55 protein-coding genes (1 of these 55 running past the window's edge) are annotated in these 57671 nt (G+C 32.3%); 45 read left to right on the top strand and 10 right to left on the bottom strand.

Annotation, left to right across the window (positions count from 1 at the left end):
- The 18 genes from AB1J10_RS07390 to hfq form a co-directional block, all read left to right on the top strand.
- Positions 1–23, top strand: partial view of a poly-gamma-glutamate hydrolase family protein gene (locus AB1J10_RS07390; protein WP_070037832.1) — the end only. Its footprint begins 598 nt before the window's first position; 23 of the gene's 621 nt are visible here — the last part of the coding sequence; its start codon lies off the left edge, out of view; its stop codon occupies positions 21–23.
- 117 nt (positions 24–140) lie between these two features.
- Positions 141–764: a poly-gamma-glutamate hydrolase family protein gene (locus AB1J10_RS07385; RefSeq protein WP_070037830.1), complete on the top strand. Its 624-nt coding sequence runs from the start codon at positions 141–143 to the stop codon at positions 762–764.
- A 68-nt stretch (positions 765–832) separates the two neighbouring features.
- Positions 833–1231 (top strand): RrF2 family transcriptional regulator, encoded by a 399-nt coding sequence (locus tag AB1J10_RS07380; protein WP_070037827.1) that lies wholly within the window; start codon positions 833–835, stop codon positions 1229–1231.
- Between the two features lie 108 nt (positions 1232–1339).
- Entirely contained in the window at positions 1340–2239 is a 900-nt protein-coding gene (locus AB1J10_RS07375) for an NAD(P)/FAD-dependent oxidoreductase (RefSeq protein ID WP_070037824.1), read from the top strand.
- 83 nt (positions 2240–2322) lie between these two features.
- Positions 2323–2619: a thiamine-binding protein gene (locus tag AB1J10_RS07370; protein WP_046208602.1), complete on the top strand. Its 297-nt coding sequence runs from the start codon at positions 2323–2325 to the stop codon at positions 2617–2619.
- A 380-nt stretch (positions 2620–2999) separates the two neighbouring features.
- Positions 3000–4541, top strand: a complete 1542-nt coding sequence (gene miaB / locus AB1J10_RS07365) for a tRNA (N6-isopentenyl adenosine(37)-C2)-methylthiotransferase MiaB (RefSeq protein ID WP_064209019.1) — start codon at positions 3000–3002, stop codon at positions 4539–4541.
- A complete protein-coding gene (locus AB1J10_RS07360; RefSeq protein ID WP_046208600.1) occupies positions 4541–4900 on the top strand; it encodes a RicAFT regulatory complex protein RicA family protein in 360 nt (119 codons plus the stop codon). Before miaB ends, AB1J10_RS07360 begins: the two co-directional genes overlap by 1 nt.
- A gap of 34 nt (positions 4901–4934) precedes the next feature.
- Positions 4935–5423: an energy coupling factor transporter S component ThiW gene (gene thiW, locus AB1J10_RS07355; RefSeq protein ID WP_046208599.1), complete on the top strand. Its 489-nt coding sequence runs from the start codon at positions 4935–4937 to the stop codon at positions 5421–5423.
- Between the two features lie 412 nt (positions 5424–5835).
- Positions 5836–8478, top strand: coding sequence for a DNA mismatch repair protein MutS (gene mutS, locus AB1J10_RS07350; RefSeq protein WP_070037820.1), 2643 nt, complete (start codon positions 5836–5838; stop codon positions 8476–8478).
- A gap of 15 nt (positions 8479–8493) precedes the next feature.
- The gene (gene mutL, locus AB1J10_RS07345; RefSeq protein WP_070037817.1) at positions 8494–10455 is read left to right on the top strand and encodes a DNA mismatch repair endonuclease MutL; all 1962 of its coding nucleotides are present in this window, start codon (positions 8494–8496) and stop codon (positions 10453–10455) included.
- Positions 10456–10468: 13 nt separating this feature from the next.
- Positions 10469–11002: a glycerol-3-phosphate responsive antiterminator gene (locus AB1J10_RS07340; RefSeq protein WP_070038272.1), complete on the top strand. Its 534-nt coding sequence runs from the start codon at positions 10469–10471 to the stop codon at positions 11000–11002.
- 107 nt (positions 11003–11109) lie between these two features.
- The gene (locus tag AB1J10_RS07335; protein WP_070037814.1) at positions 11110–12144 is read left to right on the top strand and encodes a S66 family peptidase; all 1035 of its coding nucleotides are present in this window, start codon (positions 11110–11112) and stop codon (positions 12142–12144) included.
- A gap of 171 nt (positions 12145–12315) precedes the next feature.
- Complete coding sequence (locus AB1J10_RS07330; RefSeq protein ID WP_064209016.1) at positions 12316–13134, top strand: MIP/aquaporin family protein; 819 nt, start codon at positions 12316–12318, stop codon at positions 13132–13134.
- Positions 13135–13309: 175 nt separating this feature from the next.
- The gene (glpK, locus tag AB1J10_RS07325) at positions 13310–14812 is read left to right on the top strand and encodes a glycerol kinase GlpK (RefSeq protein ID WP_046208594.1); all 1503 of its coding nucleotides are present in this window, start codon (positions 13310–13312) and stop codon (positions 14810–14812) included.
- A 147-nt stretch (positions 14813–14959) separates the two neighbouring features.
- The gene (locus tag AB1J10_RS07320) at positions 14960–16633 is read left to right on the top strand and encodes a glycerol-3-phosphate dehydrogenase/oxidase (RefSeq protein WP_064209015.1); all 1674 of its coding nucleotides are present in this window, start codon (positions 14960–14962) and stop codon (positions 16631–16633) included.
- Positions 16634–16911: 278 nt separating this feature from the next.
- Positions 16912–17853, top strand: coding sequence for an alpha/beta fold hydrolase (locus tag AB1J10_RS07315; protein WP_070037811.1), 942 nt, complete (start codon positions 16912–16914; stop codon positions 17851–17853).
- A 15-nt stretch (positions 17854–17868) separates the two neighbouring features.
- Positions 17869–18816, top strand: a complete 948-nt coding sequence (miaA, locus tag AB1J10_RS07310) for a tRNA (adenosine(37)-N6)-dimethylallyltransferase MiaA (RefSeq protein ID WP_070037808.1) — start codon at positions 17869–17871, stop codon at positions 18814–18816.
- A gap of 1 nt (position 18817) precedes the next feature.
- Positions 18818–19039 (top strand): RNA chaperone Hfq, encoded by a 222-nt coding sequence (hfq, locus tag AB1J10_RS07305; RefSeq protein WP_070037804.1) that lies wholly within the window; start codon positions 18818–18820, stop codon positions 19037–19039.
- 100 nt (positions 19040–19139) lie between these two features.
- Here hfq and AB1J10_RS07300 read toward each other — a convergent pair whose 3' ends face one another.
- Positions 19140–19613: a glutathione peroxidase gene (locus AB1J10_RS07300; RefSeq protein WP_070037801.1), complete on the bottom strand. Its 474-nt coding sequence runs from the start codon at positions 19611–19613 to the stop codon at positions 19140–19142.
- Positions 19614–19716: 103 nt separating this feature from the next.
- Between AB1J10_RS07300 and hflX the strand changes: the two genes are divergently transcribed.
- The 6 genes from hflX to AB1J10_RS07270 all read left to right on the top strand — a co-directional run bounded on the left by hflX (position 19717) and on the right by AB1J10_RS07270 (position 25350).
- Positions 19717–20949 (top strand): GTPase HflX, encoded by a 1233-nt coding sequence (gene hflX, locus AB1J10_RS07295; RefSeq protein ID WP_046208588.1) that lies wholly within the window; start codon positions 19717–19719, stop codon positions 20947–20949.
- A gap of 14 nt (positions 20950–20963) precedes the next feature.
- Positions 20964–22187 (top strand): methionine gamma-lyase family protein, encoded by a 1224-nt coding sequence (locus AB1J10_RS07290; RefSeq protein ID WP_070037799.1) that lies wholly within the window; start codon positions 20964–20966, stop codon positions 22185–22187.
- Positions 22188–22428: 241 nt separating this feature from the next.
- Positions 22429–22797, top strand: coding sequence for a MerR family transcriptional regulator (locus AB1J10_RS07285; RefSeq protein WP_073342234.1), 369 nt, complete (start codon positions 22429–22431; stop codon positions 22795–22797).
- Between the two features lie 21 nt (positions 22798–22818).
- Positions 22819–24159, top strand: coding sequence for a type I glutamate--ammonia ligase (gene glnA / locus AB1J10_RS07280; RefSeq protein WP_046208586.1), 1341 nt, complete (start codon positions 22819–22821; stop codon positions 24157–24159).
- A gap of 310 nt (positions 24160–24469) precedes the next feature.
- Positions 24470–24670 carry a hypothetical protein gene (locus tag AB1J10_RS07275; RefSeq protein WP_046208585.1) on the top strand — a complete coding sequence of 67 codons (201 nt, stop codon included), beginning with the start codon at positions 24470–24472 and terminating at the stop codon, positions 24668–24670.
- A gap of 131 nt (positions 24671–24801) precedes the next feature.
- Positions 24802–25350, top strand: coding sequence for a GNAT family N-acetyltransferase (locus AB1J10_RS07270; protein ID WP_046208584.1), 549 nt, complete (start codon positions 24802–24804; stop codon positions 25348–25350).
- 109 nt (positions 25351–25459) lie between these two features.
- Here the strand turns inward: AB1J10_RS07270 and AB1J10_RS07265 are convergent, their stop codons facing one another.
- Positions 25460–25651: a hypothetical protein gene (locus AB1J10_RS07265; protein WP_046208583.1), complete on the bottom strand. Its 192-nt coding sequence runs from the start codon at positions 25649–25651 to the stop codon at positions 25460–25462.
- 177 nt (positions 25652–25828) lie between these two features.
- Between AB1J10_RS07265 and nucI the strand changes: the two genes are divergently transcribed.
- Positions 25829–26362: a thermonuclease NucI gene (nucI, locus tag AB1J10_RS07260; protein ID WP_070037797.1), complete on the top strand. Its 534-nt coding sequence runs from the start codon at positions 25829–25831 to the stop codon at positions 26360–26362.
- A gap of 236 nt (positions 26363–26598) precedes the next feature.
- On the opposite strand, the gene AB1J10_RS07255 is transcribed toward nucI, so the two are convergent.
- The gene (locus AB1J10_RS07255) at positions 26599–27462 is read right to left on the bottom strand and encodes an NERD domain-containing protein (protein WP_046208581.1); all 864 of its coding nucleotides are present in this window, start codon (positions 27460–27462) and stop codon (positions 26599–26601) included.
- 283 nt (positions 27463–27745) lie between these two features.
- On the opposite strand from AB1J10_RS07255, the gene AB1J10_RS07250 reads away from it, so the two are divergent.
- Both AB1J10_RS07250 and AB1J10_RS07245 read left to right on the top strand, forming a co-directional pair.
- Positions 27746–28192, top strand: coding sequence for a hypothetical protein (locus tag AB1J10_RS07250; RefSeq protein ID WP_225309946.1), 447 nt, complete (start codon positions 27746–27748; stop codon positions 28190–28192).
- Positions 28193–28303: 111 nt separating this feature from the next.
- On the top strand, positions 28304–28897 hold the full coding sequence (locus AB1J10_RS07245; RefSeq protein ID WP_046208579.1) for a hypothetical protein: 594 nt from the start codon (positions 28304–28306) through the stop codon (positions 28895–28897).
- 96 nt (positions 28898–28993) lie between these two features.
- On the opposite strand, the gene AB1J10_RS07240 is transcribed toward AB1J10_RS07245, so the two are convergent.
- A complete protein-coding gene (locus AB1J10_RS07240) occupies positions 28994–30361 on the bottom strand; it encodes an aspartate kinase (RefSeq protein ID WP_064209011.1) in 1368 nt (455 codons plus the stop codon).
- Positions 30362–30553: 192 nt separating this feature from the next.
- Here AB1J10_RS07240 and AB1J10_RS07235 point away from each other — a divergent pair, with 192 nt between their 5' ends.
- Genes AB1J10_RS07235 through AB1J10_RS07220 form a run of 4 tightly spaced genes read left to right on the top strand, consistent with a single transcriptional unit; the run spans position 30554 to position 34674 of the window.
- Positions 30554–31837: a homoserine dehydrogenase gene (locus AB1J10_RS07235; protein ID WP_369003073.1), complete on the top strand. Its 1284-nt coding sequence runs from the start codon at positions 30554–30556 to the stop codon at positions 31835–31837.
- 5 nt (positions 31838–31842) lie between these two features.
- Positions 31843–32904, top strand: coding sequence for a threonine synthase (thrC, locus tag AB1J10_RS07230; RefSeq protein ID WP_070037793.1), 1062 nt, complete (start codon positions 31843–31845; stop codon positions 32902–32904).
- 1 nt (position 32905) lies between these two features.
- Positions 32906–33817 (top strand): homoserine kinase, encoded by a 912-nt coding sequence (gene thrB, locus AB1J10_RS07225; RefSeq protein WP_070037790.1) that lies wholly within the window; start codon positions 32906–32908, stop codon positions 33815–33817.
- 53 nt (positions 33818–33870) lie between these two features.
- Complete coding sequence (locus tag AB1J10_RS07220; RefSeq protein WP_369003071.1) at positions 33871–34674, top strand: Cof-type HAD-IIB family hydrolase; 804 nt, start codon at positions 33871–33873, stop codon at positions 34672–34674.
- Between the two features lie 272 nt (positions 34675–34946).
- Here the strand turns inward: AB1J10_RS07220 and AB1J10_RS07215 are convergent, their stop codons facing one another.
- Positions 34947–35261 carry a hypothetical protein gene (locus AB1J10_RS07215; protein ID WP_046208573.1) on the bottom strand — a complete coding sequence of 105 codons (315 nt, stop codon included), beginning with the start codon at positions 35259–35261 and terminating at the stop codon, positions 34947–34949.
- A 203-nt stretch (positions 35262–35464) separates the two neighbouring features.
- A complete protein-coding gene (locus tag AB1J10_RS07210; protein ID WP_046208572.1) occupies positions 35465–36910 on the bottom strand; it encodes an amino acid permease in 1446 nt (481 codons plus the stop codon).
- Positions 36911–37133: 223 nt separating this feature from the next.
- On the opposite strand from AB1J10_RS07210, the gene AB1J10_RS07205 reads away from it, so the two are divergent.
- Positions 37134–38621 (top strand): catalase, encoded by a 1488-nt coding sequence (locus tag AB1J10_RS07205; RefSeq protein ID WP_046208571.1) that lies wholly within the window; start codon positions 37134–37136, stop codon positions 38619–38621.
- A 329-nt stretch (positions 38622–38950) separates the two neighbouring features.
- On the opposite strand, the gene AB1J10_RS07200 is transcribed toward AB1J10_RS07205, so the two are convergent.
- Positions 38951–39199 carry a hypothetical protein gene (locus AB1J10_RS07200; RefSeq protein ID WP_064209005.1) on the bottom strand — a complete coding sequence of 83 codons (249 nt, stop codon included), beginning with the start codon at positions 39197–39199 and terminating at the stop codon, positions 38951–38953.
- 350 nt (positions 39200–39549) lie between these two features.
- Positions 39550–39699, bottom strand: coding sequence for a 50S ribosomal protein L33 (rpmG, locus tag AB1J10_RS07195; protein ID WP_017724369.1), 150 nt, complete (start codon positions 39697–39699; stop codon positions 39550–39552).
- Positions 39700–39922: 223 nt separating this feature from the next.
- Here rpmG and rpsN point away from each other — a divergent pair, with 223 nt between their 5' ends.
- From rpsN to AB1J10_RS07180, 3 genes are all read left to right on the top strand, one after another.
- Positions 39923–40192, top strand: a complete 270-nt coding sequence (gene rpsN / locus AB1J10_RS07190) for a 30S ribosomal protein S14 (RefSeq protein ID WP_046208569.1) — start codon at positions 39923–39925, stop codon at positions 40190–40192.
- Positions 40193–40383: 191 nt separating this feature from the next.
- The gene (gene guaC, locus AB1J10_RS07185) at positions 40384–41361 is read left to right on the top strand and encodes a GMP reductase (RefSeq protein WP_046208568.1); all 978 of its coding nucleotides are present in this window, start codon (positions 40384–40386) and stop codon (positions 41359–41361) included.
- A 20-nt stretch (positions 41362–41381) separates the two neighbouring features.
- Complete coding sequence (locus AB1J10_RS07180) at positions 41382–42398, top strand: CAP-associated domain-containing protein (RefSeq protein WP_046208567.1); 1017 nt, start codon at positions 41382–41384, stop codon at positions 42396–42398.
- 188 nt (positions 42399–42586) lie between these two features.
- Here the strand turns inward: AB1J10_RS07180 and lexA are convergent, their stop codons facing one another.
- Positions 42587–43210, bottom strand: a complete 624-nt coding sequence (gene lexA / locus AB1J10_RS07175; protein WP_064209003.1) for a transcriptional repressor LexA — start codon at positions 43208–43210, stop codon at positions 42587–42589.
- A 142-nt stretch (positions 43211–43352) separates the two neighbouring features.
- Between lexA and sosA the strand changes: the two genes are divergently transcribed.
- The 8 genes from sosA to sbcC all read left to right on the top strand — a co-directional run bounded on the left by sosA (position 43353) and on the right by sbcC (position 52017).
- A complete protein-coding gene (sosA, locus tag AB1J10_RS07170; RefSeq protein WP_064209002.1) occupies positions 43353–43586 on the top strand; it encodes a DNA damage-induced cell division inhibitor SosA in 234 nt (77 codons plus the stop codon).
- Positions 43587–43709: 123 nt separating this feature from the next.
- The gene (locus tag AB1J10_RS07165) at positions 43710–43958 is read left to right on the top strand and encodes a DUF896 domain-containing protein (protein WP_046208564.1); all 249 of its coding nucleotides are present in this window, start codon (positions 43710–43712) and stop codon (positions 43956–43958) included.
- A gap of 76 nt (positions 43959–44034) precedes the next feature.
- Complete coding sequence (gene tkt / locus AB1J10_RS07160; RefSeq protein ID WP_070037784.1) at positions 44035–46023, top strand: transketolase; 1989 nt, start codon at positions 44035–44037, stop codon at positions 46021–46023.
- A 210-nt stretch (positions 46024–46233) separates the two neighbouring features.
- Positions 46234–46473, top strand: coding sequence for a YneF family protein (locus AB1J10_RS07155; protein WP_019467986.1), 240 nt, complete (start codon positions 46234–46236; stop codon positions 46471–46473).
- 312 nt (positions 46474–46785) lie between these two features.
- Positions 46786–46971 (top strand): hypothetical protein, encoded by a 186-nt coding sequence (locus tag AB1J10_RS07150; protein WP_046208562.1) that lies wholly within the window; start codon positions 46786–46788, stop codon positions 46969–46971.
- Positions 46972–47217: 246 nt separating this feature from the next.
- Positions 47218–47685 (top strand): CcdC family protein, encoded by a 468-nt coding sequence (locus AB1J10_RS07145; protein ID WP_046208561.1) that lies wholly within the window; start codon positions 47218–47220, stop codon positions 47683–47685.
- Positions 47686–47860: 175 nt separating this feature from the next.
- Positions 47861–48994 carry an exonuclease subunit SbcD gene (gene sbcD / locus AB1J10_RS07140; protein WP_070037781.1) on the top strand — a complete coding sequence of 378 codons (1134 nt, stop codon included), beginning with the start codon at positions 47861–47863 and terminating at the stop codon, positions 48992–48994.
- Positions 48991–52017, top strand: coding sequence for an exonuclease subunit SbcC (gene sbcC, locus AB1J10_RS07135; RefSeq protein ID WP_070037778.1), 3027 nt, complete (start codon positions 48991–48993; stop codon positions 52015–52017). The genes sbcD and sbcC overlap by 4 nt, the downstream gene beginning before the upstream one ends.
- A 473-nt stretch (positions 52018–52490) precedes the next feature.
- Here the strand turns inward: sbcC and mscL are convergent, their stop codons facing one another.
- Entirely contained in the window at positions 52491–52841 is a 351-nt protein-coding gene (gene mscL / locus AB1J10_RS07130; RefSeq protein WP_046208558.1) for a large conductance mechanosensitive channel protein MscL, read from the bottom strand.
- Positions 52842–53003: 162 nt separating this feature from the next.
- On the opposite strand from mscL, the gene AB1J10_RS07125 reads away from it, so the two are divergent.
- Together AB1J10_RS07125 and acnA are read left to right on the top strand one after the other, a co-directional pair.
- Complete coding sequence (locus AB1J10_RS07125; protein WP_438873764.1) at positions 53004–54647, top strand: BCCT family transporter; 1644 nt, start codon at positions 53004–53006, stop codon at positions 54645–54647.
- A 260-nt stretch (positions 54648–54907) separates the two neighbouring features.
- Positions 54908–57610 (top strand): aconitate hydratase AcnA, encoded by a 2703-nt coding sequence (gene acnA / locus AB1J10_RS07120; protein ID WP_046208556.1) that lies wholly within the window; start codon positions 54908–54910, stop codon positions 57608–57610.
- The last annotated feature ends 61 nt before the right edge of the window (positions 57611–57671 follow it).

Below are 57671 nucleotides of genomic sequence, written 5' to 3'. Positions count from 1 at the left end.
TTAAAGCAATCAATAATCAGTAATAGTTAACTGTAAATATTGAGTTAATAAATTATCAAAAACTTAACAGTGATTTAAAATAATGGACGCTAAAATGTGGTATACAAAAAGTGTACATATAAAATAGAGGGGGATAATCAATGGCTGATCGATTTAAATCTATGACGGAATTAATGCAGCTAACGGAGGAAAATACGGATTGGATTATTAATTCAATTGACCGAAATAGCAATGTTATCATAACTGCAATTCATGGCGGAGCTATAGAACCTGCTACTACCGAATTGGCGGAAGTAACAGCTGAAAAAGGTGGTTTTGACTACTTTACGTTTAAAGCAATTAGAACAAAAGGTAATGCAGAATTACATGTGACGTCCAGACATTATGATGAACCTAAATTAATGAAAATGATTGCAAATAATCAATATGCCATCGCGATACATGGCTGTAAAGGTGAAGATGAAATTGTTTATATGGGTGGTAAGGATGAGCAATTAATGGATGAGATGACGGCAGAATTTGAAAAATTAGGGATAATTGTCAGACAAGCCCCGTCACATATGTCTGGTGCGCATGATGACAATATTGTAAATTGCTGTAAAACTGAGAAAGGTGTCCAACTCGAGTTAACCTCAGGAATAAGAAAGAAATTGTTTGAAAATGAACGTTATAATAAAAAAAGTAGAGAGAACAGTAGTAACTGGGCTCAGTTTATGTATGATTTTGCAGATGCAATTATTAATGCTACTAAAAATTTAGTGTAATATTGAAAAAGAAAAACAAATAAGCTATTATAGATTTATTATATCTATAATAGGAAGATGATAAATTTATGAAATTTTCAAAGGCGACTGATTATGCTTTACATGCACTGTTATTTATGATTAATAATCAAGGTGATCAAAAAAAGATTCCTGTACAAGACTTAGCATCAGTTTTAGGTGTTTCTACAACTTATTTATCAAAAGTAATGACACGTTTAGTTAAGCGTAATATCATTTCTGCTAGTAGTGGTGCTAAAGGCGGATATCAATTAAAGAATGGATGGGATTCAGTATCTATCTATGAAGTCGTTGTTACGATAGATGGGGAGCAAAGTTTATTAGAAGACACTTTTAATCATGATGAAGGCTGTCCTATCAAAGCTATAATGGAAGATGCTGAAACAACTTTGGTAACAACTTTGAAGCAAAAGAAACTATCGAGTCTGCTAAAACCTGTAGTTAAATAATTTTATAGTATAGAAATAGCAAAGCATAAACTATTTCTATACACTTTTTTAAAACTATTATAGATATTAAAAGTCTTTAATAGACGTGTAATTAAAAGGAGTGGAATGATGGAATATGAAGTAATTGTCATAGGCGGTGGCCCAGCAGGTATGAGCGCTGCATTGAATTTTGGTAGAGGAATGATGCATACATTAGTCATTGATGAAGATAAACCACGAAATAAAGTTACTCAATTATCAAATGGTTATTTAACGCAAGATGGTATTTCGCCACAAAAATTTAAACAACAAGCTATAGAAGATGTCTCCAAATACAAAGATGTATCCATAGTGAATGCAAGGGTCGTAGATATTATACAAATTGAATCCGGATTTAAAGTATCAACAGCATCAAAATCCTATACAGCCAAGCAAATACTTGTTGCTACAGGTGTTAGAGAACATTTACCTAAAATAAATAATATTGAATCCTTTTACGGTAAAACGGTATTTTATTGTCCTTGGTGTGATGGCTTTGAAATGAAACATACTCAATTAGGCGTATTTTACTCTGATAAAGATGTAATACACATTGTTAAATTATTGAGAAATTTTTCGAAAAAAATCACTGTATTTACTAATGGTATTGAAACGTTAGAGCCAGAGGCAATTAAATTTTTAGAACAACATCATATTGAGGTCTGTTCAACAACGATCAAAAAACTATTAGGAGAGCAGGGACAATTAAAAGGAGTCGAATTAGAAGATGGTAATGTCATAAAAATAGAAGGTGCATTTACACAAATGGGGTGGGATACCGAATTCAATTTTCTAAATAATATATTGTTAGAACGTGATGAACAGGGCAAAATCAAATCATCACCATATGGAGAAACAAATATTAATGGATTATATGTAACTGGAGAGACTAAGGACAATTTTCCTAGCCAATTAATCGATGCGGCTTCAAATGGTGGTAACGTTGCTAAAAATATGATGATGTCACTTATAAACGAAACCTATCAATAAATAAACAAAGCTTTCGATTTCTATACCTTAAGTTAATGTTTTGGTAAACTGAAGGTAAGTAAAATTTAAGGGGTTGAACAAGTATGAATGATACTTTAATGAGTGTACAAATTATTCCTAAAACTGCTAATGGTGAAGATGTTATACCTTACGTAGATGAAGCAATTCAAGTGATCGATGATTCTGGTTTGGAATATCGCGTTGGACCTTTAGAAACAACTGTACAAGGTGAGATGAATGAATGTTTAATATTAATCCAAAAGTTAAATGAGCGAATGGTAGAACTAGAAATACCAAGTACTATCAGTCAAGTGAAATTTTATCATGTTCCAGAAGGTATAACGATTGAAACATTAACTGGAAAATATGATGAAATCTAAGTAGTTTTCTTGTAAGGTATTGCATTATGATAGTGTAAAATTGAAATTAAAGTCATAACTATAAGGTACATCGTTTATTTAATAAATGTTATTAAATGATACGTAAGTGCCTTATTTTTGTATCATTATTTTATTAAAAATGTTTGTTATTGGACAAAGTATATTTAATCAAGATGGTTTTTATTGTAAAATGTACTTTTGAAATCAACATTCATTATTGTAGATGACTTTTGCACTTTATTGCTAAATTTAATATAATGAAATAATGATTATAGATAAAGTTATAGAACTTTGAACGACTCGATTGTAAAACAGCGAGATAAGATCTATTTTAATGCGTTTGTTCATAGTTTTTATGATATAGAAAGGGTTTTGTTAGCGTGAATGAAGAACAAAGAAAGCAAACTTCTATAGATGTTTTGGCCGAGCGCGATAAGAAGACAAAAGATTATAGTAAGTATTTTGAGCATGTATACCAACCACCAAGTTTAAAAGAAGCACGTAAACGTGGTAAAGAAGAAGTACATTATAACCGTGATTTTCAAATCGATGAAAAATATCGTGGTATGGGTAAAGGTAAAACATTTTTAATAAAAACATATGGTTGCCAAATGAATGCACATGATACAGAAGTAATGGCAGGTATTTTAAGTGCTTTAGGTTATCAGCCAACAGAAGAAATCGATGAAGCGGATGTTATTTTAATTAACACTTGTGCAATTCGTGAAAATGCAGAGAATAAAGTGTTTAGCGAGATTGGCAATTTAAAACACTTGAAAAAAGAAAAACCTGAAACAGTTATTGGTGTTTGCGGTTGTATGTCTCAAGAAGAATCAGTCGTGAATAAAATATTAAAATCATATCAAAATGTGGATATGATTTTTGGTACGCATAATATACACAGACTGCCTGAAATACTCGAAGAAGCTTATCTCTCAAAAGCAATGGTGGTAGAAGTTTGGTCTAAAGAAGGCGATGTAATTGAAAATTTACCTAAAGTCAGAAAAGGTAATATAAAAGCATGGGTTAATATCATGTATGGTTGTGACAAATTCTGTACATACTGTATTGTGCCATTTACACGAGGTAAAGAGCGAAGTAGAAGACCACAAGATATTATAGACGAAGTTAGAGATTTAGCTCGTCAAGGATATCAAGAAGTTACACTATTAGGTCAAAATGTTAATTCATATGGTAAAGATATTGATGGATTAGAATATGGACTTGGCGACTTGCTAGAAGATATTTCGAAAATAGATATTCCTAGAGTACGTTTCACTACGAGTCACCCATGGGATTTCACCGATCGTATGATAGAAGTGATTGCTAACGGTGGAAACATCGTTCCACATGTGCATTTGCCCGTACAATCAGGAAATAATGCTGTTCTTAAAATTATGGGACGTAAATATACGAGAGAAAGCTATCTAGATTTAGTCAATCGTATTAAGTCAAAAATACCTGATGTTGCTTTAACAACAGATATTATCGTAGGCTATCCAAATGAAACAGCAGAACAATTTGAAGAAACATTGACTTTATATGATGAAGTAGCATTTGAACATGCATATACGTATATTTATTCTCAAAGAGATGGCACGCCAGCAGCTAAAATGAAAGATAATGTACCATTAGAGGAAAAAAAGTCAAGATTACAACAGTTAAATAAAAAAGTAGCCTATTATTCTGAACAAGCTATGGCACAATATGAAGGCCAAACAGTACAAGTTCTTTGTGAAGGTGCTAGTAAGAAAGATGATACAGTACTTGCAGGTTATACGAATAAAAATAAACTAGTTAATTTTAAAGCACCTAAAGAAATGATTGGAAAGATTGTTGATGTAAAAGTTGATGAAGCTAAACAGTTTTCATTGAATGGTACGTTTTTAGGCGTTAGTGAAAAAGCAGTGGTGACACAATAATGTATGAAAAAGATGAAATATTGGCAGAGGCAGATAAACTCAGTCAACGTATTCAATCATTAGACACTGTTAAAGAATATCAAGCGATTGAACAGCAAATTCATCAAAATAAAAATATTGAAACGCGTATGAAAGACTTGAAAAAAACGCAGAAACAGTCTGTTAATTTACAAAATTATGGTAAACAGCAGGCACTGCGTCAGTCTGAAGATAAAATTCAAGATATCGAGCAAAACCTCAATATTATACCTATTGTTGAAGAATTTAGAGAATCACAAGCGGAGGCAAATGACTTATTGCAAATGATGATTAGTACGATGTCAAACCGTTTAAATGAAATTCAACAAGATAAAGATTAATGCATAATCCATATGTAGAAAGGAAATGAGCAATATGAAAACAAGAAAATTAACACTGACTGCGATATTGATTGCAATAAATGTAGTGTTAAGTAGCATTGTTGTTATACCACTTGGGCCTATCAAAGCGGCGCCTATACAACATTTAATCAATGTGATATGTGCGGTATTTGTGGGACCTTGGTTTGGTCTGGCACAAGCGTTTATTTCTTCGCTGTTAAGAATGGTGTTTGGTACCGGTAGTTTCTTTGCATTTCCTGGAAGTATGGTAGGTGTATTATTAGCAAGTGGTTTTTACTTTTATCGCAAGCATATTTTTATGGCAGCAATCGGTGAAGTTATAGGTACAGGCATCATTGGTAGTATTATGTGTATACCATTAGCCTGGGTATTAGGTTTTGCTAACTTTGCTGTCAAGCCTTTAATGATTGCTTTTATTGCTTCAAGTGTGATTGGTGCAATGATTAGTTATGTTATTTTAATGGTTATGAAAAGAAAAGGCATCTTAAAACGATTCTTATAAATATGAAAAGGTTAAGTTTCATTGCTTTTAACATATCAATGATTTAATTATAATGTGGATTTGTAATTAACTAATTGTATGTGCAAATGAAGCTTAATCTTTTTTATTTTATAAATATCATTCATCAAGTAGTTAAACGACAACATTTTACATCAATCCTAATTTGTAAGCATAAGCGTAAAAACTAAAGTTATGTTAAAATTTAAGAGTTAAATGGACAATAAAAATATCGAAATATGGTTTAAAAGTACGAAATAATATAAGAATAGAAACTAGTTATAAAGTAAAAATAGCAATCAGTTAAACAAGTGAGCAACCATCTGATTTAATGATATAACATACATAAATAATAGTTTATTTAATGTATTGTAAATAACAGTAAGAAACTAATAGAAGGATTGTGAAAGATTAAATGACTAACCAAACGCCAATGATGCAACAGTATTTAAAAATAAAATCACAATATCAAGATTGTTTATTATTTTTTAGATTAGGCGACTTTTATGAAATGTTTTTTGAAGATGCGAAAGAAGCTTCTAGAGTTCTAGAGATTACATTAACAAAGCGTGATGCTAAAAAAGAAAATCCTATTCCTATGTGTGGGGTACCTTACCACTCAGCAGATGGCTATATTGAAACATTAATTAATAATGGATATAAAGTAGCTATTTGTGAGCAAATGGAAGATCCTAGACACACAAAAGGAATGGTGAAACGTGAAGTTGTTAGAATCGTTACGCCAGGTACGGTTATGGATCAAGGTGGCGTAGATGAAAAACAAAATAATTATATTTTGAGCTTTGTACAAATAAATGACTGTTATGCATTAAGTTATTGTGATGTGTCTACGGGAGAACTAAAAGTAACTTCCTTTAACGATCAAGCTACATTAATAAATGAAATAACAACCATTAATCCAAATGAAATCGTGGTAAATGAGCATATTGATGAAGAACTAAAACGTCAAATAAGTTTAACAACTGAAACGATTACAGTATTGAATGAAATATCAGATGCACATTATGCAGTAAATACTAGTAATGAACAATCTTTATACAATGCGACTCAGTTATTACTTGATTATATTTTTCATACGCAAAAACGAGATCTATCTCATATAGAAACTGTTGTTAAATATGAAGCAGTAGATTTTATGAAAATGGACTTTTATGCAAAAAGAAATTTAGAATTGACAGAAAGTATTCGTCTGAAAAGTAAAAAAGGGACATTGCTATGGTTGATGGATGAAACTAAGACCCCTATGGGTGCAAGAAGATTAAAACAATGGATTGATAGACCGTTAATCCACAAAAATCAAATTGAATCACGTCTAGATACAGTTGAGCAATTTATAGACTTTTTTATAGAGAGAGATACATTGAGAGAACATCTTAATCAAGTATATGATATCGAGCGCTTAGTTGGTCGAGTGAGTTATGGTAATGTAAATGCTAGAGATCTAATTCAACTCAAACATTCAATTTCTGAAATACCCAATATTAAGCAATTATTAGATCGTTTAGATACAGAAACTACTGAGCAATTTAAAGCTCTTGAACCTTTAGATGAACTGTTAGCATTATTAGAAAATAGTTTGAAAGAAGAACCGCCAATATCTGTTAAAGAAGGTGGATTATTCAAAAAAGGGTTTAATCAGGAGCTAGATGAATATTTAGAAGCATCGAAGAATGGTAAATCTTGGTTGGCTGAACTTCAGACTAAGGAGCGTCAACGCACTGGTATTAAATCACTGAAGATTAGCTTTAACAAAGTGTTTGGATACTTTATTGAAATTACAAGAGCCAACTTGCAAGGTTTTGACCCTTCTGCATATGGTTATCATCGTAAACAAACCTTATCAAATGCAGAACGGTTTATTACGGATGAATTAAAAGAAAAAGAAGACATTATATTAGGCGCTGAAGATAAAGCGATTGAATTAGAATATCAATTATTCGTTGAATTACGTGAACAAATAAAGACATATACAGAACGCTTACAAAAACAAGCAAAAGTTATTTCTGAATTAGATTGTTTGCAAAGTTTTGCCGAGATAGCACAAAAATATAATTATGCAAGACCTGCATTTAGCGAAGACAAAACACTTAAATTAACAAATTCGAGACATCCTGTTGTAGAACGCGTTATGGATCACAACGACTATGTGCCAAATGATTGTAATTTAGATCAAGATACGTTTATCTATTTAATCACTGGACCTAATATGTCTGGGAAATCTACTTATATGAGACAAGTTGCAATCATAAGCATTATGGCACAAATGGGTGCTTATGTGCCGTGTGAAACAGCTGTATTACCAGTTTTTGATCAAATATTTACAAGAATTGGAGCTGCAGATGATTTAGTTTCTGGTAAAAGTACATTTATGGTTGAGATGTTGGAAGCACAAAAAGCACTCGCTAACGCTACAGAAAATAGTTTAATTATTTTTGATGAAATAGGTAGGGGAACCTCTACTTATGATGGATTAGCATTGGCACAAGCAATGATTGAATTCGTGGCACATACTTCTCATGCTAAGACATTATTCTCTACACATTATCACGAGTTAACAACATTAGATCAGTCGTTGCCTTCGTTGAAAAATGTTCATGTTGCAGCAAATGAATACAAAGGTGAGCTTATCTTCTTACACAAAGTTAAAGACGGGGCTGTCGATGATAGTTATGGTATCCAAGTTGCGAAGTTAGCACATTTACCAGAAGCAGTTATATCACGTGCACAAGTGATTCTAGATGCATTTGAACAAAATAATAATCATGGACAAGCGACAAATGAACAAATGAACGTTATTAAATCGGGCGTGGAAGCACCGCCGATAGAAAAATCATTTGTATCTGAAAACGAGCACAGCTATAACGATGACACGCAAGCACAAAGTAGCCACCAATTTGAACAAGCAGCTTTTGATTTGTTTGATTATCCTGCGGAACAAAGTGAAGTAGAGACTGAAATTAAGCAATTAAATTTATCGAATATGACACCGATAGAAGCTCTAGTAAAACTTAGTGAATTACAAAAACAGTTAAAATAGAGGTGAGGTCATTCAATGGGTAAAATAAAAGAATTACAGACATCTTTAGCAAATAAAATAGCAGCCGGTGAAGTAGTAGAAAGACCTGGATCGGTTGTGAAAGAATTATTGGAAAATGCAATTGATGCTCAAGCGACAGAAATAAACATAGAGGTTGAACAATCAGGAGTCGCTTCTATACGTGTGGTTGACAATGGTACTGGTATAGAAATCGATGATTTAGACTTAGTATTCCATCGCCATGCAACAAGTAAATTAGATGCAGATGATGATTTGTTCCATATTCGCACATTAGGATTTCGCGGTGAGGCTTTAGCTAGTATTTCTTCAGTTTCTAAGGTGACATTGAAAACATGTACAGATAATCAAGAAGGCCAAGAAATTTATGTGGAAAATGGGGAAGTTTTAAATCGAAAACCAGCTAAAGCAAAAAGAGGCACAGATATTTTGGTAGAGTCATTGTTTTATAATACGCCAGCACGTTTAAAATATATTAAAAGTCTCTATACAGAACTTGGAAAGATTACAGATATCGTGAACCGTATGGCTATGAGTCATCCTGATATTCGTATTTCACTAGTTTCTGATGGTAAAACAATATTAAAAACAAATGGATCAGGTAGAACAAATGAAGTCATGGCAGAAATTTATGGTATGAAAATTGCAAAAGATCTAGTTTATGTAACGGGTGATACAAGTGATTATCATTTAGATGCTTATTTTGCAAAGCCAGAACATTCTAGAAGTAATAAGCATTATATTTCTATCTTTATTAATGGCAGATATATTAAAAACTTCTTATTAAATAAAGCAATTTTAGAGGGCTATCATACTTTATTAATGGTCGGTCGTTATCCAATATGCTATATCAACATTGAAATGGATCCGATATTGGTAGATGTTAATGTGCACCCAACTAAACTAGAGGTAAGGTTATCAAAAGAAGACCAGCTTTTTGAATTAATTGTGACAAAAATTCGTGAAGCATTTAAAGATCGTATTTTAATTCCTCAAAATGATATGGATAAAATGACGAAGAAAAACAAGGTATTAGACCAATTTGAGCAACAGAAAATGGACTTCGAAAAACGGCAACAACAAAATAACCTTGAGCAAAATGTTGAGCAATCAAGTGAACCAAACGTGAATAATGCAAATAACGCAAGTGCAGACAATTCAACATCCTATATAAATCAACCGGATAATGAACGAAGCGGCATTCAAGAGTCACAAAATGATTATGATGATTATAAGAAAATACAAAATGATTTGCTTTATGATTTAGAAACGACAAGTAGTGATTCTACTGATAACGAAGTATCAACCGCGGATAACATTTTAAAAGACAATGGTGAAGAAGATATTAAAGGGCGCGTGAGTGCTTCGCCAACACGTAGAATACCTTATATGGAAATTGTTGGACAAGTGCATGGCACTTACATCATCGCTCAAAATGAAAATGGTATGTTTATGATTGATCAACACGCAGCTCAAGAAAGAATAAAGTATGAATATTTCAGAGAAAAAATTGGTGATGTTGTAAATGAAAGTCAAAATTTATTGATTCCATTAACTTTCCATTTTTCAAAAGATGAATTAATGATAATTAATCAATATAAAGATGAATTAGATAAAGTAGGCGTGCATTTAGAACCATTTGGTGGACATGATTACATTGTAGATAGCTATCCAGTATGGTTTCCTAAAGAAGAAGCTGAAGAAATCATCAAGGATATGATCGAATATGTATTAGAACATAAAAAAGTTGACGTGAGAAAAATTCGTGAAGAAGCTGCGATTATGATGAGCTGTAAAAAATCAATCAAGGCTAACCACTATCTAAAAAATAACGAGATGGCAGATTTAGTTAATCAATTGAGAGACACTGAAGACCCATTTACCTGTCCACACGGTAGACCCATTATTATTAATTTCTCAAATTATGAATTAGAACGCCTATTTAAACGTATTGTCTAAGGAGGAATTCATGTTGAAACCGCATATTTTGCCTGCAGTTCGCTCAATGAAAGATTTAGAAAAATTAACGATGACCGATTACAAGGCATGTGTCATGTTAGATGCGCATATCGGACATGTTAAAAGTATTATGGGTCTATTAAACAAGAATAAGATTGAAACATACATGCATATCGATTTAATCAAAGGTATGAGCCATGATGAATTTGCTTGTGAATATATCATTCAAAATTATCATCCTAAAGGCATCGTTTCAACTAAGACAAAAGTAATTAATAAAGCAAAATCATTAAATACTACAACCGTGTTCAGAGTGTTTGTATTAGATAGTCATGCACTATCTAGAAGTATCGAATTGATTAAGCGTGTAGAACCAGATTTTGTGGAAGTTTTACCTGGTATTGCTACTAAAGCAATACGTATCATTAACGAAGAAACAAATACTGCAGTAATTGCAGGTGGGCTCATAAATAGCAATGAAGAAGTAGATATTGCAGTTTCAAATGGCGCAAAATATATTACAACAAGTGACCGATCACTATGGTAATCGAATCATGTGGTGTCACTAAAATGATAAAAATTTAACTATTTCCATATTATTGATTCATTTATTTGTAATCAATCATTGTGAACGAGTATAAGGGGATGACGACAATGATAAAACCAAAGCAATTGAAAGTAGGAGACACAGTAGCAATTGTGTCTCTTTCTTCTGGTTTAGCAGGTGAAAGTAATATGTTATGGCGAACTCGACAAGGCATTCAACGTTTGGAAAATGAGTTTGGCTTAAAAGTCAAGGTAATGCCACATGCCTTAAAAGGTGTAGCGTTTATTCACAATCATCCAGAATGTAGAGCTAAAGATTTAAATGAAGCAGTAAAAGATCAAGAAGTTAAAGCTATTATTAGTTGTATTGGCGGAGAAGATGCTATACGTATTTTACCTTATGTAGATTTCCAAGCAATTGCAAACAACCCTAAAATATTCAGTGGTTATTCAGATACAACAACAGTACATTTGATGTTTTATAAAATGGGAATAGTTAGTTTTTATGGTCAGGCATTACTTACTGACTTTGCAGAAAATATAGCAATGGATACATATACAGTAGAGAATATTAACAAGTGTTGGTTTAATACAAATAAAATAGGAAAAATAGAACCAGCATTTTATATGAGACCATATGGATTAAAATGGAATAAACAAAACAAATATACATGTAGAGCTAAAATAGAACAAAAAGGATACGAAATATTAAATGGAAATAAAAAAGTGAGCGGACACCTTTTAGGTGGAAATCTAGAAACTTTTGTTGATTTAATGCATACATCAATATTTCCTGAAATTGAAGCATTTAATGGTGCAATATTATTTTTAGAAACCTCAGAAGACACACCTACACCTGATATGTTTGCTAAATATTTAGAGGAATTGCTGAAGCAAGGGATTTTAAATCACCTGAATGGTATGATTTTTGGTAAGCCATTTAATAATGTATATTATGAAAATTATAAAAAAGAGATATTAAAAATAATTAAAAAAAGCAATAATCCTAAAATGGTAGTTTTTTATAATTTATCATTTGGTCATAATGAGCCCAAACATGCGATTCCTTATGGGTTAACGGCACAAATTGACCCATTGACTAGTCAATTTAGTATTGATGAAAATAGTGTGATATCAACTTGAGTTGTGACAACTTTTTTACAAAGTATTTGACAACGCTTACAACAACGGTGTAAGATGTACACAAGTTAATATTTAGAACAGAGATGGGAGATTTCTACAGTAATTAAACCGGTGGTTCACAACTGGATATAATTGTAGGGGTCTCCCTGTCTTATTTTAGGAGGAGTCTTTATGAGTGAATATTTTGCTGAATTTTTGGGAACAGCAATACTTATACTATTTGGGGGAGGCGTTGTTGCAAACGTCAACTTAAAAAGAAGTAATGGGAATGGCGCAGATTGGATTGTTATTGCTACAGGTTGGGGATTAGCAGTTACTATGGGAGTGTACGCGGTAGGTAATATTTCAGGTGCACATTTAAATCCTGCAGTTACTTTAGCATTTGCCATGGATGGTGCCATTAGTTGGGCTATGGTGCCAGGCTATATTATCTGTCAAATTCTAGGTGGTATCGTTGGTGGTGCATTAGTTTGGTTAATGTATTTAGCACAATGGAAAGCCACAGAAGACCAAGGCACAAAATTAGCTGTATTTTCTACAGCACCTGCCATTAAAAACTATTTTGCAAACTTCATGAGTGAAATTATTGGTACAGGTATTTTAACAATGGGGCTTTTATTCATTGGTATGAACAAAATTGCTGATGGTTTAAATCCATTAATTGTCGGTAGTTTAATCGTTGCAATTGGATTAAGTCTAGGTGGGCCAACAGGTTATGCAATTAACCCAGCTCGTGATTTAGGTCCACGTATTGCACATGCGATTTTACCAATCGCAGGTAAAGGTGATTCTAATTGGTCATATGCGATTGTACCTGTGTTAGGGCCTGTAACTGGTGGTATGATTGGTGCAGTGATTTACAGATTATTTTACAAAGGTGCATTTGATACAATGTCGGTAGTTGCTATTGTATTATTAATTATCACACTTATTTTAGGCGTAACGTTAAATAAAGCGAAAAATGCTAAAGGTATAGAAACTATATATTAATTACGTTTAATTTAAGTATATTTACGTTAAAATATAACTAGATATTATTGTCATTGAATTAATATAAAAATATTAGTTGAGTGAACTAATAAAAATTGGGTACAGAGAAGTATATATCAATGTGAATTACATATGTAATTCGTATTACGAACATTTGAAGAGGGAGCTAATCATTATGGAAAAATATATTTTGTCAATCGACCAAGGCACTACGAGTTCGAGAGCAATTCTATTTGATCAAGATGGAAAAATTAAAGGAGTTGCACAGCGTGAATTCAAACAATATTTTCCAAAATCAGGCTGGGTAGAACATGATGCCAATGAAATTTGGACGTCCGTTTTAGCTGTTATGGCGGAAGTTTTAAATGAAGAAAACATCGGTGCAGATCAAATAGCTGGTATTGGTATTACAAACCAACGTGAAACTACGGTAGTATGGGATAAGAAAACATCAAGACCAGTGTATCATGCGATTGTTTGGCAATCTCGTCAAACTCAAGGCATCTGTCAAGAATTAAAGGAACAAGGTTTAGAAGATAAATTTAGAGAAAAAACAGGTCTTTTACTAGATCCATATTTTGCTGGAACAAAAGTTAAATGGATTCTAGATAATGTGGAAGGTGCTAGAGAGAAAGCTGATAATGGAGATTTATTATTCGGTACTATTGATTCTTGGCTAGTGTGGAAATTATCTGGTGGTAAAGCTCATATTACAGATTATACGAATGCAAGCCGTACGTTGATTTATAATATCCATGATTTAGAATGGGACCAAGAATTATTGGATATATTAGAAATTCCAAATACTATGTTACCTGAGGTTAAAGAATCTAGTGAAGTTTATGCAAATACCATTGATTATCATTTCTTCGGACAAGAAATTCCAATTGCTGGTATTGCAGGTGACCAACAGGCAGCATTATTTGGTCAAGCATGCTTTGAACGTGGAGATGTAAAAAACACTTACGGTACTGGTGGCTTTATGCTGATGAACACAGGTGAAGAAGCTGTAGCATCTGAAAGTGGATTATTAACAACAATTGCCTATGGACTAGACGGAAAAGTTAATTATGCACTTGAAGGTTCTATCTTTGTTTCAGGATCAGCTATTCAATGGTTGAGAGATGGATTGAGAATGATTAATTCTGCACCACAATCAGAAAATTACGCGGAACGTGTAGAATCTACGGAAGGTGTTTATGTTGTGCCAGCATTCGTAGGTTTAGGAACACCATATTGGGATGCTGATGCACGTGGAGCAATCTTTGGTTTAACGCGTGGTACTGAAAAAGAACACTTTATTCGTGCTACATTAGAATCATTGTGTTATCAAACACGTGATGTGCTTGAAGCAATGGAAAAAGATTCTGATATTACAGTAAATAACCTACGTGTCGATGGTGGTGCTGTTAAAAATAACTTTATTATGCAATTCCAATCAGACTTATTAAACGTGAGTGTGGAACGTCCAGAAATTAACGAAACAACAGCTTTAGGTGCAGCTTATTTAGCTGGTTTAGCTGTAGGTTTCTGGGATAGTAAAGATGAAATTGCTAACCGTTGGAAACTTGAAAAAGAATTTAATCCAGATATGGAAGAAAAAGAAAGAAATAAATTATACAAAGGCTGGAAAAAAGCTGTAGAGGCCACTCAAGTCTTTAAGCTAGACGAAGAATAAAAGAATTAGACTTATCTAAGTTTCTTATGCTATAATAAGGGTAAGTTAATATTATCGAGATGAGAATTGAGAGACACTGTTCGTACAATTATATATGTATGGGATAGGTCTCTCTTTTTTTATTACTACTAGGAGGCGCTAGATTTTATGAGTTTATCAACTTTGAAAAGAGAACAGATTAAGCAAGATTTAAAAAATGATACTTTTGATGTTGTCATTATCGGTGGAGGTATTACTGGTGCAGGTATTGCATTAGATGCAACACAAAGAGGTATGAAAGTCGCGTTAGTAGAAATGCAAGACTTTGCACAAGGTACAAGTTCACGTTCAACAAAATTAGTGCATGGTGGTTTGCGTTACTTGAAACAATTGCAAGTTGGCGTTGTAGCAGAAACTGGACGTGAACGTGCAATTGTATATGAAAATGGGCCTCATGTAACGACACCTGAACGTATGCTATTGCCAATGCATAAAGGTGGCTCTATGGGTAAATTTACTACATCTATTGGCCTAGCAATGTATGATAGACTAGCAGGCGTTAAAAAATCAGAACGTAAAACAATGTTAAATGCTAAAGAAACGTTAGCGAAAGAGCCACTTGTTAAAAAATCAGGATTAAAAGGTGGCGGATCTTATGTTGAATATCGTACAGATGATGCGCGTTTAACAATTGAAGTCATGAAACGTGCAGCTGAAAAAGGTGCCACAGTAATCAATCATACGAAATCAGTACATTTCACATATGATTCAAATGAAAAGGTCAACGGTATCCATGCAGAAGACCAAATTTCTGGTGAGACTTATCCAATTAAGGCTAAAAAAGTAATCAATGCAAGTGGCCCATGGGTAGATGAAGTACGTAGTGGTGATTATGCACGTAATAACAAACAATTACGTTTAACAAAAGGTGTTCATATTGTTATTGATCAATCAAAATTCCCATTAGGACAAGCAGTATACTTTGATACTGAAAAAGATGGACGTATGATTTTTGCGATTCCTCGTGAAGGTAAAGCATACGTAGGTACAACAGATACATTTTACGATAACGATAAAACATCACCATTAGCTACACAAGAAGACAGAGATTACTTAATTGATGCGATCAACTATATGTTCCCAGATGTAAATGTAGCTGATGAAGATATTGAGTCATCATGGGCTGGCGTAAGACCATTAATTTTAGAAGAAGGTAAAGACCCATCAGAAATATCTCGTAAAGATGAAGTTTGGGAAGGTAAATCAGGCCTACTTACAATTGCTGGTGGTAAATTAACTGGTTATCGTCATATGGCATTAGAAATTGTAGACCTTTTATCTAAACGCTTAAAATCAGAATACGGTTTGAAATTTGATAAATGTGCTACAAAACACTTACCAATTTCTGGTGGAGATGTTGGTGGTAGTGCAAACTTTGATCAATTTATTGATAAAAAAGTTGAAGATGCTAAAGCTTATCAAATAGATGATGCGACAGCACGTCATTTTGCAACGAAATATGGTTCAAATGTAGAAGAATTATTCAAAATTGCTCAAACAGCACAATATCAAGAATCTGGTTTACCATTAGATATTTATACAGAATTGATTTATTCTATTCAAAACGAAATGGTTCATCGTCCAACAGATTTCTTTATTCGTCGTACTGGTAAACTTTATTTCAAAATAGATGACGTTCTCAATTATAAAGATCAAGTTATTGATGTAATGGCTGAATTACTAGGTTACACAGATATTCAAAAAGACTTGTTTACAAAAGAACTTCAAACTGCAATTGATGAAGCACAAACAGGTAATAATCAACCTGCAGTTAAAGAATAAATTAAATATTGTCCGAATCTAACATTTGATCTTTATCCAATAATGAGTTAGTAGATTTAAATTTTGAACAATAGTTCTTTCCCTTCAAAGTAGACATTAAAAAATGTAGACTTTGGAGGGGTTTTTATATTTTTAATGAGGTTTTGCATTTAATTTTATCAATAATAGCGCTGTAACAAGTGATAAGCCGAATAGCATTGTATTTGAAAACAGTGTATTTTGAAGGTATATTGTATAATGTATGATGAATGAAATGAAACGTGATTTGGGGGTAAAACATGAGTGGAAATGAGTTTAAAATCACTGTTGCAGATGGAACGACTTTAGAAGTGAAATTGAATAAGGCGAAAAAAGACACGATTGGTGTGATACACTTACTTCATGGCATGGCAGAACATATGGATCGATATGATGCACTTATTGATTCATTAAACCAACAAGGATATGATGTACTACGACACAACCATAGAGGGCATGGTAAAGATATAGCATCATATGAACGTGGTCACATTGATAGTATGGAGCAAGTGGCAGATGATACTTTTGAAATTGCACAGACGTTGTATTCAGATACTGTGCATACGCCATATATTATATTGGGGCATTCTATGGGTTCTATTATTGCTAGAATTTTCACACAAAAATATCCAGATGTCGCACAAGGCATGATTCTATCAGGAACAATGCAATACCCTAAGTATTTAGGGAAATGCGTACAAATAATTTTAAAGCTTATCACTTTAATAACTGGTAAAAGACGTCGTTTGAAATGGTTAAACCAAATAATGTATAAAACTTTCAATAAAAATATAAAAAACAACAAATCGAAAAATGATTGGTTATCCAGCGATGACCAAGAAGTTGAAAAATTTGAAAAAGACCCTTTTACTGGATTTTTAGTCTCAAATCAACTGATTTTTGAAACAGTAAAGTATATGTTACAGACAAGCAAATTAAAAAACATAAAAAAAATGAAGTCAGATCTTCCTATTTTACTAATTTCTGGAAAAGATGATGCGATAGGCAATTATGGAAAAGGGATTAGACATTTAGGAAAACTATATAAAAAGGGTAATATTCATCATATTACAGTACATTTATACAAAAATAAAAGACATGAAGTGTTATTTGAAAAAGATGCTACGACTACGTGGCAACATATGTATGATTGGATAGAAAGACAAATTTTAAAAAAATATAACAGAGTAGATAAAGCATAAAGAGAGTTGATATAAGTGCAGAGCGATAAACCTTTTATAATTGCATTAGTTGGTCCAACAGCTGTTGGTAAAACAGAATTAAGCATCGAATTGGCTAAAAGATTTAATGGTGAAATTATTAGCGGAGATTCTATGCAAGTCTATAAACATATGGATATTGGAACAGCAAAAATAAATAGAGAAGAGATGGCGGATATTCCACATCATATGATAGATATTCTTGAACCTGATGAAACATTTTCTGCGTATGATTTTAAAAATAGAGCGCAAAATTTAATAGATGAAATTACGGCTAGAGGTCATATGCCTATCATCGTAGGCGGTACAGGTTTGTATATCCAATCATTAATTTATAATTATGCTTTCGAAGATGAAACGATATCTGAAGCACAACAAATTAAAGTAGACTATACGCTAAATGAATTAGATTCATTATCAAATGAAGCATTGCATGATTATTTAGCTTCGATAGATAAAGATTCAGCTGATACTATTCACCCAAATAATCGTAAAAGGGTACGTAGAGCGATTGAATATTATTTAAAAACAAAAAAACTTTTAAGTTCACGCAAGAAAAATCAACAATATACAGAAAATTATGATACATTATTAATAGGGATAGAAATGTCACGCGAAACTTTATATCAAAGAATTAATAAACGTGTAGATATAATGTTGGAACGCGGATTACTAAATGAAGTGAAACAACTCGTTGAAGATGGTTTTGAAACTTGTCAAAGTATGCAAGCTATCGGATATAAAGAGATGTTACCTGTAATTAAAAATGAGGCTAGTCTAGCCGAAGCAACAAATAAATTGAAAAAGCATTCTAGAAATTATGCTAAAAGACAAATGACTTGGTTCAAAAACAAGCTCGACGTAGTATGGTTAGATAGAGAGATAATGTCACTTTCATTGATGTTAGATGAAGTTTCAGTCCAAATAAAGAAAAGGAGAACATAACATGAATACAACAGAAAACATCCAAGATAAATTCCTAGGACAATTTAAGGCTGATCAAACGAAAGTTATCGTATTTTTAGTGAATGGTTTTCAAATGAAAGGTATTATCGAAGATTATGATGACAATTTGGTTTGTTTATTAACACAAGGAAAGCAACATCTTATTTATAAACATGCTATCAGTACATTCACACTTGATGATGATGCAGTAGAAGAAGTATAACATTAAAAAAACAATTTATTTTTGCATACTTTAAAAGAAGAAAGCTACACTTTGATAGAAATTATCAAGTGTAGTTTTCTTCTTTAAATCAGTAATTTATTTATAATAACGCTTCAATATCAGCTTCAATTTGACTTGGTTTTTTCTGTGGCGCATATCGATTAGTTACATTACCTTCTCTATCGATTAAAAATTTGGTGAAGTTCCATTTGATTTTTTCATTGAAAAAGCCATTTTGTTGTTCAGTCAGAAATTGATATAAAGGGTGTTGATTTTCGCCTTTGACATCAATTTTTTCGTGCATTGGGAAAGAAACGCCATAGTTAATTTTACAGTTTTGAGTAGCTTCTTCACCCGTACCTGGTTCTTGACCTCCGAATTGGTTACATGGAAAACCTAGCACAACAAATCCTCGATCTTTATAGTTGTCATATAAGTGTTGTAGTCCTTCAAATTGTGGTGTGAAACCACACTCACTTGCAGTATTAACAATTAGCAATACTTTGTTTTTATATTCTTCTAACTTGTAAGTTTCGCTATTTGGTTTTTGAACTTCTATATCGTATATTGTCATATCGTGTCACCTCTTATTATTAATTTAACATAATTTGAGAAGATAGTCTTTATATAAACACTATGATAAAATAGCAAAGAAAACTTTGAAAGAGGTGCATGTTATGAGCCAACAAACACATACGACTAAAAAAGAATTAGAGACAGCGATTTTAGTTGGCGTACAAGCTCAAACCGATGAAGTGTTTGATTTTGAATCAACAATGGAAGAATTAGCTTCATTGTCTGAAACATGCCAATTAAATGTACAAGCTGAATTTACCCAGAACAGACAACATTTTGATAATAAATATTACGTTGGAAAAGGTAAATTAGAGGACATAAAAGCTTATATAGAAATGAATGATATAGATGTACTTGTTGCTAATGATGAATTGACTACAGCCCAGTCAAAAACATTAAATGGTAATCTGAACGTTAAAATTATCGACAGAACACAACTGATTTTAGAGATATTTGCACTTCGAGCAAGAAGTAAAGAAGGTAAGCTTCAGGTAGAATTAGCGCAATTAGATTATTTATTACCTAGACTTCAAGGTCATGGGCGCAGTTTATCAAGATTAGGTGGTGGCATCGGAACGAGAGGTCCAGGTGAAACTAAGTTAGAAATGGATCGTCGTCATATTAGAACACGTATGAATGAAATCAAACATCAATTAGAAACGGTGGTTGAACATCGAGAGCGATATCGCAACAAACGTGAACAAAATAATGTGTTTCAAGTAGCACTTATTGGATATACAAACGCTGGTAAATCATCTTGGTTTAATGCATTGGCGAATGAAGCTACTTATGAGAAAAACTTGCTTTTTGCTACGCTAGATCCTAAAACAAGACAAATTCAAATCAATGATGGATTTAACCTAATCATATCTGATACGGTTGGTTTTATTCAAAAACTACCAACTACACTCATTGCTGCGTTTAAATCCACTTTAGAAGAGGCGAAAGGCGCAGATTTGCTATTACATGTTGTGGATGCTAGTCATCCTGAATATCGAGTTCAGTATGATACAGTAAACCAAATCATAGGTGACTTAGATATGGGGCATATTCCACAAGCTATTATTTTTAATAAAAAAGATTTACACGAAGGAACTATGCCAACAACTCATTTACCATCAGTTTTTGTTTCGAGTAAAAATGAAGAAGATGAAGACAAAGTGAAACAATTACTTATAGAGCAAGTTAAATCAGCTTTAACTTTTTATGAAGAAAATGTCTCAAGTGCTGATGCGGATAGATTATATTTCTTGAAACAACATACACTCGTCACAGAAATCATATTTAATGAGAAAGATGCAACATATACTGTAAAAGGGTTTAAAAAAGAATAGGAAGAAGAATTACGATGAAAAATATGAAACAATTAATAGCAGATACAGAAGCAAAACTAGAACCTTATTTTAAAAATATAGAAGAGATTGCTTATATCAATCAAGAAAAAGTGTTGGACGCGTTCCACGCTGTTAAAGTATCCGAAAGTGACTTACTTGGCACAACGGGTTATGGATATGATGATATAGGTCGAGATCATCTAGAAGCTGTATATGCACATGCATTTAAGGCGGAAGACGCATTAGTGCGCCCTCAGATTATTTCTGGTACGCATGCGATTACAATTGCTTTACAAAGTACTTTGAAATATAGGGATGAATTAATGTATATTACAGGTGATCCATATGATACATTATTAGAAGTGATAGGTATTAATGGTAATGGTATAGAAAGTTTAAAAGAACACGGAGTAATATATAATAAAGTAGACTTAAAGCACGGTGAAATCGATATTGATAAGGTATTAACTAAAATATCACCACAAACTAAGGTCATCGCTATTCAGCGTTCGAAAGGTTATGATCAACGACCATCCATAGATTTAACAAAAATAGAAAGTGCAATTCAACAAATAAAAGCGCAATATCCTGAAATCATAATATTTGTAGATAATTGCTATGGTGAATTTGTAGAAGAACGAGAACCTATAGAGTGCGGCGCTGATTTAATGGCTGGTTCCTTAATTAAAAACCCTGGTGGAGGGCTAGCTAAAATCGGTGGTTATATCGTTGGAAATGAAACATTGGTGGAAAGATGTGGATACCGTTTAACTGCGCCAGGAATTGGTAAAGAAGCTGGTGCCTCACTATATTCGTTACAAGAAATGTATCAAGGATTTTTCTTAGCGCCTCATGTTGTGAGCCAAAGTTTGAAGGGTGCATTATTTACGAGTTTGTTACTAGAACAAATGAATATGCACACCTCACCAAGATTTGATGTGCCTAGAACGGATTTAATTCAAACGGTCACTTTTGATACGAAGGAACAGATGATTCAATTTTGCCAAAGTATTCAAGCAGCTTCACCGATTAACGCACATTTTAGTCCTGAACCATCTTATATGCCGGGTTATGAAGATGATGTCATTATGGCTGCGGGTACGTTTGTTCAAGGTTCTTCAATTGAATTATCAGCAGATGGTCCTATAAGACCACCGTATGAGGCTTATGTTCAAGGTGGCTTAACGTATGAACACGTTAAATTAGCTGTAACAAGAGCTGTTGAAAAAATATTTTAATAAATTTAAAGAGAGGCCACATTGTATTTATAGCTATGTCAAATAGCAAATTAAAATGCATATGTGGCTATTTCTAATTATAGAAAAATTTCGGAAAATTCTGCGATTAAATGTAGGAAGTGCATTATAAAGTTAATTAAATCAATGGTTTGAAGTATATGTTAGAAAACCTGACATATTTTTGAATTGCTTTAAGAATTATGCTAAATTAAATACAAGTTCAAAAATAGAGGTGATTGGATTGGAGTCAAAAGATACGATACGACGAAGCATGCCGGTCTTCTCTATGAGTGTTGTTACGAAATTAAGTGAACTAACTGCTAGACAAGTTCGCTATTATGAGACACATGAACTGATTAAACCACATAGGTCAGAAGGAAATAAACGACTTTTTTCGTTAAACGATTTGGAACGCCTTTTAGAGATAAAAAGATTGATAGAAAAAGGCTTTAATTTAAAAGGTATTAAACAGATTTTAAATGACGAACAAGATCACCTTTCTGATGATGAACAAGAAACGAGAAAACAAATGATTGTTGATGCTACACAGAAACCACAACGAGAAGCGATTCCGATAAATCGTGGTGACTTATCTCGATTTATCAAATAAAATTAATGGGGGACATTTATAATGGCAAAACGTACATTTACCAAGGAAGACATACACAAGTTCGCTAAGGAAGAAAATGTCAGATACCTACGTTTGCAATTCACTGATATTTTAGGTGTTATTAAAAACGTGGAAGTACCAGTAAGCCAATTAGAAAAAGTTTTAGACAATGAAATGATGTTTGATGGATCTTCAATCGAAGGCTTCGTCCGTATTGAAGAATCAGATATGTATTTATGTCCAGATTTAGATACATGGGTTATTTTCCCATGGACAGCAGGTCAAGGCAAAGTGGCTCGTCTTATCTGCGATGTTTATAAAACAGACGGCACACCGTTTGAAGGTGACCCACGTGCAAACTTGAAACGTGTATTAAAAAACATGCAAGATTTAGGGTTTAGTGAACTTAATTTAGGACCAGAACCTGAATTCTTCTTGTTTAAATTAGATGAAAAAGGTGAACCAACATTAGAATTAAATGATAATGGTGGTTACTTCGACCTTGCGCCTACAGATTTAGGTGAAAATTGTCGTCGTGATATTGTTTTAGAATTAGAGGACATGGGCTTTGATATTGAAGCAAGTCACCATGAAGTGGCACCAGGACAACATGAAATTGATTTTAAATATGCAGATGCTATCACTGCGTGTGATAATATCCAAACATTTAAATTAGTTGTTAAAACAATTGCACGTCAACACAATCTTCATGCAACATTTATGCCTAAACCATTATTTGGTGTGAACGGAAGCGGCATGCACTTCAATATGTCACTCTTCAAGGGTAAAGAAAATGCCTTTTACGATCCTGAAGGCGATATGGAAATGACTAAAGATGCATATCATTTTATCGCAGGTATTCTAAAAAATGCACGAGGTTTAACTGGTGTATGTAATCCATTGGTTAATTCTTATAAACGTTTAGTTCCAGGTTATGAAGCACCATGCTATATTGCTTGGAGTGGTAAAAACCGTTCGCCATTAATTCGTGTACCAACTTCACGTGGTTTATCAACACGTGTAGAAGTTCGTTCAGTAGATCCAGCAGCCAATCCTTACTTAGCATTAGCGGCTATTTTACAAGCGGGCTTAGATGGTATTGAAAATAAATTAGAAGTACCTGAGCCAGTAAATCAAAATATATATGAAATGAATCGTGAAGAACGTGAAGCCGTTGGTATTCAAGATTTACCATCAACATTATATACTGCTATTAAAGCAATGAAAGATAATGATTCTATTAAAGAGGCTTTGGGTAATCACATTTATAATCAATTTATAAATTCAAAATCTATTGAATGGGATTATTATAGAACTCAAGTTTCTGAATGGGAAAGAGAGCAATATTTAAAACAATACTAGGTGCTAAGCAAAAGGGGCAAACACTAGTTATACAAGCAATCCGAGTCACTTACTCATAAGTGATTTGGATTGCTTTTTTAAGCACCTATTTGTATTAATTAAAGCTTTTTGGGTGGAAATTGAGGACGATAAGCATTGTTTGAACTATTAAAGAATAAAAAAACTATGTAAAATATGTATGAAGTGATATAATTTTTGAAAATAAGATTAGGGGTTTTGAAAAAACATATCATATTTATAGTTTTTTAAGTAAAAATAACTTTTAATCTTATTAAAATGATTAAAAATAATTAAAAGGGGTTGTAGTTACATGCAAGAAGTAAAACTAAGTACATTAAAAGCGAGTTCCTTAAAAGAATTAGAAAGTAGCATAAATGCATATTTAAAAGATGAAGAAGTAGCGGATTATCAATTACTCAATTCAACCGTTCGTGAAGTAGAAGAGCGTGCTTTCTCAGCAAATGAAGAAGAGTTTCATGCTATATTAACATTTATAAAAGAAGTAGAGTAAATACAAGCGTTATCAGTTATAATGCAAGTAAGGTTCAGTGAATTGAAAACTATACTAATTGAGGTTGAGACGAACATCATGTCTCAACCTTTTTCTGATGACAAATGGCTTGTGAGTGAGAGGGTTAAGGTATGAAATATTTAAAAGTGCAGATGATAAGAGAAAATTTAGAAAGTATTCCACAGTATGAATTGCCTGTTGGATATAAAATTCGAAATTTTAAAATAGGAGAAGAAGTAAAATGGGCAAATTTAGAAATGAAAGTAAATGAATTTGATACTACAGATCAAGCATTGACACATTTTAACACTGAATTCGGACAAAATATGCATGAAATGGAACAAAGATGTTTGTTTCTTGAAAATCCTAAGGGTGAAGTCATAGGTACTACAACAGCATGGTATGGAAATTTAACAAGAGATAGTAAAATTTGCGGACGCATTCATTGGGTGGCGATACTCCCAGAGTATCAAGGTAAGCAATTGTCTAAACCTTTATTATCTGAAGCAATGAATCGCCTATCTCAATATCATAACCAAGCGTTTTTAACTTCTCAAACCACTAGTTATCAAGCGGTTAATATGTATCTAAATTATGGGTTTAGACCAATCCTTTCAAATGAAAAAGATTACGAAGCATGGACGTTATTAGAAAAAACATTAAACCGAGCGATTTTATAAATATAACTTCTAAAGTAAAACTTATTTTTTACTATATATAAAAATAACAATAACAATATTATGTTAACTTAAATAAAAAACTGCCGATTTAAACACTCGGCAGAAGGTACTATTTTTTCTTGTTTTTAGTTACAATCACTTGAATGAGAAAGACAATAAATCCAATAAAAAGGCCTAAAAATATTGCTACAACTGCAGATACAAGAGGTGGGAATTGATATTGGTACTGTAATATTAATCCCACTATGATTGCTATAACAATCGCAATAACTGTAATCATGTTCTCCTTAAATATACTCAAGTTGTTCACTCCTATCATCTTAGTATTATAGCACGATTTGTTAAGTGAGTTAAAATAAAGAACTATTATAGTTTCATTTGTTGTAAAAGCGTAATTTTTCTTTGGAATGAGCATCTTGACGTAAACTTTAATTTTCTATATGATAATTTGGTATATTCAAAAAAAGTGGGTGCAACAATGAAATCAACAAAGAAAATTACGACATTAATTATAAGTATAGTTGTACTAGGTGTACTGGCATTTCAGTTTATTAATGGTACTGGCCCTTTTTCATCCAATGATTCCAATAACAATCATACTGGACCAAAACAAACTGAGAAAGTACATGTAGCGCGTGTGGTTGATGGAGACACAATAGTAGCAAACAATAGTCAGCATGAACAAATTAAAGTAAGGTTGATAGGTGTAGACACGCCAGAGACTGTTAAACCAAATACACCTGTACAACCATATGGTAAGGAAGCATCTGATTTTTCAAAAGAACATTTAACCGATAAAGATGTCTTTTTAGAATATGATAAAGAAAAAGAAGATCGTTATGGGCGCACATTAGCATATGTATGGTTAGATAAAGAAACCATGTTCAATGAATTGTTAGTGAAAAAAGGATTGGCAAGAGAAAAATATTTTTCACCAAATGGAAAATATAGAGACTTATTCGAAAAAGCAGAACAGATGGCTAAAAGCAATAAAGAAAATATTTGGAGTTAAAAATTTCAAATGGCTTAAACGCAAATGAGGCTGGTACATAAATAACCATACTCAAAAAAGAGAGCTACCCTAATGGATTAGCTCTCTTTTATATTTAAATCTTTATGATTTTAACCGTGCTTGTTTGTCTGTGTTCAACTTTACTTAATCTAAGTTTGTATTCTTTCATTTAAATCACTTTCAGATATGTCGTCACGTAACAAAATCTCTATTGCAGCTTTTTAAATACCTTTTAATTAGTGAAAATGTGCAAGCAATTCATTGTATTGTGCCTCAGTTAATGATTCTTGAGCATTTACAATCGTCTCACCAATGACTTCTTTTAGTGAAGATTTGGATGAAACTGTTTCTACAAAATCTTGTCTTTCTGTAGGTCCATCAATTAAATTGACGCTGCCATCTGTAAAATAAACTAAACCAATATTTTGAATTCTGTGGTTTAATTGGTCTGCAATTCTATCTTCCAATGCTTTGGCATTTTTTGAAGACTGTTCATATGGATCATAGTTATAAAAGTCATAAATAATAGAATTATTTCTAATTCTTTCTACAAATGTGTATGTTGTTGGTCGTGTTGATTGAAATTGACTGTGGAATTGGTTTGCAATATAACGTCCAACCGTTTGATTTACTGTATCGCTTCCATTATTTTGTGTGTCATTTGTTGGGTCAACCGTGAAATGATAAAATGTTTTTTGCTTCCAGTTTTTCACATTGATATTAAATAATCCTTTTTCAGTAATGACGATGTAATCGAAAGCTCTAGCATATTCAAACAAAGGATGTTTCACTGCTAAATTTCCAGTTGTGATAATATCAAAAAATGAAATTGAACCTTCACTTCGATATTGATTTAATATGTCGTTTAAATCCTGTTTTGCTTTTCTTAATCCATGATGATGTGTATCATTATTTACATCTTTTTCAAGCATTTGATTTTTTAAATATGTGTTTTCACGCGTGATGATACTAATTTTATTTATTAACTGATCTTTTGCGTATGATTCAGTCTCAAGCTTATGATTCATCACTCTTCTTTCAATAATAATAACTAATAATAGTATTACAATAATTATTGCTAAAATAATCGGGAAAAACATTGGTATCATCCTAATCTAAATATTTTTAATAAACTATATTTTACTCTTTTATTTATATTAGTACAAATACAACTAACTAATAAGTTCAATATTAGTATAATCATATTTTTTAATTATAAGCAATTCCTACTTAATATATAATAGAGCGATTTGATTTATTATAGAAATTAATGAATTAAAAAACATATATGCCTATTAAATAAGTGCTAAATCGGGTAATACATATATTATCAATGAAACTAAGTATTGAAAAGTCTGTTTGGAGGACATTGAATTGACGACTATGAAAAAATATATCAACTACATAATAGAAAATATAAATAATGAAGATGTTATTGCATTCGATAATCATCCAGTTAATTATCAAATTCTTGACGAATTATATGATGCTAATCTTAAAATTTCAGTGATTACTTTTTCAACAGATATCATTAAATATGTCGCAAGATACACTGATTTTAATATCATAATGCCGAATGGAAAAGTAGACAATGCACTACATATTATTACTGGTTCGGAAGTGATCCAAACATTTGCGAGATACCGCATTCGTTACTATTTTGCAACTGCACCTTACATGGTAGATAAGGCGCTGTACCAAACATTGCCAGAAATTGCTGAAATTCAGTTGGCTTTATACCATAGTTCAGAAGTATTATTTATTGTTAACAGACCGAGCATTTTGAACCAACAAAATCGACAAGACTATAGCTATATTGGCAAGTTTTAAATAAAAATGTGTTTAAGTTCACATTTTTGTGCTTTTCACATTGAAAAATACGACAACAAATAATATAATAATTATTAATGGAAACGCTTACTTTTGATAGGAGGTACAGATTTGGCAGTTAGTAATAATAAGAATATTAAAGAAGTTGTAAAAAATTTAACTGAAAATGTACCTGAACTGTTTAAATATAATGGTGAAGTCGCAAAACAACTCTTTCTTCATGATGAGTTTAATTTAGACGATAAGGTTGATATTAGTGTCGAAAGAAAATATCTAGGTGAAGTTTTAAAGTTTATACCTAAAGATAATACGATTGTGTTACATGACGGTACAAATACTACTACTGATTTTTCAAAGTTAAAATTTGCAGATGTTACTCACGCAAATATTTATATAAATGATGAGTTAATCATGACAATCATCGTTTATGACGTAGAAAATGATGAATGGATGTTTAGATGGAATCACAATATTCGATTACCTGAAAAGCATATTTATTTTCATTCTATCAAATGGGATGTAGATTATATTAAACCTGAAATTGTGTTAATGTATGAATTATTAGATCCGATTGATTATCATCAATTACCGAATTATAGAAGCGTAATTGATTCATTAAGTTATTATCAATTTGTTATTTTACGCTTAGTAGTCGGAGATGAACGTATTAACCAAGCACTTATATCTGAAAAAAAAGCAATTTAAAAACCCTTCAAATCATTCAATAGTATTCATTAACTTTCAAATGAGTCTATACGATTTGAAGGATTTTTTTATAGACATAAATTTTTGAATTATTATTTAAATATTCAAACAATTTTTAGTGTAACAATATTCATAAGTCGCATTGACAGCTTTCTCGGCATCTGTCACATCGATACCAAACATCATAGAAATTTCTGAGGCGCCTTGGTTCATCATTTTTAAGTTGATATTTGATTCTGCAAGTGCATGCGTAATTGTGCTAGCTGTGCCAACGATTCTATGCATGCCTTCACCAACTACCATTAAAATTGCCAAATCATGTTCAATGCTTAACTCATCTACATCACAATTTTTACGTATATCATTAAGTACTTGTTCCTCTTTGTTTTGTATCTCTTTAGAGCGCATGATGATACTAATGTTATCTATACCTGATGGCATATGATCAAATGAAATATTATAGTCTTCTAGTACAGCTAATATTTTACGTGTAAAACCAACTTGTCTATTCATAAGGTATTTTTTAATATTTAATACTGTGAAATCTTTGTCACAGCTAATACCACTTACAACACTATTTGAATCAATTTCTCTATCATGTCTAATATAGGTGCCTATATCATTAGGTCTATTTGTATTTTTTATAACGACAGGAATTCTATCTTTGTGTAATGGTTGTAACGCTTCATCATGGAATACACCAAAACCAGCATAAGACAACTCACGCATTTCACGATAGGTAATTTCATTTATGACTTCAGGGTTTTTAACAATAGAAGGGTTGGCTCTAAAAATGCCTGAAACATCTGTAAAGTTTTCATATAAATCCGCTCTCACACCTCTTGCTACTATGGCTCCTGTTATATCTGAACCACCACGAGGAAATGTGACCACGTAATTTTGTCTTGAAATACCAAAAAATCCAGGAATGATTAACTTTTCTTCAAATGACCGTAATTTATACAGTGCTTCATATGATTGATTTAAGATTTGCGCATTTTGAGGTAAATCTGTAACGGTAATACCAGCTTCTCCAGGTGAAATGTAGCGCGTTGGAATGCCTTGGCTGTTATTATATTCTGCAATAATTTGAGCATTAAAATCCTCGCCACATGAAAGTAGAGCATCAAGTAGTCTTGATGGTTTTTTCCTCAATGTTGCTATGTAATTTTCTAAAGTCTCATCAATTGTTTTTAAAAGTGTGTCGCTCATATTGAGTTCGTTAATAATATCCTTGTAGCGTTGAATAATTTCCTCTTTTTTAGAAGTGTAGTCCAATCGTTCTATTACTTTTTCGTAAAGTCGAATTAATAAATCAGTGGTTTTTACATCATCTTTATCGCGCTTTCCTGGAGCTGAAACAACTACAATTTTACGAGCTTCATCTGAATTAACAATATCTAATACTTTTTTAATTTGCTCTGCATTGGAAACAGAGCTTCCTCCGAATTTAGTTACTTTCATAATGTTATACAACCTTTCTAAAAAATCAGAAAATTTAGTTTAGTTTTTATCACAGGAGTGATAATATATATATACGTTTTAAATATACATAGACTTTACAAAAATAATGAATGAATTTATACTATACCATATTCAAGTATTTTTCAACTGTACAATTGTATTTTTTAGATAAACAAACGGAGGAATGAAGACATGAAAGAATTAAATGTAGCACTACTTGGTTTAGGAACAGTAGGTTCTGGTGTAGTAAAAATAATAGAAGAAAATAGAGAACAAATTAGAGAAACGATGAATAAAGATATTAATATTAGACATATATTAGTACGTGACAAGTCTAGAAAACGGCCTATTAACACATCAAAATATAACTTAACAGAAGATATAGAAGATATATTTAATGATGACTCAATAGATATTATCGTCGAAGTGCTCGGAGGCGTTGAACCTACAGTAGAATGGTTAAAACGCGCATTGAGTGAGCAAAAACATGTGATTACAGCAAATAAAGATTTGTTAGCTGAAAACTTACGAGAGTTAGAACATTTAGCGCAAGAAAATGACGTTGCTTTAAAATATGAAGCTAGTGTTGCAGGCGGTATTCCTATTGTAAATGCGATAAACAATGGTTTAAATGCTAATAATATAAGTAAATTTATGGGGATTTTAAATGGTACATCTAACTTTATTTTAAGTAAGATGACTCAAGAAGAGACATCATTTGAAGAAGCTTTGGCAGAAGCACAACGTCTAGGGTTTGCAGAAGCGGATCCAACTGATGATGTTGAAGGTGTTGATGCAGCACGAAAAGTCGTCATTACCTCGTATTTATCGTTTAACCAAGTAATTAATTTAGATGAAGTTGATAGATATGGCATTAGCGATGTTACGCTACCAGATATTAAAGTAGCTGATAAACTTGGCTATAAGATAAAATTGATAGGTAAAGGTACATATGAAAATGCTCAGGTCAATGCATCTGTTGCACCAACTTTGATTGATAAAAGCCATCAGTTAGCGTCTGTTGAAGATGAATTTAACGCGATTTATGTTATTGGTGACGCTGTTGGAGAAACAATGTTTTATGGTAAAGGTGCGGGTAGTTTAGCAACAGGAAGTGCTGTTGTCAGTGATTTATTAAATGTAACATTTAATTTTGATACTAATTTACATACGTTACCCCCGCATTTTGAATTAAAAACAGAAGAAACCAAAGAAATGATGAATGATGAAGAAGATACGATTGTTATTAAAGGTAAGGAAAGTTATTATGTTGTAGTCCAAACAGATGGGGAAGATGTAAAACAAGTTGAAACCTTGTTAAAAGGCGAATTACCTGTTCATAAATCATTAGTAGTGGCTGAACGTGATGCACATACTGCAGGTGTGGTTATTATAGGTATTGATGAATCACCGATAGTAACGATTCAAGAATCAGGCTATGTAGTACAGAAAATATACCCAGTTGAAGGAGTTTAATGTTTATGAAAAATTGGCAAGGACTTGTAGAAGAATTTAAAGCATATTTACCAGTGACAGCTGATACACCAAAAGTAAGTTTAAATGAAGGTCATACGCCTTTGATATATTGCGAGAATATGTCTGAAATGCTTGGTATTGAATTACATGTTAAGTATGAAGGTGCAAATCCAACAGGTTCATTTAAAGATAGAGGCATGGTAATGGCAATGGCAAAAGCTAAAGAAGAAGGCAAGAAAATTGTGATTTGTGCTTCAACTGGCAATACGTCAGCCTCTGCAGCAGCGTATGCTGCGAGAGCAGGCTTAAAAGCGATTGTCGTTATTCCAGAAGGGAAAATAGCTTTAGGTAAATTGTCACAAGCAGTTATGTACGGTGCAGAAATTGTTTCTATAGAAGGCAATTTTGATGAAGCGCTTGAAATTGTACAAGAAGTGGCTAAAAATGGTGAAATCGCGCTTGTGAACTCTGTTAATCCTTATCGTATTGAAGGTCAAAAAACAAGCGCTTTTGAAGTAATTCAACAGCTGAATGGCCAAGCACCAGATATATTATCGATTCCGGTTGGAAATGCTGGTAATATTTCAGCATATTGGAAAGGATTTAAAGAGTATCATGACGTAAATGATACACAACTTCCTCATTTATACGGGTTCCAAGCTGAAGGTGCATCACCAATCGTTCAAAATAAAGTAGTGAAGAATCCAGATACGGTAGCTACTGCAATTAGAATTGGTAACCCAGCAAGTTGGGATAAAGCTAATCATGCCCTAAAAGAATCACAAGGCCTCATTGATAGTGTATCAGACGAAGAAATTTTAGAAGCATACCAATTGATGGCTCAAAAAGAAGGTATATTTAGTGAACCTGCAAGTAATGCCTCTATTGCTGGTTTGATTAAGTTACATCGTGCTGGTAAGTTACCTAAGGGTAAACGCGTAGTGTCAGTATTGACTGGTAATGGCTTAAAAGATCCAGATACAGCTATTTCATTATTAGATAACCCAATTAAGCCACTACCAAATGATAGAGAAAGCATTTTAGAATATATTAAAGGAGCACTTTAGTATGAGTGTACACTTACATTTAAAAATACCGGCATCTACTGCTAATTTAGGTGTCGGGTTTGATTCTATTGGAATGGCATTAAATAAATTTTTGTATCTTGATGTGCGTATCAATAATAGCAATAGATGGTCATTTAAACATATAGGCCCTAATGTTGAATCATTACCAACAGATGAAACACACTATATTTATCAAATTGCACAGCAAGTAGCCAATAAATATGATGTGACTTTACCGTCCCTATCTATTGAAATGAGAAGTGAAATCCCGTTAGCAAGAGGCTTAGGTTCCTCTGCTTCTGCACTCGTAGGTGGATTATACATAGCGAATTATTTTGGTGATATAGAGCTTTCTAAATATGAATTATTGCAGTTGGCAACTGAATTTGAAGGACATCCTGATAATGTGGCACCCACGATTTATGGTGGGCTTGTCTTAGGATATTATAATCCTGAAACAAAAGTGACGGATGTATCATATATTGACCCGCCAAAAGCTGATATTATCATTACAATACCATCAAATGAATTGAGTACAACGCTTTCAAGGAATGTCTTGCCGGAAACATTCTCGCATAAAAACGCTGTTAGAAATAGTGCAATCAGTAATACGATGATTAGTGCTTTAATACAACAGAATTATGAATTGGCAGGCAAAATGATGGAACAAGATGGTTTTCATGAACCATATCGCCAACATCTAATCCCAGAATTTCAAACGATTAAACAGATTGCAAAACAATATAAATCTTATGCTACTGTTATTAGTGGTGCAGGCCCAACTGTATTAACTTTGATCGCACCAGAACGAAGCGGCGAACTAGTAAGAGAATTGAAACGTGAATTTACGAATTGTCGATCAGAACTCGTTACAGTCAATATCACAGGTGTTGAATCTGAAGTAGTATATTAGCTTGATTGATTTGTTATAATATAGTTTTGTAGATGTTGAAAGGAGATTATAAGATGGGATATAAATTAATAGTGATGGATATGGATGATACATTAATGACTTCGGATAACGAAGTTAGCGCTGAAACAGCCAAGTATTTAATGAATATCCAAGCGCAAGGTTATAAAGTTGTACTTGCTTCAGGTCGACCAACAGATGGTATGATGCCTACAGCAAAACATTTGAAATTAGACCAATATAAAAGTTATGTCATAAGTTATAATGGTGGGAAAACGGTTAACGTTTCTGATGAAAAAGCGGAAGTGAGTCGCACTGTATCAAAATCTGATTTTGATAGTATTGTTGATTTTTGTAGAGCACATAGCTTGTTTGTTTTAACTTATCAAGATGGTTATATCCTCTATGAGGGTGAGCATGAATATATGAACATTGAATCAGAACTCACAGACCTGCCAATGAAACAGGTAGATGATTTAAAAGCATATATTCAACAAGATGTACCTAAAGTTATGGGCATTGATTATGTTCCAAATATTACAAGTATTAGAAATAATTTAGATGGTCATTTTAATGAAAATATCGATGTTACTACAAGTAAACCGTTTTTCTTAGAATTTATGGCTCAAGGTGTATCGAAAGGAAATGCGATTACCGAGTTGTGTCAAAAATTAGATATAAACTTATCTCAAGTTATTGGTTTTGGTGATAGTTCGAATGATATATCGATGTTAAAAGTAGTTGGTAAAGCTGTTGCTATGGGTAATGCAAATGATGATGTCAAAGCTGTTGCTGATGAAGTTACTTTAACAAATGATAATGATGGTATTCCACATACTCTAAAATCTTTACTCAATTAAAATGTTGTATTGTGTCATTGATTGATAGTCTTATTCAAAACCTCATTCTGAATATAGATGAAAGTGGGGCACAAATCTAAAAAAGCACTCAGATGAATTGAATTATATCATCTGAGTGCTTCATTTATTTAATACTTCCTATTATTGACTCGCCTTTTGAATGATAGCTTTAACCTGTAGTCTTCAGCTTGTCCTGTTCCCTCAAGCGTTTCACTAAAATACGTCACATTTGTCCAAGAATTTTATATCTCAGACTCATCTTAAGTAAGTACTTATTTTGCAGTATGTGTCCATTCATTTTTACCTCGATGTCTTTTAACATGCGCATAGACATTATCTGCTGCATAATTTAAATTGGTATAAACCGTAATTGAAAACGCTGATTGATTGTCTTCAAATGCTTCTTCTGAAAATAGTTCTTTAAGATGGCTAAAAAGACTTTCCATTTGTGAGTGATCTAAACTTGGGTACTCTCTTAATGTGCGTTTGATTAGTTGATCATGTCTTTCTTCAAGTGATTGTACAACAATAACGAAACGTTCATCAGTTTCTAAAATATCGTCAAATAGGTTTGTTTGTCCAATCATAATTTCCACCTCTAAGTCATTAAATTATTAACTTCATTATACCCTAATTTTGACTATCTGAAAATATGATATGTTTTTAATTATTATAAAATCTCATGATAAAGGTTTATTTTAGAATAGGTAGGTAATAAATAACTGTAAGGTTTTTAATATTAAAAAAGCACTGCAAAAAGTATCTTAAAATACTGTTGCAGTGCAGTTCATTAATTATAATCATGTTCTTTTAAATCAATATCTTCGAGTTTAACAATTTTAGTTTGTCGCAATAATTTATGGACAAAATATATGATGGCTAAAATGATCATTGGCGATAGGTTTCTAATTAAGACACTTATGTCGCCTGCTAAAATTGCACCAATTGAATTACCTATGAATAAGAATAATAACGCAATGATAACTATGATTGGCCCTAAAGGATAAAAGGGAGCTTTATAAGGTAGTACTTCATCAGGGTTCTTGTTTTGTTTTTTTATCGCAGACCGCAGTCGGATTTGTGCTACGATACTAGAAGCCCAAACAACGATGACTAAAGAACCAATAATATTTAATAATGAAAAGACGATATCTGATTTAAACTGAGCGATTATAATTATTAATAAAACGATCATAAAAGTTACGAACAATGATACTAAAGGTAACTTTGTAGTTTTATTTAATTTACTCAAAAATCTAGGTGCTTGTTTATCTTCAGCCATTGAGAACAACATTCTACTTGTAGTATAAATACCTGAGTTTGCGGCAGATAATAATGAAGTTAAAATAACAGCATTAATAACAGATGCAGCAAATGCAATACCTACACGATCAAAAACGATTGTAAAAGGACTCTGTGAGACAGATTCACTTTTGTTTAATAACAATGGATCTGTGTAAGGAATGATTGCTGAAATAACGGCGATTGATAAAACATAGAACAATAATATTCTCCAAAATACTTGTTTAATTGCTTTTGGCATGGATTGACTTGGATTTGAAGATTCTCCAGCTGTTACGGCTACGACTTCAGTACCGCCGACAGAGAATCCAGCGACAAGTAAAACACCCAGGAAGCCAGAGATACCTCCTACAAAAGGAGCTTCTCCTGTTACGTAGTTACCTAAACCATATGTCTTTCCACCTAAGATACCAATAATCGTTAATACACCAATAACGATGAAAATAATTATTGTTGCAACTTTGATAAGAGATAACCAGAACTCTGTTTCACCAAAAGCTTTTACAGAAAAAATATTAAGTAAGAAAAGTATAGCAAGGAAGATAATACTCCAAGTAACTGGGCTGAAAAATTGGAAGAAATCCCAATAATAAATTACACTTGAAGAAATAATAATATCAACACTTGTAACTAATAGCCAAATTGCCCAATATAGCCACCCCATGGTGAACCCTAGGGAACTATCAACAAAACGGGTTGAATAAGAACTAAAAGAACCAGATACAGGGTAAAAGGTAGCAAGTTCACCAATTGAAGACATTAAGAAATATAACATTACACCAATAATCAAGTAAGCTAATATTGCACCACCTGGTCCAGCTTGTGATATTACACTTCCAGTAGCTACAAACAAGCCTGTGCCAATTGCACCGCCAATTGCTATCATAGAAATGTGTCTTGAATTTAGACCACGATTCATATTGTTTTGTGCCATAATACAGTCTCCTATAGTCTATTGAATTTTAAATATATTCTTCATTTTAATGGTTTTATGATTTAAGAGCAATGCTTTTTATGACTTTAAAGCCATAAAATGTTCAAATATTTTGAAAATTGTTATTTATACATGTATTGTGAGTTGCTTTTACAAATATTATAGATTAAAATAAGTACTAGGTAATAATTATTATTAATAAGAAAAAAGCGGGGGAAATATTATGAGTAACAAGAAAAAATTGACGAGCTTATTTGGCGCACCAGTTTCAGATAGAGAAAATAGTATGACAGCAGGCCCTAGAGGTCCATTATTAATGCAAGATTGGTACTTTTTAGAGCAAATGGCTCATTTTGATAGAGAAGTCATACCTGAAAGACGTATGCATGCAAAAGGTTCAGGTGCATTTGGTACATTTACAGTTACAAATGATATTACACAATATACATCAGCAAGCATTTTTTCTGAAGTTGGTAAACAGACGGAAATGTTTGCACGTTTTTCAACTGTAGCAGGTGAAAGAGGTGCGGCTGATGCTGAACGTGATATCCGTGGATTTGCGTTGAAATTTTATACAGATGAAGGAAACTGGGATTTAGTAGGAAACAACACACCAGTATTCTTCTTTAGAGATCCAAAATTATTTGCAAGTCTAAACCACGCTGTAAAACGTGACCCAAGAACAAATATGAGAAGCGCACAAAACAACTGGGATTTCTGGACATCATTGCCTGAAGCATTGCACCAAGTCACAATCTTAATGTCAGACCGTGGTATTCCTAAAGGCTTTAGACATATGCACGGCTTTGGTTCACACACGTACTCAATGTATAACGACAAAGGTGAACGTGTATGGGTAAAATTCCATCACAGAACACAACAAGGTATTGAAAACTTACAACCTGATGAAGCTGCTAATATCATTGCTCATGATAGAGAATCATCACAACGTGATTTATTTGAAGCAATTGAGAATAAAGATTATCCAAAATGGAAATTATATATACAAGTAATGACAGAAGAACAAGCTAGAAATCATAAAGATAATCCATTTGATTTAACTAAAGTTTGGTATAAAGGCGATTACCCACTTATTGAAGTTGGGGAATGGGAACTTAACCGTAATCCAGATAACTATTTCCAAGATGTTGAACAGGCTGCTTTTGCACCAACAAATATTGTACCTGGTATAGATTTCTCTCCAGACAGAATGTTACAAGGTAGATTATTCTCATACGGTGATGCGCAACGTTATAGATTAGGTGTGAACCATTGGCAAATCCCAGTTAACCAACCTAAAGGTGTAGGCATTGAAAATATTTGCCCATTCAGTCGTGATGGTCAAATGAGAATTCTTGATAATAATCAAGGTGGCGGTACACACTACTATCCAAATAGTGATGGCTCATTTGAAGATCAACCTGAATTTAAAAAACCTGGGCTTAAAGTTGAAGGAGAAGCGTATGAATATGATTTCAGAGAAGACGATGATAACTACTTCGAACAACCAGGTCGTTTATTCAGATTACAATCAAAAGAACAACAAGAACGTATTTTTGAAAATACAGCCAATGAAATGCAAGGTACTACTTTAGAGGTACAACATCGTCATATTCGTCACTGCTATAAAGCGGATAGCGAGTATGGTAAAGGTGTTGCGAAAGCACTAGGCATTGACATTAATGATGTAGACCTAGAAATTGCAGATTAATAAGTGTATTTTGTTATACACGCATAACCATGTTCTATTCGCGTATAGAATGATATGAAAACAGTTCATTTATTCTAAATATTTGAGTTATCTGTAATGCGTATATGATATTAAACGGATGATTTTTTACTTTATATTGTAAAAAATCATCCGTTTTTATATTTCGTGCTGAAGTATTAAGTATGGTTTAGTTTTTAAGTTGTTCCATTTATAAAAATAGCTTACAAAGTTGGAGAATTGTAAGCTATTAAAGAATTGTTTAATTAACGCTAACAACTTAATGTTCGACTGAATGATACCTAATTTTATAACACAGTTATTAAAAATCTTTACCGTGTTTTTATACCTAAGAAGTTTTGTGAATAGAAATGCATTTTCCCACAATTATTACACAATAAAGTTATCATAGGTGTTGGATCATTTCCTAAAGAAGCTGTTAACAATGGTAGAAAATAATGTCCATCTAATATTTCAATATTTGGATGTTCACAGTTACATACGCTTTTATCTTTTGTTTTCTCCGTTATTGAATTGATTATGTGCTTTTTTTGATTTTCAGTAATATGACGATTTTCCATATAAAATGCCTCCATATATTTTAATATACGATCTCATTATAAGGCTTGGGGACCATGATTAATAGACGCTTAACTTATTTAAAAGTGTTAATTAAACACTTTATTGTTAAATAACTATTAAATTTGGTAAATAAATTATAATTTGTAATAAGCGATAGTAAATTTGTGTATCTAAAGTTTTTAAATCACCATTTTTTCAATGAATATTGAAACTTAAAAAATGACTATATAATAAAAAACGTCAATTCTATTGTAATGAAATAGAATTGACGTTTACGCTAAGTCCGAGATGTCTTACCCCAGACAATTAGCTTGAAGTGTCGTATTAAAAAGATAATGAAAGCACAGAATTATTTTGTTTCACGATGTAAAGTGTATTTATTTAATCGTGGACAGAATTTTTTAAGTTCAATTCGTTCTGGATTATTACGCTTGTTTTTAGTGCTAATATAATTACGATCACCACATTCAGTACAAGCTAATGTTATATTTACGCGCAAAGTTAACACCTCTTTCTTAACAGGAATCATTACGTTTTAAAATATTACCATATTCTATTATTAATTTCAATAAGATTTAATTTTGAAAAGTGTATAGTTAATTATATTTTAAATTGATAATCATTATTTGGATTTTAATCATTTAATTATTTTAGTTTGATAAATGAGGAGAATGTGTTATTATACAAAACGTAATTATTACGATTTAAAAGGAGAGAATATTATGGCTAAAAAATCCAAAATTGCTAAGGAACAAAAGAGAGAACGCTTAGTAGCACAATATTACGAATTGAGAAAAGCATTGAAAGAGCAAGGAGATTATGAAGCATTACGCAAATTACCTAGAGATGCTTCACCGACAAGACTGACACGCAGATGCAAAGTAACTGGCCGTCCAAGAGGGGTGCTCAGAAAGTTTGAAATGTCACGTATTGCATTTAGAGAACATGCGCATAAAGGTCAAATACCAGGCGTAAAAAAATCAAGTTGGTAATTTCAGACTTTAGTTCATTTACATTTAAGGTAAAAGCATGTATATTAACTATTGGTAAAGATAAATTAAATGTCATTGTTCGGAAATAACTATCGTATGTATAAGTATTTTCAGTTATAGTTATGAATTTCATTTGAAAATCTTACCTTTAAATACTATTTTATTAATAAATGTTAGGGGTTTATTTAATTATGAAGATATTTGATTACGAAGATATACAGCTTATTCCAAATAAATGTATTGTAAATAGTCGTTCAGAATGTGATACTACTGTGAAATTTGGACCAAAATCATTTAAATTGCCAGTGGTACCTGCAAACATGCAAACAGTAATGAATGAGACGTTAGCAGAATGGTTCGCTGAAAATGATTACTTCTATATTATGCATAGATTTGATGAAGAAGCGCGTATACCATTTGTTAAGAAAATGCATGATAAAGGATTATTTGCTTCAATCTCAGTTGGTATCAAAGAGCGTGAATTTGATTTTGTTGAAAAATTAGCACATGATAATGTGATTCCTGAATATATAACAATTGATATCGCCCATGGTCATTCAGATGCTGTCATTAATATGATTAAACATATTAAAAAGCACATACCTGAAGCATTTGTTATCGCTGGTAACGTTGGTACTCCGGAAGGCGTACGTGAACTGGAAAATGCTGGTGCAGACGCAACTAAGGTTGGTATTGGACCAGGTCGTGTTTGTATTACAAAAATTAAAACAGGTTTTGGCACAGGTGGTTGGCAATTAGCCGCGTTGAACCATTGTAGTAAAGCTGCACGAAAACCAATAATAGCTGACGGAGGAATCAGAACTCACGGTGATATTGCTAAATCAATTCGTTTTGGTGCATCAATGGTTATGGTAGGATCACTGTTTGCTGCACATGAAGAATCACCTGGTGAAACCGTTGAATTAGATGGAAAAATGTATAAAGAATATTTTGGTAGTGCGTCAGAATTCCAAAAAGGTGAACACAAAAATGTTGAAGGTAAAAAAATGTTTGTTGAGCATAAAGGTTTATTGAAAGACACATTAATTGAAATGCAACAAGATTTACAAAGTTCTATTTCATATGCAGGTGGCAATGATTTAAATTCATTAACTAAAGTGGATTATGTTATAGTAAGAAACTCAATCTTTAATGGAGATAGAGACTAATAAACTAGTGGGTGTAAAAAATTAAACGATTTTTATTATATGTAATTGTATTTCTTTGTATTGTTTTAATTACTCCAATCAAAGCATTTACACCTTTAGAAAATTTACAGCAACAATTTAAAGCAAAAGTAGATAGTTGGTCTTCTTCTGAACAGTCACAAACTGAAAATGCTTTAAAAGTACCTGATGAGCAAGAATTTGCTTTGAATAACATTCAAATGAATATGTCAAAGGATGAAGTTGAAACAAAATTGGGTAAGGCAAAACGTGTTACTTCAAATGAATATGGTACGCAATGGTATACTTACTATTCGGAGAATTATAAGCGTTTTATTATGGTAAGTTATATTAAAGGTAAAGTGAACGGACTATACAGTAATCAAAATGTTATTTCTTCAAAATCTAAAATCAAATACAATACTCCTAAAAATATAGTTAGAGAACGATTAGGTGATCCGATAACTGCAAAACGCAAAGGTCATTTAAGTATAGACGTTCGCGATAATGAATTTGACAATTTTAAAAAAGACAACATTTACACAACTGCTTTTTATGACAAACATAATGACAATAATCTTACTGCGCTACTATTAGTAAGTGAAAAAATGGAGAATAGACTTCAAAATCAATATGCAACACCATCGCGTAATTTAGCAAAAGGTTTTGAACTGCAAAACCTTGATTTGGTCAATGCTGAAAGAGTACAACATGGGTTAAATACGTTAGATTATTCGACGGCTATCTCTGATACAGCACGTAAACACAGCACTGATATGGCTGAGAATAATTATTTTGACCATAATAATCAATCTGGTGATTCACCATTTGATAGATTAGAACAAGATGGCCATGATTTTAATGCAGCTGGCGAGAATTTAGCTTATGGTCAACCAAGTAGTATATATGCTCATCAAGGATTGATGAACTCTTTAGGCCATAGAAAAAATATCCTTAAAGATGAATTTAGTACGTTAGGTGTCGGAGTTGATTTTAATGAACACAAACAACCTTATTGGACTGAAAATTATACGGGATAGTGTTTATACATTGTTGAAAAGGGTATCTGTATTCTGTGAGGATGAGGTATTATGACAACAAATAAAAAAGATCAAACAGAAGATATACTAGAAAAAGTAAAAGATGTTTTAGAAAAAAATGACAATAAATAAGAGGCTACGCTTAGAGCGTAGCCTCTTATTTATTGAGAGTGTCTTTATCTATAAAATTAAATTTCTCTAAATAGGCCGACAACTTTACCCAACACAGCAACTTGATCTAAATAGATTGGCGACATTGTACTGTTTTCCGGCTGTAAACGGTAACGTGTTTTTTCTTTGTAAAAACGTTTGACTGTAGCTTCATTCTCTTCTGTCATGGCTACAATAATATCACCATTTTCAGCAATCGTTTGGCTTCTTACGATAACTTTATCTCCATCCAATATTCCAGCTTCAATCATGCTATCACCAACAACATTTAAGATGAAAATATCACTGTTATGTGTAGATGTAAAGTGCTCAGGTAACGGAAAATACTCTTCAACATTTTCGACAGCAGTGATAGGTATACCTGCTGTTACTTTACCGATGACTGGCACGTGGATTGTGGATTCCATGTTTACAGTTTCACCTAATTGTTCGGTAACGATTTCGATTGCACGTGGTTTAGTTGGATCTCTTTTTATATAACCCTTTTCTTCTAATCTAGAAAGATGTCCGTGCACAGTTGAACTTGATGCTAAACCAACAGCTTCACCAATCTCTCGAACACTTGGCGGATAACCCTTTGAATGAACAGTATGCTTAATATATTCAAAAATTTCATTTTGTCGCTTAGTTAATTCTCTCATAATAGGCACTCCCTACGTTAATTTATTTTTATTATAGCATGTATTATTAACGTTTACAAACGTTTGTTCGTTTTCGTATTGACAGAGAACAGATGTTCTGATAAAGTATAGCTACAAACAAACGTTCCTAGGAGTGACTTATATGTTTAAACTATATATATATCAAATCAAACCTTATATTGCAGTATTGTTAGCTACAATGGTTTTATGTACTGTATTCATATTGACTGCTTATTATAATACCGAATCAGAACAGACGTACGAAATGACAGATCATCAAATGACAAATGTTTCTACAAAAGACGAACAGTATCAAATGAACTCAGATGAAAAAAGCGAACGGACACTTAATCAATTTTTAGCTAAAGCCAAATAAAATATTAAGCCACTTTTATTGTGAAAGTGAATTTGCTTAGGAAAATGATAAAATAAGCGTAACTATTTAGTTTCGCTTATTTTTTTGTTATATTTTCTATATTATGAATTACGGAGGTTTATTATGGCGAAAAATGATGCCGTAGATATTAAGCGTATAAATGAGTTAGCAAAAAAGAAAAAGGAACAAGGGTTAACTGAATCTGAATCAAAAGAGCAATCGAAATTAAGGAAGGCATATTTAGATTCTTTCCGAAAAAGCTTTAAAAAACAAATTGAAAGTACAAGAGTTATTGATCCCGAGGGCAATGATGTAACACCTGAAAAGGTGAAAAAAATATTAGATTCTAAAGATAAAAAAGATAATAACTAAATCAATTTTTTGTTAAATAAATACTAAATAAGGTATAATAGTACTGAAACTTGCTATAAGAAAGGAAGTCATTTAGATGAATAAAGAAAAAGATCAATTAGCAATAGATACGATAAGAGCTTTAAGTATCGATGCTGTTGAGCAAGCAAACTCAGGTCACCCTGGATTACCAATGGGAGCTGCTCCAATGGCATATACTTTATGGACACGCCACTTAAATTTCAACCCCCAATCAAAAGATTTCTTTGATAGAGATCGTTTTGTATTATCTGCAGGGCATGGTTCTGCGTTGCTTTATAGTTTATTACATGTTTCAGGTAGTTTAGAATTGGATGAATTAAAACAATTTAGACAATGGGGTTCAAAAACTCCAGGTCATCCAGAGTTTAGACATACAGATGGTGTTGAAGTAACAACTGGCCCATTAGGACAAGGTTTTGCTATGTCTGTAGGTATGGCAATGGCTGAAAAACATCTTGCTGGTAAGTTTAATAAAGAAGACGCTAACGTAGTAGACCACCATACTTATGTGATAGCTTCTGATGGGGATTTAATGGAAGGTATTTCGCATGAAGCTGCATCATTAGCTGGTCATAACCAATTAGATAAGCTTATCGTGTTATATGATTCAAATGATATTTCTTTAGACGGTGATTTAAATAAAGCATTTTCTGAAGATGTTAAAACACGCTTTGAATCATATGGTTGGGAACATATTTTAGTTAAAGATGGTAATGATATAGATGCTATCGATAATGCTATTAAAGAAGCTAAAGCTTCTGATGTACCAACAATTATCGAAGTAAAAACAATCATAGGTTACGGCGCACCAAACAAACAAGCTTCTCATGGTGTACACGGAGCTCCATTAGGTGAAGAAGAAAGAAAATTAGCATTAGAAAACTATGGTTTGGATCCTGAAAAACGCTTTAACGTACCTGATGAAGTATATGAAATTTTCCAACAAACAATGTTGAAACGTGCTAATGAAAAAGAAGAAAGCTGGAATAAACTTGTTGAAACATACAGTGAAAAATATCCAGAATTAGCTGAAACATTTAAGTTAGCAATCAGTGGTGAATTACCAACGAACTACTCTGATGAATTGCCAGAATTTGAAGCAGGACATAGTGGTGCTTCACGTGCAGATTCTGGTGAAGTCATTCAAGCACTTAGTAAAACAGTGCCTTCATTCTTTGGTGGCTCAGCTGACTTAGCAGGTTCAAATAAATCAAACGTTAAAGATGCGGTTGATTTTGATAAAGATACACCTGAAGGTAAAAATATCTGGTTTGGTGTACGTGAATTTGCAATGGGTGCTGCAGTGAATGGTATGGCAGCTCATGGTGGTTTACACCCATATGGAGCAACTTTCTTCGTCTTTAGTGACTATTTAAAACCAGCACTTCGTTTATCAGCAATCATGGGATTAAATTCAACGTTTATTTTTACACATGATTCAATTGCTGTTGGTGAAGATGGTCCTACACATGAACCTATCGAACAATTAGCTGGTTTACGTGCAATTCCAAACATGAATGTTATTCGTCCAGCAGACGGTAATGAAACACGTGTAGCTTGGGAAGTAGCGATGGAATCAGAAAGTACGCCTACATCTTTAGTACTAACGCGTCAAAACCTAACAACAATGGATTTACCTAAAGAAACTGTTGAAGAAGGTGTACGTAAAGGTGCTTATGTGGTGTTTGAATCAGATAAAGATCCAGAGTTCTTATTATTAGCTACAGGTTCAGAAGTTAATTTAGCTATTGAAGCTGCTAAAGATTTAGAAGGACAAGGTAAAGGTGTACGTGTTGTATCAATGCCTAACTGGCATGCATTTGATCAACAATCAGATGAATATAAAGCATCAATATTACCATCTTCAATTACAAAACGTATAGCTATAGAAATGGCATCATCATTAGGTTGGCATAAATATGTAGGTACTGAAGGTAAAGTTATTGGTATTGATGGATTTGGTGCAAGTGCGCCTGGTGATTTAGTAGTTGAAAAATATGGTTTCACTAAAGAAAACGTCCTAAATCAAATTCAATCGTTCTAATCATTTGTATAAAAGATAGCTAATATTTTGGTATGAGAGCATTTGTTCTCATACCAATTTTTATTTATAAATAAAAATTGGATTATATTTACAAACTGAAATTATAATTGATATAATACATAAGGTTGGAAATATAAATGAATTGAGTCACTCTTGAAAAGGAGTGCTTATTTTAGTAAAATGCATTAGGATAGGAAAGTGGGTGAAACAATGGCAACTTGGTTAGCAATTTTATTAATCGTGTTAGCACTTATTCTAGGACTAGTCGGTGGATTTTTCCTTGCGAGAAAATATATGATGGATTATTTGAAAAAGAACCCGCCAATTAATGAAGAAATGCTACGAATGATGATGATGCAGATGGGTCAAAAACCATCTCAAAAGAAAATAAATCAAATGATGACAATGATGAATAAAAATCAAGACGACGCATTCAAGAAGAAGAAATAACGTCTTGTGAAGGCTGATGATTACTACCTACTAGTAAATCGTCAGCTTTTTTGGTTTGAACAAATACCTATTATATTTAAAAAATGAGAATATAATCCAGGTTCGGTCATATAAATGTGATGCTACTTAATTTTGTTATTTGCAAATCATACTTTAATGATTCGAAATTTTATAGATGGATTAAGTTTTTTAAATAGGCATTAAAATAATTAAAGTGATAGTGAATGTAATTTATTTTTTAAATATTCAGTAAATATTTGATTGTAAAATCATATTTGTTATAATTTGTATATATAAGGGAGGTATTAATAAGTGAAGAGTGCTTATGACATGGAAGATAAAGAAGTTTTAGATCGACTAGCAAATATGCATATTAACTTTTCTACTGATGAAGCTTTCAAAGAATATCACAATGCGATGCAAATGCATGATATGAATTATCTTAGATATACTTTAGAAAATGCATTGTCAGCTTGTGATACAACACGCGCTATTTAAATAGCAATGAATAAGATAAGTCTGAAACAAGGCTTATTTTATTTTGAGTAATTTTCTATCAATACCTCCCGACGTTGGCATTAATCATTTGATATATACATAATTGAATTTTGAAATCTACAAATAAGGCTAAATAACATGTTATACAGACCAAATGAAACATATTAAAATTACTGAATGTTAAATAGTAAAATGATATACTATTTTAGGTGGAGATTTAGTCAGTAACATAAAGAAGGTGTAAGCATGTTATATTTAGTTTTTTCTATAGTCGTAGCTTTTTTAATGGGTATTGGGGTAATCGTTGTAAGAATGAAGGCGCAACAATATCCAGTAAATGAAAAGAAAATTATTTTACCGCCGTTTTTTATGGCAACAGGTGCATTAATGTATGTTGTTCCTTATTTCAGGTTAACAGGTATGGAAATAATAGAATGCATTATATTAGGCGTGCTTTTCTCAACGATATTGATTTGGACGTCTCGTTTTGAGACATACGGTAGTGAAATATATATGAAGCGATCTAAAGCTTTTCCTATTATCTTAATTTCGCTATTGTTGATTAGAACGATTATAAAAATATTTATTAGTAATAAAATAGATCCAGGTGAAATTGCTGGCATGTTTTTCTTACTAGCATTTTGTATGATTGTACCTTGGAGATTGGCTATGTTATATCAATATAAAAAAGTTAAGAAAACATTAATTAAATAAGCGAAATATGTAATAATACTAGTGTAATTGAATATGCTTGATACAAATGGCTACTAAATTTCCTTAAAAATCACGGAATTTAAGTAGCCTGTTTTATATTTTGAGAAATTACTTGAGTATTAAGTTGGAGTATTATATCATAAAATCGAACGGATGTTCTATTAGGAGTGATAGAATGAAAATTATACATACAGCTGATTGGCATTTAGGTAGGATTTTGAATGGAAAATCTTTACTGGAAGACCAATCACATATATTAAACCAATTTATAGATAAAATGAACGACGAAAAACCAGACGTAATCGTAATAGCAGGTGATTTATACGATACAAGTTATCCGAACAAAGCAGCAATTCAGTTATTAGAAAATACAATTAATACGTTAAATTTAGAAATGAACATTCCTTTAGTGATTATAAGTGGAAATCACGACAGTAAAGAACGGTTAAATTATGGCTCAAAGTGGTTTGAAAAATCTCAACTTTATATTAGAACCTCATTAGAAGATATGTGTTATCCTATTTCGATTGGAAATATTGATTTTTATACATTACCATTTTCTACTGTGAATGAAACAAGTTATTTTTTTAATGATAAAACGATTGAAACGCATCAACATGCCGTGAATAAATCAATAGAATTTATAACGCAGAATATAAATGAAAATAAAGTGAATATGCTGGTAGGACATCTCACAGTCCAAGGTGGTATTCGCAGCGAATCTGAAAGAGCATTGACAATTGGCACTGTTGAATCAGTTGCAGAAAATTCATTCCAACAATTTGATGCAGTATTGTTAGGGCATTTACATCATCCATTTAGTATAAATTCGGATGTTATTCATTATAGTGGTTCTTTATTACAATATTCTTTTTCAGAAGCTACACAACCTAAAGGTTATAGGGTAATTGAAGTGATAGATCATAAATTAAAAAATGAATTTAAACCATTAACCCCTTTAAGACAATTAGAAGTCATTGAAGGGGACTACGAAGATGCTATCCAAGAAAAATTAGACATAAAAGATAAAAACAATTATTTACATTTTAAACTAAAACACATGTCACATGTTAGTGATCCTATGATGCATTTGAAACAAATTTATCCAAACACGTTGTCACTTACCAATAGTTCGTTTGAATTTAATACCTCGTTACATCATGAAAATATAGAAATACAAAAATTAGATGATAAAACAATCATTAATAAATTTTTTGAAAATATGACGGATGAAACATTAACGAGCGTTCAAAATAATAAAATTGGTAAAGTATTAAATCTTTTACTTGAAGGAGATCAGACTAAATGAGACCTTTAACTTTAAAATTAACTAATTTCGGCCCTTTTTTAGATGAAACAATTGATTTTCAACAAGTAAACAATGATCAATTGTTTTTAATTAGCGGAAAAACGGGATCAGGGAAAACGATGATATTTGATGCTATTGTGTTCGCTTTATTTGGTGAAGCATCGACAAAAGATAGAAACGAAGGGGATTTACGTAGTCACTTTGCAGATGCTAAATTACCAATGGTCGTTGAGTTCGAGTTTAAATTGAGAGATAGTATTTATAAAATTAATCGACAAGGTGCATTTGTAAAAGAAGGCAATAAAAATAAAACACTTGGTCAACTTTCGATTTATCAACTTGAAGATACATATGAATTACGTGAAAGTAAAGTGAATGCTGGAAATCAATTTATTAGAACGTTACTTGGAGTTAATTCGGAACAGTTTAGACAATTATTTATCCTTCCTCAGGGTGAATTTAAACGTTTCTTATTATCTAAAAGTATAGAAAAACAAGAAATACTAAGAACATTGTTTAATAGTCAAAGATTTGAAGAAATACAAAAATTGTTAAATGATGATGTTAAAGAGGTAAGGGCGAATATTGAAAAGCGATATCATACACTTGAAACGGATTGGATGGATTTGGATACTTTTGATGATAGTGTGTTAAAAGAATATAAAGAAGTTAGTTCAAGACAAACTGATAAAATTAAAGCATTAATACCACAATTCAAAAGTATAGGCGAATCTATTCAAAATGATTTATTAGCAGCTGAAAAAAGAAGTATTGAAAAATTTGAGCAAGCTGAAAATTTATTAAATCGTAATTTAAAACTTCAAGATGCTATGACAAGTCTTGAACAAAATAAGCAAAAGCAAGAAGATTTGTTATCCAATGAAAATCATATAAAAAATCAAATAAAACTATTAAATGAGATCAATGAGGTAAGACCACTTTCTAATTTACTTGATTCAAAAGAGAAACTTTTAAAAAAGCACGATGAGATAAAAAAAGATAAAACAGAAACAAAAGCAGTCATTTCAAATTTACAAAGACAATTAGAAGACTACGAGAAACAATTTGAAAAACATCAGAAACTATCTGAAACAATAGAGAAATCGAAATCATTTATAGAAAATTCTAAAATATTTTACAATAAATTTGATAAGTATAAAGATATATATCAACAAAGAGAAAATTTAAATTACACATATGTCGAGTTAAAATCAACGTATGAGCAACAAAAACAACTACTTAATCAATATATTGAAAAATTAAATGACAGAGAACCAGATTATAAAAGAAATGAACAACTTAATGAAAAAATACATCAGTTGGATTATGAAATTAAGGTTAACAAACAAAATGAGTTGAATAAAAACGAATATCAAGACTTGCAAAAGCGACAAACTAACATAACAAACCAAACTGAACATATTAATTCTGAAATGCGTGCATTAGACGCTAAATATGAAGCAATCGATAAAACTAATATAGATTTAAATAATAAACAAGATATGATATCTAAGTTACAATCAGTGCTAGCTATAGGTGATACTTGCCCACTTTGTGGCAATGAAATTCATGAAATTGAACATCATATAGATTTTGATGAACTTACCAAAAGACATAGTCAGCTTGATCATATAGAACAACAACGTCTAAAATTAAAAGAGCAAAAAATTAAATATGAAAGTGAATGGCATCACATTTCAGAACAGTTACATAGATTTAACTTAGATGATTTAGAAAAAACAAATTATACTGAGCTAGAATTAACTAAAGATAACTTATTAAAAGAAAAAAGATTGCTAGAAGAGGAAAATGAAGTAATTAGAAACCTTCAAGAGAAAATTTTTAATCTAAGGCAGAAATCACATGAGTTAGAATTGGATTTAAAAACGCAACAATTCAAATTAGATGAAAATACATTGATGATAAATGATTTTGAAAATACAACACAATATACAGACGTGGATAAATTTATTACTGCTTATGACAATTCATTAGTAAAAGTCAATGATTATCAAAAGCAATATGAATGGTTAGTACAGCAACTTCAAGAATCTAAAAACGCATTGTCACTTGAAATGAATAACAAAACACATCTTGACAATACTGAAGAGAGTTTGCAAAAGGATATTAAAGAAGCGGACCATAAAATCAACAATGAAATGAATAGAATTGGCTTTACATCATTAAAAGATGTAGAACACACGATTAATGAAATTCCTAATAAAACGAAAATAGAAGCAGAAATCAACAAATTTAATCAAGAGAAACAACAATTTGAGATTATCATCAAACAGCTGGAAACAGAAATTAATGACCAAAAATTATGTGATATTAATCAATTAAAAAAAGATTATGAGCAGGAAAAAATACAACTAGATCATGCCAAAGCGATGTTAAGTAAACATAATTATAAACTTGAGTTTAACAACAATAAAATTGATAATATTTATGCTATTATAAATCATTTAGAAAAAGAACTACAAGAACAACAAGAAGTTTTTCAATTAGCAGAAGTTTTATCTGGGAAAAATGAACAAAAATTAACTTTAGAAAATTTTGTTTTAATTTATTATTTAGAACGCATACTTGCGCATGCGAACCAACGCTTATCATTGATGACAGGTGAAAGGTATCAATTAGTTAGAAGGGAACAAACTTCAAAAGGGTATAGTGGCTTAGAAATAGATGTATTTGATTCGCACTCTAATAAGAAAAGACATATTACTTCGTTATCAGGAGGAGAAACCTTCCAGGCATCCTTAGCGCTGGCTTTAGGTCTGAGTGAAGTAGTACAACAGGAATCTGGTGGCATTGCATTAGATTCGATGTTTATAGACGAAGGATTTGGTACTTTAGATCAGGAGACCCTAGAAACTGCTTTGGATACACTACTTAGTTTAAAATCTTCTGGAAGAATGGTTGGAATTATTTCTCATGTTAGTGAATTAAAGCAACGTATTCCACTTATTTTAGAAGTGCAGACAGAACAATACCAAAGTAAAACAAAGTTTATAAAACAATAAAAGCATAAAAACAGTGAATTGCTTTATGAACAGTAATTCACTGTTTTTAATCTTAAAGAAATAGGTATATAAGGGCATTGAAGATGGTTATTTGATGATACTTATTTAAATAATTTCATTTTAAAATAAACTTAATGGAAGTTTATACATGGATGATATGTTGATTTAGGTTATAAGTTTAGTTTAATCATCTATTAATAATATGCAAAAGCCTTGTTTTTTATTGAGAATAGCTTAGACAAATAGCGCTAAATTTAAAACTAGGGGTGAAGTATTTGTAACAAAGAGTCTTATTATAAAAAGGAAATAGCAACAAGTTAGCTCGTCTTATGAATTAAAGGTAGAATGTCCAAATCACAAAATAATCCCGTAAATGAATGTTGAAAATTCATTTGCGGGATTATAGTTTAAGGAATTTCATCCTAATTTCTTACAAAAATACGTGCGTACTAAATAATAGATCGTGTTAACGTTTATTGTTTGTCACGTAATAAATCACGAATTTCTGTTAATAGTACTGTGTTTTCTTCAATTTCTTCTTCTTCTTGTTTAATCAATGTATTTGCAATTTTAACAAATATAAATAGTGCGAATGCAATAATAATAAAGTCAATAATCGATTGTACAAACATACCATATTTGATACCCATGAAGGACCAACTTTTGGCAAAATCAACGGTACCGAAGATTAAACCGATTAATGGCATGATAATATATGATACCAAAGCTGTTACAATTTTGTTGAAAGCTGCACCCATAACTACAGCTACTGCTAAATCTAAGACATTCCCTTTCAATGCAAAATCTTTAAATTCTTGTAGCATATTATTAAATTATGAAAATACTTTTTAAAAGTGAATTTGATATTAACATAGATGTTTGTTATTCTTATGAATGGTTAAACTAAAAAATAGAAATAAATTTATTTTTGCAAATTTCTATTTAGATTTAAAATTTAATATGAATATGAAAGGGAGTAATTAATTGTGAATTCTTCTGAAAATCAACCAAACGGTAAGAAGATATCCCCAGTATTTATTTATAGTGCGATTATTGTTGGTATCGTTGTTTTAATCGGGACAATTGTTCCAGAACAATTTGACAATGTTACTAACACAATTAAGCTATGGATTACAGATAAATTGGGTTGGTATTACTTAATTCTTACGACGTTTATTGTTTTCTTCTGTATTTTCCTAATTTTTAGTCCTATTGGAAAATTAAAGCTCGGTAAACCAAATGATAAACCAGAGTTTAATACGATATCTTGGTTTGCGATGCTATTCAGTGCTGGTATGGGTATAGGACTTGTGTTCTACGGTGCTGCTGAACCTATGGCAGATTTTGCTGCACCGCCAAATGCGGAACCTAAAACTACTGCAGCATATACTGAAGCATTACGTTCTACGTTTTTCCATTGGGGATTCCATGCGTGGTCTATTTATGGTGTGGTTGCATTAGCACTTGCTTACGCTCAGTTTAGAAAAGGAGAACCAGGACTTATCTCAAGAACGTTACGCCCTATCTTAGGCAATAAAGTAGAAGGTCCAATCGGAACGATCATTGACGTGTTAGCAGTATTTGCAACAGTTGTCGGTGTTGCTGTTTCGTTAGGTATGGGTGCACTACAAATCAATGGTGGTTTGAATTACCTATTTGGTGTACCAAATACTATTTGGGTACAAGCAATCATTATTGTGATCGTTACGATTCTATTTATTATGAGTGCATGGTCAGGTTTAAGTAGAGGTATCCAATACTTAAGTAATTTAAATATTAGCTTGGGTGCGGTCTTAATGATTGCAGTTTTAATTATTGGACCAACTGTGTTGATATTAAATATGATGACAAGTTCAACAGGTAGTTTATTAAATTCATTCCTATTTAATACTTTTGATACAGCAGCTCAAAACCCACAAAAACGTGAATGGATGTCTAGCTGGACACTTTACTATTGGGGCTGGTGGTTAAGTTGGAGTCCATTCGTAGGTATCTTTATAGCACGTGTTTCTAAAGGTCGTTCAGTACGTGAATTTATTGCTGGTGTACTTTTAGTACCTGCTTTAGTAAGTTTTGTATGGTTCAGCGTATTTGGTGTATTAGGTATTGAAACTGGTAAGAAAAATCCAGAACTATTCAATATGACTGCAGAAACACAACTATTTGGTGTGTTTAATGAAATACCATTTGGAATTATATTGTCGTTGATAGCACTAGTACTCATTGCATCATTCTTTATTACATCTGCCGACTCTGCAACATTTGTATTAGGTATGCAAACGACATTTGGTTCATTAGAACCTTCAAATGTTGTTAAAGTGACTTGGGGTATTGCTCAGTCATTAATTGCTTTCGTATTACTATTTGCAGGTGGAGGAAATGGTGCAGATGCGTTGAATGCAATTCAAAGTGCTGCGATAATTAGTGCGTTACCATTCTCCTTTGTAGTTATAATGATGATGATTTCTTTCTACAAGGATGCAAATAAGGAACGTAAATTCTTAGGCTTAACTTTAACGCCTAACAAACACAGATTACAAGATTATGTACAATATCAACAAGAAGATTTTGAAGATGATATAATTAATAGAAGAGCGCCGTTAAGAGACGCTGAAAAATCTGAAAAATAGTCTTAAAAACTGAGGGCCAACATAGGCTCTCAGTTTTTTGTATATATACTAATTGCTCTAAATTAATGATAATGATTCTCAATTAATAATAATAACTTATTACACGATACACTTGCGATAAGTTTTGCTTATACATGCTGATTGTAAATTCAAATCTAAATTATGGAGGTTTATAATGGTAGGTAGTTGTTTTAAGTTACATATAATTATACAATTTAATTAACGGCATATATTTACTAAAATTTTCAAGGGGGATTTATATGGCTTCTAATTTAAAAGAGCAAGCGAAAAAGTCATTCGAGCTAAATGGGAAATCATACACATACTATGATTTAAAAACTTTAGAAGAACAAGGTTTAACAAAGATATCCAAATTACCATATTCGATTAGAGTTTTACTAGAATCTGAATTGAGACAAGAAGATGGATTTGTTATTTCTGAAGAGCACATCAAAGCATTGTCAGAATTCAATAAAGGTACAGAAGGTGAAGTACCTTTCAAACCATCTCGTGTTATTTTACAAGATTTCACTGGTGTACCTGCAGTTGTTGACCTAGCGTCATTACGTAAAGCTATGAATGATGTTGGGGGAGACTTAAACAAAATCAACCCTGAAGTGCCAGTAGATTTAGTTATCGATCACTCAGTTCAAGTAGATAGCTATGCGAATCCAGACGCACTAGAAAGAAATATGAAATTAGAATTTGAAAGAAACTATGAACGTTATCAATTCTTAAATTGGGCTACTAAAGCATTTGATAACTATAGTGCAGTTCCACCAGCAACTGGTATTGTACACCAAGTTAACTTAGAGTACTTAGCAAACGTTGTTCACGCACGTGAAGTAGACGGAGAAACAGTTGCTTTTCCAGATACTTTAGTAGGTACTGACTCACATACAACTATGATTAATGGTCTAGGTGTATTAGGTTGGGGTGTAGGTGGTATTGAAGCCGAAGCTGGTATGCTTGGTCAACCTTCATACTTCCCAATTCCTGAAGTGATTGGTGTTAGATTATCCAATGCGTTACCTCAAGGTGCTACTGCAACAGATTTAGCATTACGTGTAACACAAGAATTACGTAAAAAAGGCGTTGTTGGTAAATTTGTTGAGTTCTTTGGTCCAGGTGTAGAACATCTACCATTAGCAGATAGAGCTACAATTGCAAATATGGCACCTGAATATGGTGCAACTTGTGGCTTCTTCCCTGTAGATGAAGAATCTTTAAAATATTTACGTTTAACTGGTCGTTCAGACGAACAAATTGAATTAGTTAAAACATATTTAGAAGAAAACAATATGTTCTTTACTGCTGATAAAGATGAACCAGATTATACAGACGTTGTTGAATTAGACTTAGCTACAGTTGAAGCTTCACTTTCAGGTCCGAAACGTCCACAAGATTTAATCTTCTTAAGTGATATGAAAGAAGAATTTGAAAAATCTGTTACTGCACCAGCTGGTAACCAAGGTCATGGTTTTGATGAGAGTGAATTTGATAAAACAGCAACAATTGAATTTAAAGATGGTTCTAAAACACAAATGACTACAGGTGACCTTGCTATTGCAGCAATTACATCTTGTACAAATACGTCAAATCCATATGTTATGTTAGGTGCCGGTTTGGTAGCTAAGAATGCAGTAGAAAAAGGCTTGAAAGTACCTGAATATGTTAAAACATCGTTAGCGCCAGGTTCTAAAGTTGTTACTGGTTATTTAAGAGATTCTGGTCTGCAAGAATATTTAGATGACTTAGGATTTAATTTAGTAGGTTATGGTTGTACGACATGTATCGGTAACTCAGGCCCATTATTAGAAGAAATCGAAAAAGCGATTGCTGAAGAAGATTTACTTGTGACTTCTGTTTTATCAGGTAACCGTAACTTTGAAGGACGTATTCATCCATTAGTAAAAGCGAACTATTTAGCATCACCTCAATTAGTAGTTGCATACGCACTTGCAGGTACAGTCGATATTGATTTACAAAATGAACCTTTAGGTAAAGGTAAAAATGGAGAAGATATCTACTTGAAAGATATTTGGCCAACAATTAAAGAAGTCGCAGATACTGTAGACAGTGTTGTTACTCCTGAATTGTTTAAAGAAGAATATGAAACTGTTTATAATAATAATGAAATGTGGAATGAAATCGATGTAACAGACCAACCGTTATATGATTTCGATCCAGAGTCAACTTATATTCAAAATCCATCATTCTTCCAAAACTTATCTAAAGAACCTGATGATATTAAATCATTAAATAATTTACGTATTATGGGTAAATTTGGAGATTCAGTTACGACTGACCATATTTCTCCAGCAGGTGCTATCGGTAAAGATACACCAGCAGGTAAATATTTATTAGATCATGACGTACCTATTCGTCAATTTAACTCTTATGGTTCTCGCCGTGGTAACCATGAGGTAATGGTTCGTGGTACTTTTGCTAATATTCGTATTAAAAACCAATTAGCACCAGGTACAGAAGGTGGTTTCACAACTTATTGGCCTACTGGTGAACAAATGCCTATATATGATGCAGCGATGAAATATAAAGAAGATGGCACTGGTTTAGTAGTATTAGCTGGTAATGATTACGGAATGGGCTCTTCTCGTGACTGGGCAGCTAAAGGTACAAATTTACTAGGTGTTAAAACTGTAATCGCTCAGAGTTATGAACGTATTCACCGTTCTAACTTAGTTATGATGGGTGTGTTACCTTTACAGTTTAAAGATGGCGAATCTGCTGATAGTTTAGGCTTAGATGGTACAGAAACGATTTCAGTAGATATCGATGAAAGTGTAAAACCACATGATTTAGTAAAAGTAACTGCTGAAAAAGAGAATGGAGAAGTTATTGACTTCGAAGCAGTTGCACGTTTCGACTCACATGTAGAAATTGATTACTATCGTAATGGTGGTATTTTACAATTAGTATTAAGAAATAAATTAGCAAATTAACTGTTCATTATGAATATAGTTAAGGCTGAGACAATATTTTGTGTCTCAGCCTTTATTTTAA

This window comes from Staphylococcus cohnii species complex 1663 (genome assembly GCF_041008415.1).
Classification (GTDB): Bacteria; Bacillota; Bacilli; order Staphylococcales; family Staphylococcaceae; genus Staphylococcus; species Staphylococcus ureilyticus.
This window is presented reverse-complemented; position numbering and strand designations above follow the sequence as displayed.

Coding starts and splice junctions, on each gene's coding strand:
- AB1J10_RS07380 (WP_070037827.1), top strand. CDS start 833: ATGAAATTTTCAAAGGCGACTGATTATGCTTTACATGCACTGTTATTT.
- AB1J10_RS07270 (WP_046208584.1), top strand. CDS start 24,802: ATGAAATATTTAAAAGTGCAGATGATAAGAGAAAATTTAGAAAGTATT.
- mscL (WP_046208558.1), bottom strand. CDS start 52,841: ATGCTACAAGAATTTAAAGATTTTGCATTGAAAGGGAATGTCTTAGAT.
- AB1J10_RS07165 (WP_046208564.1), top strand. CDS start 43,710: ATGGCGAAAAATGATGCCGTAGATATTAAGCGTATAAATGAGTTAGCA.
- AB1J10_RS07250 (WP_225309946.1), top strand. CDS start 27,746: ATGAAAAAATATATCAACTACATAATAGAAAATATAAATAATGAAGAT.
- AB1J10_RS07205 (WP_046208571.1), top strand. CDS start 37,134: ATGAGTAACAAGAAAAAATTGACGAGCTTATTTGGCGCACCAGTTTCA.
- AB1J10_RS07375 (WP_070037824.1), top strand. CDS start 1,340: ATGGAATATGAAGTAATTGTCATAGGCGGTGGCCCAGCAGGTATGAGC.
- sbcC (WP_070037778.1), top strand. CDS start 48,991: ATGAGACCTTTAACTTTAAAATTAACTAATTTCGGCCCTTTTTTAGAT.
- tkt (WP_070037784.1), top strand. CDS start 44,035: ATGAATAAAGAAAAAGATCAATTAGCAATAGATACGATAAGAGCTTTA.
- AB1J10_RS07220 (WP_369003071.1), top strand. CDS start 33,871: ATGGGATATAAATTAATAGTGATGGATATGGATGATACATTAATGACT.
- AB1J10_RS07315 (WP_070037811.1), top strand. CDS start 16,912: ATGAGTGGAAATGAGTTTAAAATCACTGTTGCAGATGGAACGACTTTA.
- acnA (WP_046208556.1), top strand. CDS start 54,908: ATGGCTTCTAATTTAAAAGAGCAAGCGAAAAAGTCATTCGAGCTAAAT.
- AB1J10_RS07155 (WP_019467986.1), top strand. CDS start 46,234: ATGGCAACTTGGTTAGCAATTTTATTAATCGTGTTAGCACTTATTCTA.
- hfq (WP_070037804.1), top strand. CDS start 18,818: ATGAATACAACAGAAAACATCCAAGATAAATTCCTAGGACAATTTAAG.
- glnA (WP_046208586.1), top strand. CDS start 22,819: ATGGCAAAACGTACATTTACCAAGGAAGACATACACAAGTTCGCTAAG.
- AB1J10_RS07290 (WP_070037799.1), top strand. CDS start 20,964: ATGAAAAATATGAAACAATTAATAGCAGATACAGAAGCAAAACTAGAA.
- AB1J10_RS07320 (WP_064209015.1), top strand. CDS start 14,960: ATGAGTTTATCAACTTTGAAAAGAGAACAGATTAAGCAAGATTTAAAA.
- AB1J10_RS07200 (WP_064209005.1), bottom strand. CDS start 39,199: ATGGAAAATCGTCATATTACTGAAAATCAAAAAAAGCACATAATCAAT.
- AB1J10_RS07335 (WP_070037814.1), top strand. CDS start 11,110: ATGATAAAACCAAAGCAATTGAAAGTAGGAGACACAGTAGCAATTGTG.
- AB1J10_RS07235 (WP_369003073.1), top strand. CDS start 30,554: ATGAAAGAATTAAATGTAGCACTACTTGGTTTAGGAACAGTAGGTTCT.
- thrB (WP_070037790.1), top strand. CDS start 32,906: ATGAGTGTACACTTACATTTAAAAATACCGGCATCTACTGCTAATTTA.
- AB1J10_RS07300 (WP_070037801.1), bottom strand. CDS start 19,613: ATGACAATATACGATATAGAAGTTCAAAAACCAAATAGCGAAACTTAC.
- AB1J10_RS07385 (WP_070037830.1), top strand. CDS start 141: ATGGCTGATCGATTTAAATCTATGACGGAATTAATGCAGCTAACGGAG.
- sbcD (WP_070037781.1), top strand. CDS start 47,861: ATGAAAATTATACATACAGCTGATTGGCATTTAGGTAGGATTTTGAAT.
- AB1J10_RS07255 (WP_046208581.1), bottom strand. CDS start 27,462: ATGTTTTTCCCGATTATTTTAGCAATAATTATTGTAATACTATTATTA.
- AB1J10_RS07275 (WP_046208585.1), top strand. CDS start 24,470: ATGCAAGAAGTAAAACTAAGTACATTAAAAGCGAGTTCCTTAAAAGAA.
- AB1J10_RS07145 (WP_046208561.1), top strand. CDS start 47,218: ATGTTATATTTAGTTTTTTCTATAGTCGTAGCTTTTTTAATGGGTATT.
- AB1J10_RS07330 (WP_064209016.1), top strand. CDS start 12,316: ATGAGTGAATATTTTGCTGAATTTTTGGGAACAGCAATACTTATACTA.
- AB1J10_RS07370 (WP_046208602.1), top strand. CDS start 2,323: ATGAATGATACTTTAATGAGTGTACAAATTATTCCTAAAACTGCTAAT.
- thiW (WP_046208599.1), top strand. CDS start 4,935: ATGAAAACAAGAAAATTAACACTGACTGCGATATTGATTGCAATAAAT.
- lexA (WP_064209003.1), bottom strand. CDS start 43,210: ATGAGAGAATTAACTAAGCGACAAAATGAAATTTTTGAATATATTAAG.
- AB1J10_RS07360 (WP_046208600.1), top strand. CDS start 4,541: ATGTATGAAAAAGATGAAATATTGGCAGAGGCAGATAAACTCAGTCAA.
- nucI (WP_070037797.1), top strand. CDS start 25,829: ATGAAATCAACAAAGAAAATTACGACATTAATTATAAGTATAGTTGTA.
- mutS (WP_070037820.1), top strand. CDS start 5,836: ATGACTAACCAAACGCCAATGATGCAACAGTATTTAAAAATAAAATCA.
- rpsN (WP_046208569.1), top strand. CDS start 39,923: ATGGCTAAAAAATCCAAAATTGCTAAGGAACAAAAGAGAGAACGCTTA.
- mutL (WP_070037817.1), top strand. CDS start 8,494: ATGGGTAAAATAAAAGAATTACAGACATCTTTAGCAAATAAAATAGCA.
- guaC (WP_046208568.1), top strand. CDS start 40,384: ATGAAGATATTTGATTACGAAGATATACAGCTTATTCCAAATAAATGT.
- sosA (WP_064209002.1), top strand. CDS start 43,353: ATGTTTAAACTATATATATATCAAATCAAACCTTATATTGCAGTATTG.
- AB1J10_RS07215 (WP_046208573.1), bottom strand. CDS start 35,261: ATGATTGGACAAACAAACCTATTTGACGATATTTTAGAAACTGATGAA.
- glpK (WP_046208594.1), top strand. CDS start 13,310: ATGGAAAAATATATTTTGTCAATCGACCAAGGCACTACGAGTTCGAGA.
- thrC (WP_070037793.1), top strand. CDS start 31,843: ATGAAAAATTGGCAAGGACTTGTAGAAGAATTTAAAGCATATTTACCA.
- hflX (WP_046208588.1), top strand. CDS start 19,717: ATGAGCCAACAAACACATACGACTAAAAAAGAATTAGAGACAGCGATT.
- AB1J10_RS07240 (WP_064209011.1), bottom strand. CDS start 30,361: ATGAAAGTAACTAAATTCGGAGGAAGCTCTGTTTCCAATGCAGAGCAA.
- AB1J10_RS07210 (WP_046208572.1), bottom strand. CDS start 36,910: ATGGCACAAAACAATATGAATCGTGGTCTAAATTCAAGACACATTTCT.